The organism is Candidatus Limimorpha avicola (genome assembly GCF_056978975.1).
The window spans coordinates 1-49168 of the sequence record NZ_DBMCYK010000021.1; the positions used below are offsets into that span (position 1 = coordinate 1).

40 protein-coding genes and 2 tRNA genes are annotated in these 49168 nt (G+C 38.2%); 17 read left to right on the plus strand and 25 right to left on the minus strand.

Going from position 1 to position 49168, the window contains the following annotated elements:
* Positions 1–226: 226 nt before the first annotated feature.
* The 8 genes from tsaB to ACZOVS_RS08935 all read right to left on the minus strand — a co-directional run bounded on the left by tsaB (position 227) and on the right by ACZOVS_RS08935 (position 8752).
* Positions 227–925: a tRNA (adenosine(37)-N6)-threonylcarbamoyltransferase complex dimerization subunit type 1 TsaB gene (tsaB, locus tag ACZOVS_RS08900; protein ID WP_483996877.1), complete on the minus strand. Its 699-nt coding sequence runs from the start codon at positions 923–925 to the stop codon at positions 227–229.
* A 119-nt stretch (positions 926–1044) separates the two neighbouring features.
* Positions 1045–1749 (minus strand): rhomboid family intramembrane serine protease, encoded by a 705-nt coding sequence (locus tag ACZOVS_RS08905; RefSeq protein ID WP_483996878.1) that lies wholly within the window; start codon positions 1747–1749, stop codon positions 1045–1047.
* A 1-nt stretch (position 1750) separates the two neighbouring features.
* Positions 1751–2257, minus strand: coding sequence for a 5-(carboxyamino)imidazole ribonucleotide mutase (purE, locus tag ACZOVS_RS08910; RefSeq protein ID WP_483996879.1), 507 nt, complete (start codon positions 2255–2257; stop codon positions 1751–1753).
* 561 nt (positions 2258–2818) lie between these two features.
* Entirely contained in the window at positions 2819–5002 is a 2184-nt protein-coding gene (gene rnr, locus ACZOVS_RS08915) for a ribonuclease R (RefSeq protein WP_483996880.1), read from the minus strand.
* Positions 5003–5147: 145 nt separating this feature from the next.
* Positions 5148–5220, minus strand: a tRNA-Gln gene (locus ACZOVS_RS08920).
* 122 nt (positions 5221–5342) lie between these two features.
* Positions 5343–5909: an RNA 2',3'-cyclic phosphodiesterase gene (gene thpR, locus ACZOVS_RS08925; RefSeq protein WP_483996881.1), complete on the minus strand. Its 567-nt coding sequence runs from the start codon at positions 5907–5909 to the stop codon at positions 5343–5345.
* A gap of 4 nt (positions 5910–5913) precedes the next feature.
* Positions 5914–7122: an L-serine ammonia-lyase gene (locus tag ACZOVS_RS08930; RefSeq protein ID WP_483996882.1), complete on the minus strand. Its 1209-nt coding sequence runs from the start codon at positions 7120–7122 to the stop codon at positions 5914–5916.
* Positions 7123–7129: 7 nt separating this feature from the next.
* Positions 7130–8752, minus strand: a complete 1623-nt coding sequence (locus ACZOVS_RS08935) for a YfcC family protein (RefSeq protein ID WP_483996883.1) — start codon at positions 8750–8752, stop codon at positions 7130–7132.
* Positions 8753–8929: 177 nt separating this feature from the next.
* Between ACZOVS_RS08935 and ACZOVS_RS08940 the strand changes: the two genes are divergently transcribed.
* Positions 8930–9433 (plus strand): hypothetical protein, encoded by a 504-nt coding sequence (locus tag ACZOVS_RS08940; RefSeq protein ID WP_483996884.1) that lies wholly within the window; start codon positions 8930–8932, stop codon positions 9431–9433.
* Positions 9434–10194: 761 nt separating this feature from the next.
* Here the strand turns inward: ACZOVS_RS08940 and groL are convergent.
* The 15 genes from groL to porW form a co-directional block, all read right to left on the minus strand.
* Complete coding sequence (groL, locus tag ACZOVS_RS08945) at positions 10195–11829, minus strand: chaperonin GroEL (protein WP_483996885.1); 1635 nt, start codon at positions 11827–11829, stop codon at positions 10195–10197.
* A 31-nt stretch (positions 11830–11860) separates the two neighbouring features.
* Entirely contained in the window at positions 11861–12139 is a 279-nt protein-coding gene (locus ACZOVS_RS08950; protein ID WP_483996886.1) for a co-chaperone GroES, read from the minus strand.
* Between the two features lie 431 nt (positions 12140–12570).
* Positions 12571–12918, minus strand: a complete 348-nt coding sequence (secG, locus tag ACZOVS_RS08955; RefSeq protein ID WP_483996887.1) for a preprotein translocase subunit SecG — start codon at positions 12916–12918, stop codon at positions 12571–12573.
* An 11-nt stretch (positions 12919–12929) separates the two neighbouring features.
* Positions 12930–13811: a hypothetical protein gene (locus tag ACZOVS_RS08960; protein WP_483996888.1), complete on the minus strand. Its 882-nt coding sequence runs from the start codon at positions 13809–13811 to the stop codon at positions 12930–12932.
* A gap of 1 nt (position 13812) precedes the next feature.
* Positions 13813–14322, minus strand: a complete 510-nt coding sequence (locus tag ACZOVS_RS08965) for an LptE family protein (protein ID WP_483996889.1) — start codon at positions 14320–14322, stop codon at positions 13813–13815.
* A complete protein-coding gene (locus ACZOVS_RS08970; protein ID WP_483996890.1) occupies positions 14322–15551 on the minus strand; it encodes a sigma-54 interaction domain-containing protein in 1230 nt (409 codons plus the stop codon). Before ACZOVS_RS08970 ends, ACZOVS_RS08965 begins: the two co-directional genes overlap by 1 nt.
* A gap of 1 nt (position 15552) precedes the next feature.
* Positions 15553–18021 (minus strand): phenylalanine--tRNA ligase subunit beta, encoded by a 2469-nt coding sequence (pheT, locus tag ACZOVS_RS08975; protein ID WP_483996891.1) that lies wholly within the window; start codon positions 18019–18021, stop codon positions 15553–15555.
* Between the two features lie 291 nt (positions 18022–18312).
* On the minus strand, positions 18313–18501 hold the full coding sequence (gene rpmF / locus ACZOVS_RS08980) for a 50S ribosomal protein L32 (protein ID WP_483996892.1): 189 nt from the start codon (positions 18499–18501) through the stop codon (positions 18313–18315).
* A 22-nt stretch (positions 18502–18523) separates the two neighbouring features.
* Positions 18524–19048, minus strand: a complete 525-nt coding sequence (locus ACZOVS_RS08985) for a YceD family protein (RefSeq protein ID WP_483996893.1) — start codon at positions 19046–19048, stop codon at positions 18524–18526.
* A gap of 73 nt (positions 19049–19121) precedes the next feature.
* Positions 19122–20723 carry a S41 family peptidase gene (locus tag ACZOVS_RS08990; protein ID WP_483996894.1) on the minus strand — a complete coding sequence of 534 codons (1602 nt, stop codon included), beginning with the start codon at positions 20721–20723 and terminating at the stop codon, positions 19122–19124.
* On the minus strand, positions 20713–21609 hold the full coding sequence (gene fabD / locus ACZOVS_RS08995; RefSeq protein ID WP_483996895.1) for an ACP S-malonyltransferase: 897 nt from the start codon (positions 21607–21609) through the stop codon (positions 20713–20715). Before fabD ends, ACZOVS_RS08990 begins: the two co-directional genes overlap by 11 nt.
* A 12-nt stretch (positions 21610–21621) precedes the next feature.
* Complete coding sequence (locus ACZOVS_RS09000; RefSeq protein WP_483996896.1) at positions 21622–22356, minus strand: Bax inhibitor-1/YccA family protein; 735 nt, start codon at positions 22354–22356, stop codon at positions 21622–21624.
* 7 nt (positions 22357–22363) lie between these two features.
* Positions 22364–22975 carry a GTP cyclohydrolase I FolE gene (folE, locus tag ACZOVS_RS09005; RefSeq protein WP_483996897.1) on the minus strand — a complete coding sequence of 204 codons (612 nt, stop codon included), beginning with the start codon at positions 22973–22975 and terminating at the stop codon, positions 22364–22366.
* Complete coding sequence (locus ACZOVS_RS09010; RefSeq protein ID WP_483996898.1) at positions 22965–23354, minus strand: hypothetical protein; 390 nt, start codon at positions 23352–23354, stop codon at positions 22965–22967. Before ACZOVS_RS09010 ends, folE begins: the two co-directional genes overlap by 11 nt.
* Before the next feature lie 15 nt (positions 23355–23369).
* Positions 23370–26060, minus strand: a complete 2691-nt coding sequence (porW, locus tag ACZOVS_RS09015) for a type IX secretion system periplasmic lipoprotein PorW/SprE (RefSeq protein WP_483996899.1) — start codon at positions 26058–26060, stop codon at positions 23370–23372.
* A gap of 309 nt (positions 26061–26369) precedes the next feature.
* Between porW and ACZOVS_RS09020 the strand changes: the two genes are divergently transcribed.
* The 10 genes from ACZOVS_RS09020 (at position 26370) to recG (ending at position 39349) form a co-directional block, all read left to right on the plus strand.
* Entirely contained in the window at positions 26370–28193 is a 1824-nt protein-coding gene (locus ACZOVS_RS09020; protein ID WP_483996900.1) for a DNA polymerase III subunit gamma/tau, read from the plus strand.
* Positions 28194–28214: 21 nt separating this feature from the next.
* Positions 28215–28769 (plus strand): 1-acyl-sn-glycerol-3-phosphate acyltransferase, encoded by a 555-nt coding sequence (locus tag ACZOVS_RS09025; protein WP_483996901.1) that lies wholly within the window; start codon positions 28215–28217, stop codon positions 28767–28769.
* 10 nt (positions 28770–28779) lie between these two features.
* Positions 28780–29631, plus strand: a complete 852-nt coding sequence (locus ACZOVS_RS09030) for a M23 family metallopeptidase (RefSeq protein WP_483996902.1) — start codon at positions 28780–28782, stop codon at positions 29629–29631.
* A gap of 55 nt (positions 29632–29686) precedes the next feature.
* Positions 29687–31156 carry an RIP metalloprotease RseP gene (gene rseP / locus ACZOVS_RS09035; protein ID WP_483996903.1) on the plus strand — a complete coding sequence of 490 codons (1470 nt, stop codon included), beginning with the start codon at positions 29687–29689 and terminating at the stop codon, positions 31154–31156.
* A 101-nt stretch (positions 31157–31257) separates the two neighbouring features.
* Positions 31258–32214 (plus strand): PorP/SprF family type IX secretion system membrane protein, encoded by a 957-nt coding sequence (locus ACZOVS_RS09040; protein WP_483996904.1) that lies wholly within the window; start codon positions 31258–31260, stop codon positions 32212–32214.
* 152 nt (positions 32215–32366) lie between these two features.
* Positions 32367–33737, plus strand: a complete 1371-nt coding sequence (porK, locus tag ACZOVS_RS09045; RefSeq protein WP_483996905.1) for a T9SS ring complex lipoprotein PorK/GldK — start codon at positions 32367–32369, stop codon at positions 33735–33737.
* A 47-nt stretch (positions 33738–33784) separates the two neighbouring features.
* Positions 33785–34474: a type IX secretion system motor protein PorL/GldL gene (gene porL, locus ACZOVS_RS09050; RefSeq protein WP_483996906.1), complete on the plus strand. Its 690-nt coding sequence runs from the start codon at positions 33785–33787 to the stop codon at positions 34472–34474.
* A gap of 43 nt (positions 34475–34517) precedes the next feature.
* Complete coding sequence (gene porM / locus ACZOVS_RS09055; protein WP_483996907.1) at positions 34518–36215, plus strand: type IX secretion system motor protein PorM/GldM; 1698 nt, start codon at positions 34518–34520, stop codon at positions 36213–36215.
* 15 nt (positions 36216–36230) lie between these two features.
* Positions 36231–37085 carry a type IX secretion system ring subunit PorN/GldN gene (porN, locus tag ACZOVS_RS09060; protein ID WP_483996908.1) on the plus strand — a complete coding sequence of 285 codons (855 nt, stop codon included), beginning with the start codon at positions 36231–36233 and terminating at the stop codon, positions 37083–37085.
* Positions 37086–37246: 161 nt separating this feature from the next.
* The gene (recG, locus tag ACZOVS_RS09065; protein ID WP_483996909.1) at positions 37247–39349 is read left to right on the plus strand and encodes an ATP-dependent DNA helicase RecG; all 2103 of its coding nucleotides are present in this window, start codon (positions 37247–37249) and stop codon (positions 39347–39349) included.
* A 236-nt stretch (positions 39350–39585) separates the two neighbouring features.
* Here the strand turns inward: recG and ACZOVS_RS09070 are convergent, their stop codons facing one another.
* On the minus strand, positions 39586–40254 hold the full coding sequence (locus ACZOVS_RS09070; RefSeq protein WP_483996910.1) for a hypothetical protein: 669 nt from the start codon (positions 40252–40254) through the stop codon (positions 39586–39588).
* Positions 40255–40914: 660 nt separating this feature from the next.
* On the opposite strand from ACZOVS_RS09070, the gene dusB reads away from it, so the two are divergent.
* Positions 40915–41898, plus strand: a complete 984-nt coding sequence (gene dusB / locus ACZOVS_RS09075; RefSeq protein WP_483996911.1) for a tRNA dihydrouridine synthase DusB — start codon at positions 40915–40917, stop codon at positions 41896–41898.
* Between the two features lie 130 nt (positions 41899–42028).
* Here dusB and ACZOVS_RS09080 read toward each other — a convergent pair whose 3' ends face one another.
* A complete protein-coding gene (locus tag ACZOVS_RS09080) occupies positions 42029–42703 on the minus strand; it encodes an HAD family hydrolase (protein WP_483996912.1) in 675 nt (224 codons plus the stop codon).
* Between the two features lie 95 nt (positions 42704–42798).
* On the opposite strand from ACZOVS_RS09080, the gene ACZOVS_RS09085 reads away from it, so the two are divergent.
* The 5 genes from ACZOVS_RS09085 to ACZOVS_RS09105 form a co-directional block, all read left to right on the plus strand.
* Positions 42799–42872 (plus strand) — tRNA-Ile (locus ACZOVS_RS09085).
* A gap of 61 nt (positions 42873–42933) precedes the next feature.
* On the plus strand, positions 42934–43971 hold the full coding sequence (thiL, locus tag ACZOVS_RS09090; RefSeq protein WP_483996913.1) for a thiamine-phosphate kinase: 1038 nt from the start codon (positions 42934–42936) through the stop codon (positions 43969–43971).
* A 569-nt stretch (positions 43972–44540) separates the two neighbouring features.
* Complete coding sequence (locus ACZOVS_RS09095) at positions 44541–46352, plus strand: tetratricopeptide repeat protein (RefSeq protein ID WP_483996914.1); 1812 nt, start codon at positions 44541–44543, stop codon at positions 46350–46352.
* Positions 46353–46549: 197 nt separating this feature from the next.
* The gene (locus tag ACZOVS_RS09100; protein WP_483996915.1) at positions 46550–46954 is read left to right on the plus strand and encodes a DUF3244 domain-containing protein; all 405 of its coding nucleotides are present in this window, start codon (positions 46550–46552) and stop codon (positions 46952–46954) included.
* 208 nt (positions 46955–47162) lie between these two features.
* A partial coding sequence (locus ACZOVS_RS09105) for a hypothetical protein (protein ID WP_483996916.1) occupies positions 47163–49168 on the plus strand: 2006 nt, incomplete at its 3' end.

Sequence of the window (49168 nt, forward strand, 5' to 3'; positions counted from 1 at the left end):
AAAATAGGAACCGCCGTATGCCGAACGGCACGTACGGTGGTGTGAGAGGTCGGAAAACGAAAGTAGGAAGAAAACTACGTCGTTTTCCTCCTACTCGATTGATAATATGTTATTTAGGTCTCGGTGATTATCTCTGAAATAAATTTTATTGTACGTTTTTTACCGGATATCAATGATAATAAGTACTGTTTTTATTTCTTGAAAGCCAGTGAATTTATAATGGTTATTATTTCAACCCTTTTACTGTAGGGATTCCCGGAACGAAGTCTTTAAGATAATAAGGTTCGAAGTAAGCCACATCGACAAAACATTTGTTTTTAAGGGCCTCTGTCGCGAGTTGGGCCTGATGTCCGGCAGAACAGTGAAAGTTTTTTATCACACTGATACTGTCGTTGTTTGAGAAAATATCCCCCAATTTGTCGGCTCCGTCTCCCATGAGATAAAGATGATGTTTTTTTCTCAATTCTGAAAAAGAATGCTCATCTATTATTACTGCTTCAGTATCTTTTATCTTGATTAATTTACTGTCGAAGATGGCGGTATAAACCTCCATACGTCTTGCATCTATCATGGGACAATACAAGTCATTTTCTTTTATTTTATCTGCAATTATCGCGGCTGCACCGTATGCCATTGCCTGCAATGTGTCTGTTGCGATTAAAGGTCTGTCTATTGCATAACATAATCCTTTTGCAGTACTGACGCCTATTCGCAATCCGGTGTATGAACCGGGACCTTTGCTGACAGCAATGGCGTCGAGCTGTGAATAACATGCACCTGTCTCTTTCATGACTTCATCGATGAAAACAGTTATCTTTTCGGCATGATTCTGCCCGTCGTGACTTTCTCTGATGGATATGACTTTTCCCTTGTCAACAAGTGCTATGGAACATGTGGGTGTGGCTGTCTCTAAACAAAGTATCATTTTTCAGTTTTTTTATGTTGCAAAAATAATCATTTAATCGAGATGACATGTTTAACTTGGTGTTGTCATTTTTATGGCATCCGCCGATGTTTGTTAAATTTTGATAAAAGATAAGAATATCATCGTCTTTTCGGATGATAACGTACAGTAAGTTCATCCGGGTCGGGTTCCGGTATGTCCCAGTATGGATGATCACCGTCGTCAGTGTCGTCGTCATCTTCATCGTCCCATTGTTTCTCATCGTTTTGTTCTCCTTCATGTCTGTAAAATATTGCGAGAGCGATACCGGTGACAAAACCACCGAGATGTCCTTCCCATGAAATGTTATGGTATATGGCATATTTGGGATATAAGCCCCATACGAGTCCACCATAAAGAAACACCACAATGAACGACAGTGCAGTGAGTGCTTTGTTGTGTCTGATGAATCCGCTGACTATTAAGAAGAAAGCAAGTCCGTATATCATGGCGCTCGCCCCTATATGTACACCGTCTCTTGCTCCGAACCATACGAAAATACCGGTGATAATCATAAGTAACAATGAAATTTTCACTGCTATGGAGCGATAGAAATAAAACAGTGAAGTGCCAAGGACAAGTATAGGTAAAGTGTTGGCTATTAAATGTCTCCAGTCGCCATGAATGAAATGGAACAGTATAATGCCAGGCAATCCTTCCACCGACAGCGGCTTGACGCCTAATATGGAAAAGTCAAGATGAAAAACAGTTTCTATGATCTTGACTGTCCACATTATGATAACGAATATCAACGGGAAGGTTATACTGCTCAGGAAATGCTGTTTTTCTTCTTGATTTAATGACATTTCAGTTGGTCTTGAACTTGTATTTCACTTCTTTGAGTTCGTCGTTTGCCTTGACGATTTTCTTTTTCAAGTTTTCCTTGTAAGAAACTACTTTTTCGGCTATTGCAACATCACCTGTTGCGAGAATCTGTGCTGCAAGGATGGCAGCGTTGAGGGCGTTGTTGACTCCCACTGTTGCCACAGGTATTCCCGGAGGCATCTGTACTATTGATAATAATGCGTCCATGCCTTCCATTCCGGATTTCACCGGTATCCCGATAACAGGTATAGGCGTCATGGCTGCTATCACACCGGGCAGATGCGCCGCCATGCCTGCTGCCGCGATGATGACCTTGATACCTCGCTTTTGTGCATTATGTGCAAATTCTTCTACCATCTCAGGCGTACGATGAGCACTTAAAGCATTCATCTCAAACGGAATCTCCATTTCCTCAAAAAATGCGGCAGCCTTTTCCAACACAGGAAGATCTGAGGTGCTGCCCATAATGATACTTACTATTGCATTCATATTTTTTCTTTTTGCAAAGATACGCTCTTTATCACATATTTCATAATGTTTCATAAATAACTTCAAAACAAATCATTGCTGTCCGACAAAATTTTTAAGTTCAGTTATAATGTCTTGAAAATAACAATTTATAATGATTCCAATGAAATACAATATGTTTCACACATGTAGAAACGTCATATTATGGCGTCTTTAATACGTTGAAAAATAACAGTTATTTTTAAAAATTACCATATATAGATTTATATAGACAACGATGAAAAAACTGATAATATCTTGACATTTTAAAACTTCGTTTGTCTTTCATCTGATTTTGAAAATATAATTGAAATTTCGTTTTAGATAATGTAAATATAGGAAAATCGACCGTCAGCATCAAAGGGAAACTGTTATTCTGGAGATTTTTATTTCATTAAAAAAGGATACAAATAGGATACATAAACTGAATTTAAGGATACAAAATGGATACAAAGACGTATTTTAATGTTGATAACTTAAATATTATTATAGAATATCATAAAACAAGAAAAGCCGGGAAATCCCGGCTTTTCGATATAGTGTTTATTCTTTTTTTCTTTTCTTTTTTGCATTATTTTTTTTAACCATTACGAAGTCGAGTTGTTTTTTTATCAAATCGACACTTTCAACTTTGACACGTACTTCATCGCCTATGCGGTAAATCTTGCCATAGCTTTGACCTATGACACGGAAGTTTTCTTCGTCGAGATAATAATAGTCGTCTTCAAGGCTGTTGTAACGTACAAGTCCTTCACATTTACTATTGACAAGTTCCACATAAATACCCCATTTGCTGACGCCGGAGATAAGTCCGTCGAATTCTTTGCCGATTTGGTCTTGAAGGAATTCCGCTTGTTTATACTTTACTGACTCACGTTCCATCTCGGCAGCACGTTTCTCCATCTCGCTGGAATGACGGCAAAGTTCTTCATAATATTCCTGATTTGCACTCGGCTTGTTTTCAAAGAGGTAATATTCTAATAATCTGTGTACCATGAGATCGGGATAGCGCCGTATTGGAGAAGTGAAATGTGTATAGAACGGAAATGCCAATCCATAATGCCCTATGTTGACAGTGCTGTATATCGCTTTTGCCATGGTACGTACTGCAACCGTTTCTACAAGATTTTTCTCACCTTTCCCGCTGACGGTGTCGAAAAGTGTGTTGTATGACTTGACGAGTTTTTCGCGGGAACTGATGTCCATGGTATATCCTAGTTTGGATACTAACTGTATGAAGTTGTATAATTTTTCCGGGTTGGGTTCGTCGTGAATACGATATACGAAGGTATAATCTTTGAATTTATTGCTTTTTCCTATTGTTTCAGCTACCGTTTTGTTCGCTATCAGCATGAAGTCTTCGATGAGCATGTTGGCTTCATTTTGTACTTTGATGTAAGTATCGACAGGTTTCATATTCTCATCGAGTATGAATTTCACCTCTTCAGAATGGAAATTAATACTTCCTTCTTTCATTCGCTTATCTCTTAGTTTTGTTGCCAGGTCGTTGAGTGTCATTATCTCGTCTTTAAACTCCCCGTCACCGCCTTCTATCATCTCTTGTACCTCTTCGTATGCATAACGACGGTTGGATTTAATTACAGTTTTTGCTATTTTATAGTCTAGTATGTCGGCATTGCTATTCATTATGAAGATTACGGAGAATGTCAGTTTTTCTTCATCGGGACGCAAGGAACATACCATATTGGATAGTTTTTCCGGCAGCATGGGTATTGTACGGTCCACAAGATACACTGAGGTACCTCTTTCTCTTGCTTCTGTGTCGATGGCAGAATCAGGTTGTACATAATGCGACACATCTGCAATATGTACGCCTACCTCAAAGGTGTTGTTTTCGAGCCTTTTCAGTGAGATGGCATCATCGAAATCTTTGGCATCCTGAGGGTCTATTGTTATTGTGAAAACATTGCGATAGTCTAAACGTTTTTTTATCTCTGAGCCTTTGATGACTTCTGATATGGAATTAGCCTCTTTCTCCACTGTTTTGGGGAAGTCGAGCGGGTAGTCGTATTCAGCGAGAATGGATTGCATCTCCACGTTATTTTCTCCGGGTGTGCCGAGCACCTTGACTATCTCGCCGAAGGGGTTGCGTGAGTTGTCTGGCCATTCTGTCAGATGTGCTATCACTTTTTGTCCGTTTTTGGCGCCTTTATACTTGCCTTTAGGGATGAAGATGTCAGTCGGCATGGTGCGGCTGTCTGCCACAACGAAAGCAAAACCGTGCGAGAGACTGAAGATACCCACAAAATCACTTTTGGCTCGTTGCAAAACTTCTACTATTTCACCTTCGTTCTTCTTGCTCTTACGTTTTGGGAACATTGCCACTTTCACTCTGTCGCCGTGCAACGCCTTGCCGGTGTTGTTGGGTGCTATGTAAATATCCTCACCACCGTCATCGGGAATGACATAAGCCTTGCCGGTGTTTTTCATGTCAACTACGCCCTCAACATATTGTTTCTTAGGACCGTATTCTTGAATAAGCTCAGGAGAGAGCAGATACCTGTACGGACGTTCCTCTATCAGTTTTCCCTGTTCTAAAAGACTCGCAAGTACCTTATTTATAGCATCTTTCCCTGCATTGTCGCGTATTCCCATTATCTTGGCGACCTGTTTGTAGTTCATCGGTCGAAATGGGTTTTCTCCGAAGATACTCAAAATGGTATTTACAAAAGTGCTTAGGTTGTTATTTTTGTTTTTTCTTGCCATATTAAGGTAATTAAGTTAATAAAATGAATATCACATAGTTGTAATGGAAGGTCCCATTTAGTAGATATGCAGTATCATAGTATCAATGATGGTAAATCTCAATAAAAAAGGCGGTTTGCCGTCATGACACACCGCCCTAATTATGTTGCCCAACCAGGGTTCGAACCTAGACTTTACTGATCCAGAGTCAGTCGTGTTGCCAATTACACCATTGGGCATCATTTCAGTTACAAAATTACACTTTTTTTCTTTATGTCAAGTGATATTGGGTAAAAAAATCAAAAAAATTTGAACAGTATGGTTATTTTATTGTAAGTCTTATAATTATGCGTATTTGGCATTATGTCAGATGCCATGATTTTTCAATTTTGTAAATAGGACCTTCCGTGCGTAAAATACTTTGAAACAGTATCACTTCATTTACATTTTGTGAGATATACGGTTTTTGTTCCACAGCAGCAATTATTTTGGTAAAGTATTCTTTGTCATACAGTTTCTTTATTCGGGCGAGTGTAAGATGTGGCACAAAGTTTTGTCTGTCTCGTGGAAAACCTATCTTGTCGAAAGTGTCGAGAACGTCATCGGCAAGAGAAAGCAGTTGTTTAGGAGTGTTTTTCATCCCAAGCCAGATGACACGTGGGGCGTAGTGACTGCCAAAGATGCCGACATTGTCGAAAACCATGTCGAAGGCTTTGTGACTTTGTATCATCTCTGTCACGGCGTCGATGATTTTGGGTTCATCGTATGGAAAAGTATTGCCTATGAATTTAAGTGTAAGATGGACATTGTCCAACCTTACCCAATTTATGAATTTCTCATGACCGAGTTGGCGTCGCAAGGTGTTGGCGAGGTCTGATGCAAGACTTGATTTAATATTAATAGGTATAGCAAGGAAAAGACGTTTCATAAAGTCATTGCATTTGTTTGTAGTTGATGGCAAGTCCGCCTTCTGAAGTTTCTTTATACAAGAAAGGAAGGTCGCGTCCTGTTTTGTTCATTGTCTCTACCACTTTGTCGTATGACACTCTATGGGTGCCGTCGGTAAAGGTAGCATAGATATTTGCATCCATGGCACGTGCTGCAGCGAAGGCGTTACGTTCTATACATGGTATTTGTACGAGACCGCAAACAGGGTCGCATGTCATGCCAAGATGATGTTCTAAAGCCATCTCGGCAGCATATTCTATCTGTGCAGGACTACCTCCGAAGAGCTGACATGCAGCAGCAGCAGCCATGGCACAGGCAACACCCACCTCACCTTGACAACCCACCTCGGCACCGGATATGGATGCATTAGTCTTAGCAATATTGCCTACCAATGCTGCCGTCGCCAAGGCGCGCAAAATACGTATCTCCGAAAATTCATAGTTTTTCCATAGATGATAAAGCACGGCAGGAAGAACACCGGAAGAACCGCAGGTGGGAGCTGTCACCACCACATTGCCGGAAGCGTTCTCTTCACTGACGGCAAGGGCGTATGAGAATACCAATCCACGACTGCGTAAAGTATGTTGATAGCCTAAGGCCTTGATATGATAATGTGCTGCCTTGCGCGGCAGATTGAGAGGTCCTGGAAGTCTGCCTTCTTTCTCTAATCCTCGTTCCACCTCTTCTTTCATAGTATCCCATATCTTTTTGAGAAAGTCCGTCAAGGTGCTGTCTCTTTCATATTCAATGACATATTCCCAATAAGTCTTGCCATTGCGTTCACACCATTTCAAAATATCTGTCATGTATGTCATAGGATAAATATCGGGAATGTTGACAGGCTTCCCTTCTTCTTCTAAAGCCCCTCCACCAATGCTATATACGGTCCAAGACTCAATGAGTTTGTTGTCTTTGTCGAATGATTTGAAAGTCATTCCATTTGGATGATATGGTAAGAATATCTTAGGTTGCCATACTATTGACACAGAGCCGTATGGTTTTAGGACTTCGAGTATGGCTTTGTCGGTGAAGTGACCTTTTCCGGTAGCTGCGAGGCTGCCGTATAATGTAACTTCAAAAGAGTGAGCATTTTTATTGCGTTCAAGGAACGTCTCGGCTGCTTTGTGCGGTGCCATGGTATGACTGCTTGAAGGACCATGACCTATTCTGTATATTTCTTTTATAGTTTTCATATATGTGTTAAAAACCTTTAAGATTCATCAAAACTGTTGGTATTAGTAACAAACCTCCTAAAATAATAAGTGTCAATATCAATTTCCATACCCAACGCACCCATTTCTGATAAGGTATGCGTGCGACGCCGAGGGCTGCGATGAGAACGCCTGATGTCGGAGTTATCATGTTGGTAAAACCGTCGCCGAATTGAAATGCCATCACGGTGGCTTGCCGGCAGATACCTATTATGTCGCTGAAAGGTGCCATGATAGGCATGGTAATGGCAGCTTTTGCCGAGCCTGACGGTATCACGATGTTGATAATAGTCTGAATGCCATACATTATTTCTATCGAGGCGATTTTTCCGAAGTCTGCCATTGTTTTCGACAGGTTAAATAATATGGTATCGATTATGCCACCATCTTGTAAAATTATCACTATACCGCCGGCGAGTCCCACCACCACAGCTGCCGACAATATGTCACTCATACCTTCAATGAAAAGTCCGGCTATCTCGCTGCCGTTTTTACCTGTCGCCAATCCGCTTGCTATTCCCATGACGAGAAACAGAGAGGCGATTTCCATTATATACCATTGATATCCCATAACGCCGACTATCAGATATATTATAGTATAGGTGAGAAGTATGAGGATGAAATTGTGTACGGTCTTGCGAAGGCTGAGAAAACCTAACAGGGCGAAAGAGACAGTGATGACAGGGATAATATATGCCGACCACGAATTATTACCGATGGTCAATGTTGTTTTGGGATACAATATTGAAAATATCGTCATTGAAGCAAGCAGTAAAGCATAGACGACCCATGCCGATTTAGGGACATAATGCTCAAATGTCATATTGTCGTGGATTTCGTTTTTACGCCAATAGGCATCTTCGATGTACATTGGCGATAATTGAGGATTTTTTTTAATCTTGGATGCATAGTGTATAACGAATCCGATACCTACAATGTTGATGATTATCCAGCAGAAAATGCGATATCCAATACCTGAGAAAAGTGGAATTCCGGCAATTCCTTGTGCTATGCCGATGGTGAAAGGATTCAATATTGCACCGGCAAAACCTATATGTGCCGCTACATATACCATACATATACCTACTATTGAATCATAACCCATGGAAATAGCAAGAGGAACTATAATTATTACGAAAGCAATACATTCTTCACTCATACCGAAAACAGCACCGAAAAGACTGAACAAAAGCATTATGAGTACAATAATAATGTTGTTAATTCCGACATAACCAATGATTTTATTGTTCTCAATTCGTCGTGTATAATTTAAAAAAGACATTATTCCCATATCGATGGCGCGGCTTTTGTTCATTATCCAAAAAGCACCTCCAATAATAAGAATAAAGATGATGATATTGCTTTGTTGAACAAATCCATTGAATAAGGCAGAGAAGATTTGCCATGTCTGCGGTTCAGCATCAAAGTCTTTTTTATATTGTTCAGGCATGTCATCATAATAGTAAAATACCATCTCTGATGATGTAGTACCATTTTGATCTACAGTTTGTTTTATATATTTGCCGGGTTCTATGAACCATGTCATCACAGCGGCAATTATTATGATGAAAAATACTATAACAAATGTATGCGGTACTTTTTGTTTTGCCATAAAATATTTTTTTGCAAAGATAGTTTTTTTAATTAAATGACAAATTTTTTTAAAATATTAAACTAATATTAAAAATAAAATGTTATCTTTGCACAATTATTGCAATTTAAATCGTTATAATAATGGTTAACATATAATGTTTCTATGAAAAAATCATCATTAACAACATCTGACATTATGGATTTAATTTCCGATTACAAATCAGAAGTAAGGAAATTAAATGCCAAAATTAATTTCTGCAGCAGCAGAATTAGTGAATTGGAGAGCTTGTTGAATGACAATGCTCAGGAGCAAAAACCGACGGAACGTCAAAAGTCTGTAAAACCTACATTCACGACACCGGCAGGTACAAGACTTAGGAAGAAAGAGACTAAGCCGCGTAAACCTTATCCGCTCTCAAAATGGGACGAGATTATTCTTGATGTTATTCGTGAGAACAACAGAGCTACTTTGAGTAAGGATATTTATGACAAAGCTTTTGAAAAAGCAAAAGTCGCCAATATTTTTATGACTGACGACAAGAGTAAGTCGAAAATCAATCAATGTTTGGTGAAACTTACCAACAGAAGAAATGATCTTGTCAAGATGAGATATGGCGGACGTGGTTTTGCCTATTGTTATCCGGAATGGATTGACGAAAAAGGAAGACTTAGAAGAGAGTATGCGATTATTAAAAAGTGAATTTTGATGGAGTAAAATCCTCGATCTTTACCCCAGAGACGAGATATATGATATGGAGGATTTTACCCCTTCCCCATTTTTTGTCATTTCTTTTTCGTTCATATCTACAATATTTTGACCCAAATTTTATGCTTGGGAAAGGGTGTCTTTCTTCCTGTTTTTTGTAGAATTATTTTTTTAATTTCTTTATATGTTTCTTAAATGGGAAAATGATATGCATTTTTAACTATCTGTTTTTCGGTAGAATGATATTAACGATATAGAGTGTTTTTGCATTCTTGTTTTTTTACTTTCTGTCCGTTAAAAAATGGTTATATGGATAATATCTAACATATCATTGTTTAAGATGCCAATATCATTTTGTATAGATATATTGGACTTTATTGGAGTCCGATAATTATACGAATTGATTATAAAAATAATATAGGAATCTGTCCGGCTTACAGGCATATAAGTTTTATTTTCAAGATATTATAAGTAAACTTGAAAAGTTTATCGGACAAAAGTAATGATAATTTTTTTGCCTTCTTTCAGAAGAATTCTTATAATAGTATAGTTTGATGTATTAAACGTACTGTTTTTGTATAGCAATAAGTATTTGTACATTTAATAAAAAAGAAGCGTACCAATCTCACGATTGATACGCAATTTATTATTGATGATTTAATGAGAAGTGCCTGATTTAAGTCTGGAAATACTGTAAATCAAATAAATGATTATTATTCAGCACTATGATTCTCATACTCTTAGAGTATGAAGCATTACATCATGCCTGGCATTCCGCCTCCCATATTTGGCATTTGTGGTGCCGGATTCTCTTCTTTATGGTTAGAGATGACACATTCTGTAGTCAACAGCATGCCGGCTATGGAAGCAGCGTTTTCCAATGCGACTCTTGAGACCTTTACAGGGTCAATGACGCCAGTTTTCAACAAGTTTTCATATACTTCTGTTCTTGCGTTGAAGCCGAAGTCGCCGTTGCCTTCTTTTACTTTATTAACTATGACAGAGCCTTCCAAGCCTGCGTTTTCCACTATTTGGCGCAATGGTTCTTCGAGGGCGCGTTTGATAATGTTGACGCCGGTTTTCTCGTCTTCATTCTCGCATGAGATATTATCGAGTGAACTGATTGCACGAATGAAACCTACGCCGCCTCCGGGGATGATACCTTCTTCTATGGCAGCACGTGTGGCATTCAATGCATCTTCCACGCGGTCTTTCTTTTCTTTCATTTCCACCTCGCTGGCAGCACCGACATAGATGACGGCAACACCGCCGGCTATCTTGGCCAAACGTTCCTGCAGTTTCTCACGGTCATAGTCAGATGTTGTTGTTGCAATCTGAGCCTTGATTTGAGTTGCACGGGCTGCAATTTCTTCTCTCTTGCCTTGACCATTGACTATAGTGGTGTTGTCTTTGGTGATGGTTATTTTTTCGGCTTGACCGAGTTCTGCCAAAGTAGCATCTTCAAGACGATACCCTTTTTCTTCACTTATTACGGTACCGCCTGTCAAGATAGCGATGTCTTCGAGCATTTCTTTTCTTCTGTCGCCAAATCCCGGAGCCTTGACAGCCGCCACTTTCAAAGAGCCACGCAAACGGTTGACGACTAATGTTGCCAAAGCCTCTCCGTCCACGTCTTCAGCTATGATAAGCAATGGACGTCCTGTTTGTAATGATTTTTCCAATACAGGAAGCAAATCTTTCATCACTGATATTTTCTTGTCGTAAATCAAGATGTAAGGATTCTCGTAAACGGCTTCCATTTTTTCAGTGTTGGTAACGAAATAAGGAGAAATATAACCGCGGTCGAACTGCATACCTTCGACTACATCGACGTGTGTCTCAATACCTTTTGCATCTTCTACGGTGATAACGCCTTCTTTTTTGACTTTACTCATGGCATCAGCAATGAGTGTTCCTATATTGTTATCATTGTTAGCTGAGATACTTGCAACCTGTTTGATTTTTTCTATGCTTTCGCCAACTTGTTCTGACTGTTCTTTCAAAGACTTAACTACGGCAGCAACAGCCTTGTCTATACCTCTTTTAAGGTCCATTGGATTGGCACCGGCAATAACGTTTTTAAGACCGGTACATACTATTGATTGTGCAAGTATTGTTGCTGTAGTGGTACCGTCGCCAGCCAAGTCGTTGGTTTTTGATGCCACTTCTTTAACCAACTGAGCACCCATGTTTTCTATAGGGTCGCTGAGTTCTATTTCCTTGGCTACTGTAACACCGTCTTTTGTGATGTTAGGAGCGCCGTATGATTTTTCAATGATGACATTACGACCTTTAGGTCCGAGTGTCACTTTTACTGCATTCGACAATGCGTCAACGCCTTTCTTTAAGCCGTCGCGTGCGTCAAGATTAAAAAGAATGTCTTTTGCCATAATATATTTATTTTATTTTTATCTAAATAAGTTAAATGATTGCTATGATATCGTTTTCTCTCATAATCATATAGTCTTTACCTTCCAGATGGAATTCCGTGCCGGAATATTTGCCGTATATGACTACATCACCGATTTTTACTGTCATTGGGTTGTCCTTGGTACCAGGTCCTATGGCAACCACTGTACCTTTTTGAGGTTTTTCTTTTGCTGTGTCGGGAATAATAATTCCGCTTGCTGTTTTTTGTTCTGCTACAGCCGGTTCAATAACGACGCGGTCTGCTAATGGTTTGATTGATAATTGTGCCATAATAAATTTTATTAAAATATCTTTTCTTTCTTTTTTATTCTATGTCCTAACAAAACTAAGACGATTATGTTTTAGCAAAATCTTTGCCAATGTTAAGGATTTCTTAATGGTGATGATAAATTTTTTATCTTTATTATCAGAAATAAAATTATAATATATTGATTATCAATATGTGCCTTATTGCTCTGTTATTGTTACAAACAGTCATCCGCCTTGATTTTATGACAAAATATCGTTTTTTCTTTAATGACTGTGTTTGTATAATAAATAAAAAATGGCAGATTTTATGACATTATGACATTAAGGAGAGATATGGTTTTGGGAATAAAGGAAATAAAACGACATACCATTGACGACCGTTATAATCTTTACGGTTTTCGCCAATGGTATAAATGTATGTATTTTGTAAATTACTTACAGGATTATTCCTGTTATTCTTCTGTTGCAGGAAGAGCTGTTGGAGTTTGAGTAGTAGTGGTAGCAGCAGGAACAACAGTATTTTGGTCTATTTGTTGACGCATTTCTGTGTCTATTTGTGTTCCACTGTTAACTCCTCCTTGCGGTATTGTCAAACTTGATGCCAAACAGAGTAATACCAATATGATTGCCAAAGTCCACGTGGACTTCTCCAAGAAATCTGTGGTTTTACGTACACCAAGAATCTGATTCGATGAAGAAAAGTTAGATGCCAGCCCACCACCTTTTGAATTCTGCACTAAAACTATCAACATCATCAATAAACTGACAACAATGATAAATACTAAAATTACTACGTACATGTTAATTTATTTTAATTGTTAAACTTCTTTTTTGCCTCTTCAATAAGATTTGCAAAGTAAATACTTTTTTTTGGAAATTTCAAACTTAATTTTTGATAAATTGAAATTGCTTTTTCAACATAGCCTTGATTGAGATAAATCCTTGCTAATGTTTCACTTATAATATTCTCGTGGTCGGTAACACTATTCTGTGCCGCGGATATCGGATTAAAAAATTCACTTTTTGGTCGTGTAATTGACGGATTATTTGCGATAAATTTATTGATAATTTCATCTTTTGTCATTATTTTTTCATTTTTCTCGATGTCATTATCTTTATTTTGCAATTCCATCAATTTCTTTTCGACAAGAGATTTCAATTCGTCCAATGTTTGTTTTTTTCTTTCCAAAAGTTCTATCTCGGCATTTAATTCTTCGATAGAGTCTCCGAGGTATAATTCAGGGATATTGATTATTTCTTCAGTCGGGATATTTATTGTTGTTGATTCTTTTATGATATTATGATTTTCAACGGTAATATTCATTTTTTCCGAGACTTCTGAATAATTTTCCGATACATCATTCCGAGGTGTTTCATTTTGAGAGATACAGGACAGTTCCTGGACTGCATCATTTTCAATGGAGATGTCTGTATCGGTTTCTTTCTGGTAGTATTCATCAGGTAATTCGGAGAAGATACGTCTGAGCATATTTCTGTCAGGAGTCATTGCAGCTGCTTTTTTCAATTGCAGTTCTGCTTCAATATGCTTCATTTTGTGCATTCCTATTGCCAAAAGTATCTGGCAGACAGTAAAATATGGATATGTTTTTGTTAATTGACACAATTCCTTAATGTCATTGTTATTAATGGCATAAGGTTTTTTGATTATGTCTATCAGTCTGTCTTTGTCCATATCACCAATTCACTACGGCTTTATTAAATATGTCTTGACAAAGGTTATCCACTATAGTGGTTATCAGCGTTTCCTGGATAGCATTCAGGTTTTGGTTGCTTGGATAGTCTTCGTATTGGGAGAATGTCTGTTCGAAATTCTTAGACTCGTCATATTTATTGAAGAATCTTACATTTACTTTGATAGTCAATCTATTGAGTGCAGCAGTTTGGTCACCTGTAATAGCGACCGGAGTAGTAGAATAGTCTATTATTTCCCCTTCCAAAGCGAGGTCTCCGTTATTATCCACTGATTGCAGAGTAGTCTGATTCATGAAGTAGTCGCGCAATGTGTTAGTTATACTCGGACTTAGAAGAGGATTTACCAAAGAGGCGTTATTAGGGAAATATTGTACTGAGACTGTTTTAGCTTCAGCCGGTATTGAAGCACCTGTGAAAGAATATATGCCGCATCTGCAACATGCCAATGTTGTTATTAATAGACATAATATATTGATTTTCTTCAACATCATTATAGTTCTATGTTATATTCGTTAATTTTGCGATATAAAGTACGTTCGCTTATGCCTAATTCTTTGGCAGCATCTTTTCTTTTTCCCTTATATTTTATAAGAGCTTTTTGAATAACTTCTTTTTCTTTGTTTTCCAATGACAAAGATTCTGCATCATCGTGTTTATCCTGCAGAAATTCTACTTCGATATCCTGGTCCGAGAAATAATCTTCAGGAGTTGTCATATTGTCATGAGTCAACATGGTAGTGACAGGAGTAATATGTTGAGAAGCAGACAAGGACGGGTTGGGAGAAGTATTGTTGATTTTATTTTCCGACAATTCTCTTACGGTGGCACGCAATTCCATGATATCCTTACGCATGTCGAAGAGCACTTTATACAACAAATCCCTATCCGATATGACGTCGTCGGCAGTATTGTTTTTGTAAAGAATAGGCAAAGAAGTTTTGTCTTCCGGGAGGTAGCGTTTTAGTATTTCCGGTGTTATCATTCTCTCTTTTTCCAATATGGAAATTTGTTCAGTTACGTTTTTCAGTTGCCTGATATTGCCTTCCCATCTATAGTTTTCCAACATAATGAGAGCTTCCGGTGTCAATTGTAAAGGAGGCATCTTGTATTTCTCAGCAATGTCGGCAGTAAATTTTCTGAACAGGAGTTTAATGTCGTCTTTACGTTCTCTCAAAGGAGGGACGAAAATAGGCATAGTGTTGAGACGATAATACAAATCGGCACGGAATTTGCCTTTTTCTATTGCCACAGGGATGTTGACATTTGTTGCAGCAACAACTCTCACGTTGGTTTTCTGTATTTTGGAGGAGCCTACTTTGATAAATTCGCCATTTTCCAATACTCTGAGCAGGCGTGCTTGTGTGGCGAGGGGCAATTCTCCAACTTCGTCGAGAAACAAGGTACCGCCATCAGCGACTTCGAAATAACCTTTACGTGTTTCGACAGCACCGGTAAAAGCTCCTTTTTCATGACCGAAAAGTTCTGAGTCTATAGTGCCTTCAGGTATCGCACCGCAGTTGATAGCAAAGTATGCACCGTGCTTGCGCGAACTGTTCTTATGTATAATCTGTGGAATGACGTCTTTACCGGTACCGCTTTCTCCGTTGATGAATACAGTAAGATCTGTGGCAGCGACCTGGACTGCTATCTCTATTGCCCTGTTAAGATAAGGGTCGTTGCCTATTATCTTAAACTGTTGTTTTATTGCAGAAATGTCCATATTATCTCAAAACTGCATTTAACTGTTGTTCAATAGCTGACTGTATCTTGGCCATGCTTTTTTCTATGACTTTATCAGTCAGTGTCTTCTGAGTATCAATGAGAGTAAAACTCATGGCATACTGCTTTTTACCTTCCGGTATCTTGTCGCCTTCATATATGTCGAACAGATTGACATTTGTCAATATTTTATTTTCAGCGGCGAAAGCCACTTTTTCTATTTGTTCGAAAGTGATGTCTTTGTCGAAGATCATGGCAAGGTCGCGACGTACAGCCGGGAATTTGGATAATGGCTTGAAACATATAGGTTTGAGATTCTTAACTATAGTCATCAGCATGTCCCAATCCATGGTGGCATAATATACATCTTTCTTTATATCGAAGATTTTCAAAGTCTTTTGATTCAACTTGCCGAATTTTGCAACGATATTTCCGTCAATAGAATAGGATAGTGCATAGTCGAAATGAGGTTCTTTGTTTTCCGATACTATTATGCTGTTTAAGTCTATTCCGAGTTTATACAATATCTCGTGAACATATTTTTTAATATCATAGAAATCGACAGCTTCTACTTTATTATTCCATAATTCTTTTCTTTTATTTCCCGTGATGAGCAAGTCCAAACGATAATTCTCGGTAAAAGGGGCAAGAGGTTGGCTTGCAGTTTGTGCTTTTTCTTCGTTATATCTGTAAATATTACCGAATTCAAAGAATTTAAGGTCGAAATTTTTATGGTTCTGGTTATTGTTGATGCTTTCTAATCCTCCGAACAGCAGAGACTGCCTCATTACGTCGAGGTCGCTACTCAAAGGGTTGAGTATTTTTACGTTGTCTTTTTCATCGAAACTGTCCATCATACGAGTGTACATGGATTTTGTCAATGAGTTATTCATTATCTCGTTGAATCCGTCTGCTGCAAGCATGATGGAAATGTTTCTTTGATACTTCTCTTTGTCCGGTTTGTTGTTGACGTTTATACTTGCATTGACTTTTGTGGATATGACAATATTGTTATATCCATAGATACGCAATATTTCCTCCACAAGGTCGGCCGGGCGATAAACATCGACTTTACATGTAGGTACGTCAACTATGACATAATCATCGGTAAGTTCGGTGACAGTGCAATTAAGGTCTTTGAGTATGTTGACGGCAATATCCTTGTCTATATCCTGTCCGGCCACATTATTGACATATTGGAACTTCAGTTTCACTGACACAGGGGAGAAGTCTCCGTTTTTAATATCGATGATGTTTGATGATATCTCACCGCCGGCGAGTTCTTTTACCAACATGGCGGCACGTTTGATGGCATAGACTGTGATATTGGGGTCACAGCCGCGTTCATAGCGGAAACTTGCATCAGTCTGCAGTCCGTGAAAACGTGCAGTTTTGCGTATGGACGTAGGGTGGAAGTAAGCACTCTCAATAAAAATGTTGGTAGTGTTATCTGTCACGCCGGATTTCATTCCTCCGAACACTCCTGCAATACACATAGGTTCTTCGGCGTTGCATATCATAAGGTTGTTATCGTTGAGTTTACGTTCCACGCCGTCGAGAGTGACAAAAGGAGTATCTTTTGCAAGACATTTAACTATTACTTTATTGCCTTTTATCTTGTCAGCGTCGAATATATGCAAAGGCTGTCCCATTTCCATCAAGACGAAGTTAGAAATATCAACAATATTATTGATAGAACGCAAGCCCACTGCTTCTAAGCGGTGGCGCAGCCATGCCGGTGAAGGACCGACCTTGACGTTGCTTATTGTCAATCCGGTATATCTGGGACAATTTTGAGTATCTTCAACAACAATGTCTATGATGTTGTTTGTATTGTCAACTTTGAAATTTTCCACATCAGGGAAATCTATATGGTATTTGCGAGTATTTTCTTTTTTGTTGAGTGCAGCCACAATGTCACGGTCGCATCCAATGTGAGAGGTGGCGTCGGAGCGGTTGGCGGTAAGACCTATTTCTAATGTAAAGTCATGTTCCACAGGGAAATAAAGAGAAGCCGGTTTACCCACTTCAAAGTTATCGGGAAGCACCATGATGCCCTCGTGGGATTCTCCCAATTGCAATTCGTCTTCAGCGCATATCATGCCTTCAGAGACTTCGCCGCGTATTTTACCTTTTTTAATAACTACAGATTCGCCCTTAATGAACAGTTCCGTACCTATTGTTGCCACGAGTACTTTTTGACCTTCAGCCACGTTGGGTGCTCCACAAACTATGTTAAGAGGTTCTTCACCGCCAATATCGACTTTGGTGAGATGTAAATGGTCTGAATTAGGATGGTCAGTACAGGTAAGAACCTTGCCGACCACTACGCCTTTCAATCCACCTTTTATGGATTCGTATGGTGTTATTTCTTCGACTTCAAGACCGGTATTGGTTAATATTTCTCCAAGTTCGTATGCTGACAAGTCGTTTTTAACATATTGTTTTAGCCAATTGAAAGATATTTTCATTTTTAACAGTTTCTAAAATTGCTACGATGCGCAAAGATAATAAATTATGACAATATGTCATGTCAAAAATCATTTTTTTAATGAAAAACCCCACTCGTGGAGACTAAGTGGGGAAAAACAATATAAAGATTATGAAAAAATTTTAATTCCGACTGCTAACATATAACGCTGTATTTTTCATTATATTGTTAGTTTGTTATTTTTTTTAGTAAAACAACATGTTATTTCACTTAAAAATAAATAAGATGCAACAACATAATTGTTTTGGCAAGAAAACTCAGGCGTAAGATATTATTTTTTAGCGCCTTCCATTACGAGTTTTCCTTTATAATACAAATCGCCATCCACATAATAAGCTCTATGATAGACGTGGATTGTGCCTGTTACAGGGCAAGTTGCCAATGCAGGAACTTCTGCTTTGTAGTGAGTTCTTCTCTTTGCGCCTCTGGTATGAGACTGTCTTCTTTTCGGATGTGCCATCTTACACTATTTTTTTTAGTTATTAATTATCTTTTTCTTTATTATAATTCTCCAAACATTTCCAACGAGGGTCAATCTCTGTTGTTTCCTTAATTTCATTCTCTTCGAGATATTTTATCACCTCCGGGTTGCAGTCATTTTTATCCTGATGCACTCTGTGTATAGGCAAGGCAAGTATGATATACTCATATATAAGAGAACTTACATCAAATTCGCATTCGTCTTTGGTTATCACAATGACATCGTCGTTGTTTTCCTCAAAGATATCTCCATATTTCAGGAACACTTCGGCAGTATTTTGAATATCCTGTTCGTAATTGTCACCGCATCTGTCACAAGCCAACACCACTTTTCCGTTTATTTCAAGTGACAAAATGAAAGAAGATTCTTGTTTTAATATACCCAGATTCACCGAGACAAGACCTTTCCTCACTTCGGAATAATCGAACATTTCGAAGAAACTGTCATCTATAACATATTGATATTCACGATATCCCACTGACAGTCCGGTGATTGGAATAATATAACTGTTCTCCTTTTTATTCATTGGACTCCCGAATCGGGGTGCAAAGGTATGAAATTTTAAACAAATTAGAACGAAATATTATCAAAAAAAAAAATTAATCTTGATTTTTTTCAATTTTTCTCAACTCCGACAATGCCTTTTGCAAGATATCGTCAGAGGGAGCGTATATTTGATAGAATCCGTCGTCACCGAAGATATCCCTTGCAATATAAGCCTTGAACAGAGGTTCCGCCAATCTGCGAGCTGTTTTTATGTCTTCTTCGTCACCCAGAATATCCAACTTTTCGGCATCTTTCAACATTTTATCAAATTCCTTTTCCGGCATTTTAAAATTCTTGTCGAAATTTTCCACTGTTTTGTATGCAGCGATATTTTTACGGTTTTTGTCTGTATATTCGAAAGCGTTTTGGAACAATATGCTGCTGTTGACTATTTTGTTGAAGAAGTATTCCGAGCTATCGTTTTTCAGGGGTACGTATATGTCAGGCATTATACCGCCTCCTCCATATACTGTTTTACCGCCAGGTGTGACATATTTCAATGAATCGGCAAAATGAATGCTGTCGGCACTGAACATCTCGCCGCTTTCATAGCGGTCCCAAGCCTCGAACATATATTCTTCTTTGTTGCCGCTGAATGGTTTTTGTATGCAACGACCTGTTGGAGTGTAATAACGTGCTACGGTGAGACGAAGTGCGGCGCCATTAGGAAGGTCGAACTGCTCTTGCACGAGACCTTTGCCAAAAGAACGTCTGCCTATGATAATACCTTTGTCGTTGTCTTGCAATGCTCCGGCTACTATCTCGCTGGCACTTGCCGAGCCTTCATCGATAAGCACGGCTATGTCATCGTTTTCCAATATGCCATGGCGTCTTGCATAAAGATAATTTCTCGGACGATGTTCTCCTTCCGTATAGACTATCAAACTTCCTTTTGGCAGCATTTCATCTATCATGTCCACTGCAGTACCGAGGTATCCGCCTGTGTTGCCTCTCAAATCGAGAACAAGTTGTGTCATACCCTCTTTTTTCAGTTCTTTTATGGCATCGACAAATTCTTTATATGTCGATGATGCAAAGCGTGTCAATTTGATAAATCCTATATTTTCATCTATCATGAAAGATGATATTATGCTGTTGTTTGGAATCACATCACGGGTTATGGTGAAGTCCAATAGTTCCGGCACGTCATAGCGGTGAATTTTCACATCCACCTTTGTATTTTTAGGACCTTTGAGCAGTCTCATGGCGCCGGTGTTTTGTATTCCCACACCGGCTATCAGTGAGTCGTTGACATAAACAATTCTGTCGCCTGCCTTGATACCCACTTTTTCCGAAGGACCGCCCTTTATCACTTCCAATATGGTAACAGTATCTTTTTCAATACGGAATGAAACCCCGATACCTTCAAAACTGCTTAACAACTGGTCGTTTACATCATCGAGTATTTCGGGTTCTATGTATTCACTGTGAGGGTCCATTTCGGACAACATTTCTTTTATGGCTTTAACTTGCAGTTCGTCCATCTCGACAGAGTCAACATAGTCGTTTTTTATCAAGGATAGCACATTGTCGATGTTGTCAAAAGTTTTGCCATTGACAGGTTTTACGTCACGTTTGTTGACGTTGATGCCAAGGAGCAGGCCTAAGATGAGGACCAAGGCAAAATACAGAGGCAGAAGGTTTTTACTGTTCATCAGTTATTGTAGCACTTGACAGTTCAATATTACTCTTATTTAATTTTTTAAACAATCCCTGCAACACTGTGCCGGGTCCTACTTCTACCACAGATTTCAAACCGTTGGCTATCATATTCTCCATAGTCTGAGTCCAAAATACAGGAGAAGTCAACTGTGCAATGAGATTGGTTTTTATGATTTCCGGGTCATTGACAGCTTGACCTGTAACATTTTGATATATGGGGCATATACCTTTATTAAATTTAGTACGTTTTATGGCTTCGGACAATTCAAGGCGAGCAGGTTCCATGAGAGGGCTGTGGAAAGCACCGCCTACTGCCAAAGGTACGACACGTTTGGCGCCGGCTTCCTTGAGTTTCTCGCCGGCAATCCTGACACCTTCCAATGAACCTGATATAACGATTTGCCCAATGGTATTGTAATTGGCGGGAACAACTATTTCATTTATGGATTCACAAATTCTGTTAACAGTGGCATTGTCAAGTCCTAACACTGCAGCCATGGTGCCGGGTGTGGATTCGCAGGCCTTCTGCATTGCTTTAGCTCTGTCGTTGACTAAACGGAGACCGTCATCAAAACTTATGGTTTTGTTCGCCACCAATGCTGAAAACTCTCCCAAAGAGTGACCTGCCACCATGTCAGGATTAAATCTTTCACCCAACATAAATGCCAAAATGACAGAATGCAAGAAAATAGCCGGTTGTGTCACTTTGGTTTGACGTAAATCCTCGTCGGTACCTTCGAACATGACATCCGTAATTTTGAATTTAAGGATATCATTTGCCTTGTTGAACATATCCTTGGCCTTTGAGAAGTTGTCATAAAGGTCCTTGCCCATACCTACGAATTGGGCACCTTGTCCCGGGAATACAAATGCTTTCATATTGCTCATATTTTAATCTCTGCTGTTTCCGAAAAATCTAAGTAAATACAAGAATAAATTGATAAAATCCAAATACAGACTCAAGGCAGCGTGAATAGTGATTTTCGCCATCATATCGCCTTCCAACATTCCGCTCTCACCTATTCTTTTTATTTTTTGTACGTCATAAGCAGTTAGACCAGTGAAGATTATAACTCCTATGATGCTGATAATGAAGTCAAGTTGTGAACTTCGAGTGAACATATTAATGAGAGTGGCTATAATGATACCAATAAGAGCCATTAATAAGAAAGAGCCTAATTTGGTTAGATCGGTTTTTGTGGTATATCCCACTATTGCCATTGTGCCGAACATGGCTGAAGTAATGATAAAAGTCTTGAAAATGGATGCCTGAGTATATATCACAAAGATGAAACTGAGACTTAATCCCATCAGCACTGAATACAATACATAAAGAAGTACCATGGAACTCAAGCTCATTTTGTTTACTCTCATAGTCATGACCAATACTATTATGAATGGTGCGAATATGGAAATCCATCCCAATATGTTGATTTTACTTTCTCCTGTAGGAGTTACAGTTATCAACGTACTTAACAATGAAGGATTGGTACCGAAGATATATGCAACGAAAGCTGTTATTCCCAATGCTGCAAACATCCATAAGAATACGTTGGAAACGAATGTTCTTGGCAATGCCTTTGGCATTTTTTGTTCTAAATTGAAGTTGTTTTCTAATTGATCCATAGTTTATTTAATGTAAGTTTGTTCCTATCAGTTGGAAGAACTCCGAGCGTGTCTTTTCTCTTTCGAAGGCACCCACGAAGTCACTTGTTGTAGTGACAGAATTTTGTTTCTGTACACCTCGCATACACATACACAAATGTCGTGCCTCAATTACGACAGCCACGCCGAGAGGATGTAAAGCCTCGTTGATGGCATCTTTAATTTGTGTAGTAAGACGTTCTTGTACCTGAAGCCGGCGCGAGTAGGCTTCCACCACTCGTGCTATCTTGCTCAATCCGGTAATATAACCGTTTGGAATATATGCCACATGAGCCTTTCCAATAAAAGGTATCATGTGATGTTCGCATAGTGAAAATAATTCTATATCTTTCACTATCACCATTTGTCGGTAATTTTCCTTAAAACGTGCCGACAGCAGTATCTCCATGGGGTCCATGAAGTATCCCTGTGTGAGAAATTGCATTGATTTGGCAACACGCAAAGGGGTTTTCAACAATCCTTCACGTTCTGTGTCTTCTCCGAGCAATTCAAGTATGGCTTTATAATGTTCCTGTAATTTAACAAGTTTTTCAGGATTGAATTTCTCTATCTTCTCGTATCCTATGATTTCATTTTCCATTCTTCTTCATTTTAACGAAATTGATGATATTGAACACCATGAAACAGATGTAATATCCTAAAAATGATATTATAAATCTCTTAGCGTCCTCAGGAAAACTGAAGGCGTAAATAAGTATTATTGACAAAAACAATACGAGTTTGGTTACCGTCAATATCATGTAGAAGTTGGCAAATTTGGCGGCGTCACCCTGCATCTTTTTTTGTGTGAGATGATAGATGATCAAGTTGATACAGAAGAAAAAGAAGAGCTGATAAAGCCATAATGGTGTCAACCAAGCCGTTATATAAGGCTTTATCAACAATGTAAGTGCAGCAAGAACAATTACTATACAACACAATGTCAATTGATAATGTATTACACTCTTCTGTTTCATCATGTTACGTTTATTTACTTATTTGTTGTTCTTGTTCCAGAATTTGAAATAACCTTCCACATCTTTCTGTTGATAGAAGATTGGGTAGTTGGAAATAGATATCGGCACGATCTGATAATCATCCTGATTGATGCCGCCGAAGACATAATCTGTCAGGAACAGTGAGGTGATATAATCTTTGGCAGCCTGTACATTGTCGAATTTTTCTATCGTAATGATGGATTGTTGCTTGTTTAGCATCACGCTTTTGACTTCTAATTGCAACATACGGAAATTATTTTTGTTGAAATCAGTCATACGAACCTTCAAAGGATTTATTCTCACTCTGGTTTGAGCAATCACCATCACATAATGTGTTTCATTGGGGTTATAGGTATAAGGAGATTCCTCTTCTTTTTCCGTATTGTCTTTTGGTCTGGCACTTTCTATGTTGAGGCCGAGGTTATACATGTCATTGGCTTTGAGGAGCACTTCCATGGCATGAGGTTTAATGCTGCTTTGAGGATAAGTGTTCACCAAGCGGTACAATGCAACAGCCATGGAGTCAACAACTTCGAGATAACCCAATGAAATGGCATCAAGGAACTCGAAACGCGGCATTAATGCAGTATCGTTTGCATAAAGTTCGCGGGCACGTTCCACATTCATTCTCACACGTTGATACTGCCCGTTTTTGTATGCATCGAATGTCTTGGCATAGAACTGAGAAGCTTGTGCCCCCATTTCTGCCTCTTTGATGAAATATTCCGGGTCCATGATGATTTTGGCTTGATTGGAATCCGGATATTTCAGCAGAATCTGGTTTTTATAATGTTCTGATTGCTGTTTTTCATTACGTTCGTAATACATCTTGTAAAGATAGTACCAGGAAGGCAGTTCGTTCTCGTTTTCGGGATAACGTTCGTTAAGTTCCGTATAAGCCTCGATGGAGCGTTGGTAGTCTTCTATGTTGTCATAATAAATATAACCAATATTGTTCAAAGCCTGAGCTATCAAGGCATTGGCTTCATCTTTGGCTTCCTGTGTAAAAGGTATTTGTTTGAGATAAAATTCACGGTCTGTCTCGGTATATTGTATGGTATCTCCCGGGTCTTTTGCGTTTAACAAGCCCTTTTCTTTAAGTTCAGCGATTTCTTCTTCTGTAAGATTGGCGAGTTCCTCTTCTGTCAGTTCAGGTATATCTTCTTCTTTCTGCATGCTTTGCTTGTTGCTGATGAACCAGAAGTCTTCCAAGGTTCTGTTGCTCCATTTCTTTCTAAATTCGGATTGACCTCGTATGACGGCTGAGTTGTTGTAGTAATACCATCCGGCAGCATCGGCACCAATGGAATAGTCTTGTTTAGGAGCCTCGTCTTGACCTAAAAGAGCCAATTGTTCTTTTAGTGCTTTTTCTTCTTCCAGACGTTTCTGTTCAGCTTTGTAGTCTTCAATCAACTTGTCGATTATGATGTTTCTTTGTAAAGAATCCATGTCGGCAAGACGCAAAAGGCTGTCCTGTAATTGATATGTCACGAGATTTTCTACAAGTTCGCTGAGCACGACTGTCAGGTTGAGCAGGCTGTCATATCCTTCGTAAGTGCGGTCCATAGACATTACTGCAGTATCGTAATATGCTTGTGACAGGACATAATCACTATTATCGAATAACATGGTGGCAGCGGTGAGAGATGATTTTATCTTCTGATTGTTATTGTCACGGCTGCATGCAACAGATTTTTTAAGACATTCAATAGCAAAAGGTTCATTATTATTTTTCAATGCCACTTCATACATGGCGAAGTATATCCTGTCGTGATATTCGATGTTGTTGGCATCGTTGAGCATTTTTCTGAACATCTTCATTATAGTAGCAGTGTCGTTGGTGTTGGAACATTTTGCTATATACATGCGTGATTCGAATGCCATTTCGTAATTAGGGTGACGTTTTATTACATTCTCGAATTGTTCTACGGCACGTTCATTGTCATTTTGTTTGGCATATATCTGTCCCAAAATAAACATCGCTCTTGTCTTGACGGTACGGTTCTTAGCTGTCAACAAGGCGCTTTTCAAATACTTGACAGCCTCATTTTCTTTTCCGGTAGAAATATAATAATCGGCAAGCACCAGATCGAGGTTGGTTTTAACATATTTTGGCATATTGTTGTTTGCTGATGCTGCTGTCAGATTCTGAAGCAGAGCTTCGGCTTTCTGATACTGTTCTGTTTCTATGTAAGTCTTTGCCAACCAAAGATTAGAAGTGTAGGTGATGTTATTCCCACGGTATTTGTTGGCAACAAAATCGAAGGTACGTCGAGCAGGCACATAGTCTTGTTTATAAAAATGAGCCTGTCCCATCATCAGAAAGGCATCATCTATCCATTTCACATATTCTTTGCCGTTGAAATTCATGGAGTGCCGTTGTATGCACATGGCAGATTTCTCAATGGCTCTGTCCATAGTGGAATTTAACGCAAGAGCGTTCTCTCTTGTACCATAATTGAAAACAGGAAGAATATCAGTATAGTCATCCTTGACACTCTCATTTAATGATTTCTCTCCTTCTTTAACACTCTGATTGCCATTCCACCACACATTATAATGACTTGTGAGGTTATGATAAACTCTTCTGTTCCATTTGTTCTTTTTTGTGGAACATGATGCTGCCATTAATATTGATAATGCTAAGGCAGTAATCTTAAATATATTTATCTTTCTAAGTTTAGACACTTTATCGATATTTGGTTATCCTAATAACTCGTTTTTTCGTCAAATATTTTATCACATTATTCTGAACTTGCAAAGATAAGCATTTAGACTTTTACTTTAGTGATTTTTTGAAAAAATCGTAATAGTCATCTGCCATTATGTTGTTTAATATTTAGATTGACTGATAATTATTGACTTTTTTATGGATTTTTTTCGTTAATCGAGTAGAATAGACGTATGTTTACCTTAATTATTTGGTGGATAATATAAAAGAAAAGGTCGTTTGTTTTAAAAAAACTTGTAACTTTACAGCGGCAAAATGATGAATTAATGGATAATTTTATTGTATCGGCACGTAAATACAGGCCTTCGACTTTCGATAGTGTGGTAGGACAAGGAGCAATTACGTCAACATTAAAAAATGCTATAAAAACCAATACATTAGCACAAGCTTTTTTGTTTTGTGGACCGAGAGGTGTAGGTAAGACGACGTGTGCGAGAATTATGGCAAAGACCATTAACTGTACCAATCGTACCGAAGATTTTGAAGCATGTAATGAGTGCGAGTCATGCAGGAGTTTCAACAACTCGGCTTCTTTCAATGTATATGAGTTGGATGCAGCGTCCAACAACTCTGTAGATGATATCAGAAATCTTGTGGAGCAGGTTCGCATCCCGCCTCAGACAGGTGAATATAAGGTTTATATAATCGATGAGGTGCACATGTTGTCGCAGGCGGCTTTCAATGCTTTCCTTAAAACTTTGGAAGAACCTCCGGCGTATGCTAAATTCATCCTCGCAACGACAGAGAAACATAAAATCATACCCACAATTTTGTCACGATGTCAGATATTCGACTTCAAGAGAATTACTGTAGAAGATATAACGAAACATTTGCAAAACATTGCAGCAAAAGAGGGTATTACGGTTGAGGAAGAAGCTCTTAACATTGTGGCGCAGAAAGCCGATGGTGCTCTTCGTGATGCTTTGTCTATTTTCGACCAAATGGTGAGTTTTTCTGGTAAGAATATTACTTACCATGACGTAATTGCAAATCTCAATGTCCTTGATTATGAATATTATTTTCAAATGACAGACAATATTTTGAGAAGTGATTACAATGCTGTGCTTTTGTTACTTGATGAAGTGATAGATAAAGGGTTCGATGCACAAAATTTCATTCAGGGACTTTCGACACATTTCCGTAATCTGTTGTTGGGCAGAAATGCCGCTGTCGCAGATTTGATGGAAGTAGGGCAACAGCTGAAACAGCGTTACATTACACAAGCCAAATTGGCCGGGGAATGGTTCCTTCTTAAATCATTAGACCTTGCTAATCAGTGTGATATAGATTTTAAGAGTTCAAATAACAAGAGATTGCATATAGAGATATGTTTGTTGAAAATGTGTTATGCGACGCAGAGACAAATGGCACAGCAGAGACAGGTGCAACCACAACAACCTGCAGGTCAACAGCAGAACGCGCAACCGCAACAACAGCATGTAAATCCGCAGCAATCTGCAGGTCAACCGCAACAGATACAGCCGCAGCAGCATGTAAATCCGCAGCAATCTGCAGGTCAACCGCAACAGATACAGCCGCAACAGCATGTAAATCCGCAACAACCGATACATTCGCCGCAACCTGCAGGTCAACAGCAGAACGTGCAGCCGCAACAGGCACAAAAATATGACGATACAAAAGTGTCAAGGTCTGGCAGTATGTTCTCGGTGTCGATATCATCTACAGAAAAAAAAGAGAAAGAACCTGAACATAAGGAGATTGTAATGACAAATCCTTTTACTGTTGAACAGGTACAGGATTTATGGCAACGTTTTGTCAGTGAGAACAAGTTACGTATGTCGGCATTTGTTGCCGGTATTGTTAGATCCAAGATAACTCTCGTGGCACCTTTCGAGATTCATTTTACTATAGATAATACATTGGTTGTAAATGATTTGCAAGGAATGTCAGCATTACGGGATTATTTACGAAAAGGGTTGAACAACAATCAGTTTACTTTGATTGAACATGTAGAAGAACAGAAACATGAAGAAGTGCCTTATACTGACAGAAGTAAATTTGAGAAGATGGCAGAAAAAAATCCTAATCTTATAGATTTACGCGACAAGTTGAATTTGGATGTTTATTAATATTAATTAATAGGTGTAGGCATGAGTTTTAAGAGTTGGTTTGGAAAAACGATGTTGAAGTTGAAAGGCTGGAAGATGGTCGGAGAGATACCGGAAGACATCAAAAAAAGTGTTACCATTGCAGCTCCGCATACGAGTATAGAAGATTTCTTTATTGGACGTTATTATTATTGGTATATAGAGCGTCCGGTACGTTTTCTTGTAAAAAAAGAATTTTTCAAGCCGGACTGTTTGGGTTGGCTGTTGAGAAAACTCGGGGGCATACCTGTTGACAGAAGCAGGGCATCCAATGTGGTGAGCAGCGTAGTGGAACAGTTTGGCAAATATGATGAACTCAATGTGGTGATAACACCTGAAGGAACAAGAAAACGTACCGAACATTGGAAAAAAGGTTTTTATTATATAGCACTTAAAGCCAATGTGCCTATTATTGTTGGTTTTATGGATTTTGGCAATAAAATATGCGGCACCGGTCCTGTAATTTATCCTTCAGGAGATTTTGATGCCGATTTTAAGATTATCGAGGATTTTTATCGTGGGATGAAAGGTAAATATCCTGAGAGGTTTAATTTGTAAAAGTATTAAAGTGAGAAGAAAAAACAATAATAAAACGACAGATGATTATAATGAAGTGACAGATAATCATAAGTTTATAAAAATACGCCTGCAATATATGATTTATTTGTGTGTAGGCTTGATATTGGTATCGGTGATTGGGACAATATGTTTGATGCTGTTTACACCGATGAAAGATATTGTTTATAAAAATCCTGATGACAATCTTGACAGTCTTGTTCATGAAATAAATTATAGAACCGACTCGTTGGAAACGGTGCTTAGGAATAATGAACAGTATATGTATAATCTCAAGAGAATATTGAATGATGAAGATATTGAAAATGATGAGGTGTACAGTATGGAAGATGTACCTGTAGTAGGCAGCAATGCGGCAGAAACCAAATATTTGAAGTCCAAATATGACAGTATTTTCAGATTGCAGTTTGAGATGGAGTCCCAATTTAATATATTTAAAGGAGGAAATCATGATAATAAAGATATCGACATGTTGTCGTTTTTCCCTCCGCTTAAAGGTGTTATCACTAATTATTATAGCAGTCATCAAAAGCATTATGGGATAGATGTAGTGGCTCGTAATGACGCGGTGATAATGGCTGTTTCCGATGGTACCGTAATATATTCTGATTGGAGCGTTGGTGTTGGTTATGTCATTGTTATTCAACATGATAATAATATTATATCAGTATATAAACACAATGCGGCATTGTTGAAAAAAGAGGGTGACATAGTGAGGGCAGGTGATGCTATATCTATAATAGGAGGCAGTGGCAATCTTTCTTCAGGACCTCATCTTCATTTTGAGTTGTGGTATAATGGGATAGCTTTGAATCCCGAAGAGTATATTTCTTTTGAAGAGTGACTTTAAATAATGTGAATTGTTTTTATTATCTTTGCAAATTGAAAATTAATTTAAGATGGATATATTAATTAAGATTGTACAACTGATTCTTTCATTGTCGCTGTTGGTGATAGTGCATGAATTCGGGCATTTCATTGCCGCACGCATATTCAAAACGAGAGTGGAGAAGTTTTATATTTTCTTCAATTACAAGTTTTCTATTTTGCGTTTCAAGAAGGTGCATGGTAAATGGCGTTTTCGTTTTTTTAGTAAAAATGTGCCGGAAAGCTATACAGAACATGTGAATGTTAATTCTGAAACTAATAAAAAAGAATATACTTACGAATCTATAGATCTCAGCACTTTGCCCCAAGACGACTGGCGTACCGATGAAGAACATACTGAGTTTGGAATTGGGTGGATTCCTTTAGGAGGCTATTGTAAGATTGCAGGTATGGTTGATGAATCAATGGATATGGAACAATTGAAACGTCCTGTACAACCGTGGGAATTTCGTAGTAAACCGGCATGGCAACGCCTTATTATAATGATAGGCGGTGTTTTCATGAATGTTGTCCTTGCTGTATTGATATTTATCGGGATATTGTCTGCTTATGGAGAACAGTATCTTCCTACCTCAGAAGTCAATAAATATGGTATTGCAGTAGATAGTCTCGGATATAATCTCGGACTTAAAGACGGTGACAAGATATTGTCTGTTAATGGCGAATATATAGAAAACTTTTACCAAATCCCGATGGAGATTATATTAGAGGATACTAAATATATAGAAGTGGAACGTGATGGAAAGAAGGTAAAGGTCATGTTGCCTCCGGATGCGGTGACAAAAATGCTGAAACATCAATCCACGTTCATGTCATACAGAATGCCTTTTGTGGTGGGAGAGTTTTCCGACAACTCGGCGGCAAAGGATGCCGGTATGCAAGTTGATGATATAATAGTGAAAATCAACGATATAAATACACCTTATTATCAAGATTTTGTTGCATGTATCAAACAATTTGCCGATACCGACATTAATATCTCTGTGGTAAGGAACAATGATACTTTAGTAGTGCCTTTGCATCTTCCTGCAGAAGGCGTGATTGGGGTTTATGCACAACCTATGTTGGAACTTAAAACACAGGAATATACTTTCCTGGAAGCTGTACCGCATGGCTTTTCAAAAACGATGACAGAAATAAGCGATTATTGGAAACAGTTGAAGTTGGTGTTTAAGCCGGAGACAAAAGCTTATGAAAGTCTTGGCGGCTTTATATCTATAGGAAAGATATTTCCGGATACGTTCAATTGGTATCAGTTTTGGAGAATGACAGCATTGTTGTCGGTTATTCTCGCTGTGATGAATATATTGCCAATACCGGTTCTTGACGGAGGACATGTATTGTTTTTGATTTATGAACTTATAACGAGACGTAAGCCGAGTGACAGATTTTTACAGGTGGCACAGATGATAGGATTGGCTATATTGTTAGTCCTGCTTGTGTATGCCAATGGCAATGACATTGTTAAGTTGTTCAGATAATATCATAAAATATTTGTAATGTGTGTTTTGTGATTTCATTAACACAATAAACGGAGTGGTTTTTAGTTAAAGATTTTAGAATATTAGAAAACACGGATAAGGTGCGAGTTTTAAGATATATAATAGTATTGTTGGTGTTGTTGCTGGTTTGTAACGAAATAAAGGCTCAACAGGCGCCTATGTTCACCAATTACAGCAATTCTTATGCTGTGATAAATCCCGGTTATGCCGGTCTTAGCGAAGGTGTCAATATATTGGGAATTTATAGAGACCAATGGTCAGGGTTTAAAGATATGGATGGGAATAGAGTGTCACCGAGAACGTTGTTGTTTTCCGGAGATATACCTGTTCGTTTTCTAAGAGGAGGTCTCGCTCTCGGCATAATGAAAGATGAGATTGGTTTTGAAAATAATGTAAGTGTCAATCTTGGGTATTCGTATCATTTCGATCTCGGAGCAGGTACTCTTGGTTTAGGTGCTGCTTTCAATTTGGTGAATCGATCGATGGATTTTTCTAAATTGAATCCATTAGTATCTTCTGATCCGTTTTTACCGACAGGAGAAGAGACATCTATGCTATTCGATGCCAATCTTGGCTTATTCTGGATGGTGCCTGAAACATATTATATAGGGTTCTCTGTCACCAATTTGTTTGAATCGAAAGGAAAAGAACTTGTGGGTTCAGCCGAGTCGAGTGCAAGTTTTGTGGGAGATAGGACTTTTTATCTTGTGGCAGGGTTTGAATATCAGTTTACCAACTCGTTATTCGCTATTTTACCGTCACTGTGTATTATGAGCGATGTGGCTTCGACTCAGTATAATATTGGGTCTAAGGTTATGTATAATGATCGTTTCTGGGTTGGACTTAATTACAGATTTCAGGAGTCAGTAGATATTATGGCAGGCATAAAGATTAAAGATTTACAGATTTCTTATGCATACGATATCAACACTCTGGGATTGGCAGTACCCGGCTCTCATGAAGTTTCCATAAGCTATTGCTTCAAGTTAGACTTGGACAAACATCCTCGTATCTATCGTAGTATCAGATATTTATAAAATAAATTGATGAAAGATGTTGAAAAAACATGTTTTTTTGTTGAATAAATAGAATAATTTGTTACCTTTGGCTCGCTTAAAAAAGTCAACGAGGATAATAATAATTATAGTGTAAAAACGTTAGGAATAGTTATAAATTCAAAGTATTTAAAATGAAAAAGTTTTTGTTGATAAGCCTGATCGTACTTGTATTCTCAAGTTGTAGCAATACAAACCAAGGAGAGTTGGTCGGTGTAAGAAAGAAATCGAAACCATTTTATCAGCCTGATCCGTATGGCATGGTGTTCGTCCCTATGGGAAGTTATACCATGGGCGTTGGAGGTCAGGATATTACAGCAGGATATTTGTCTCAGCCAAAGACAATATCTGTGTCTGCTTTCTTCATGGACGAAACAGAGATAACAAATAACGAATATCGTGAGTTTGTTAACTATGTGCGTGATTCCATAGCCAGAACATTGTTGGGAGAGGTGGCACCTGAAGTATATCTTATCTCAGAAAATCCAAAGACAGGGGAGTTATATGACCCGCCTTATCTTAATTGGAAAGAGGATATAGAGTGGAATAGTGACAATCAAGATTACAGAGATGCACTCGAGGAGATGTGGATTCCTGAGAATGAGCGCTATTTTGGAAAGAAAGAGATAGATTCGAGAAAGTTGTTCTATGAATATTTCTGGATAGACCTTCAGGCAGCTGCAAGAAAAGAGTTTAGAGATGATGCCGATTATCGCAATGCCGGTCTTGCCAACCGTCCACAAGGTCTTACCGACCGTTCGGTATATGTCAAAAAAGAAAGTATCAATGTATATCCGGATACCTTGGCGTGGATACATGATTATACATATTCATTCAACGACCCTCTCACAGAAAAGTATTTCTGGCATCCTGCATACGACAATTATCCGGTTGTCGGTGTAAACTGGAATCAGGCAAAAGCATTCTGTGTGTGGCGTACAGAGAAATTGAATAAATATCTTCGTTCTCAGAAGGGTGAGATGGTGCTTTCGGAGTTCCGTCTTCCTACTGAAGCGGAATGGGAATGGGCAGCAAGAGGCGGCAACCATTTGAATCCTTATCCGTGGGGAGGTCCTTATACGAGAAATGAAAAAGGTTGTCTGCTCGCCAACTACAAACCATTACGTGGCAACTATATAGCAGATGGAGGCCTTAGAACTTTGATAGTAGGACATTATCCTCCGAATGATTGGGGATTGTATGATATGGCCGGTAACGTGGCAGAATGGACTAATAGTGCTTTCGACCCTGCATCGTATAATTTTACATGGGATATGAACCCCAATTATACTTATAATGCCAAGGAAAGCGACCCGCCTGTCATGAAGAGAAAAGTCATCCGTGGCGGTTCTTGGAAAGATATATCTTATTATCTTCAGGTGACTACACGTACCTACGAATATCAGGATTCTGCCAAATGTTATATAGGATTCCGTTGTATTCAGCCGTATCTTGGTCGTAACAAGGGTGATAACCCGGCAAAGGCATCAAGAGTTTACAATTGATAAAATAAAGAATTTATAATCAAAACATTTTAATAAAATTAGGAATTATGAGTAAATTATTGGAAAGTAGAGGCTACAAGGTTTTTATGTCCAGAGTCTATGGTATTGGCGCAACAATCGTTCTTGTTGGTGCTTTGTTTAAATTGACACACTGGCCTGGTGCCAATCTCATGTTGACAGTAGGTTTGTTGACAGAGGCTGTCATATTCTTTTTCTCGGCATTTGAACCGCCGCATGTAGAACCGGACTGGAGTTTGGTGTATCCAGAATTTGCTTATGCCTATCATGGAAAAGAAGCAGAAGGCAGTACGGAAGGAAGATCCAAAGGTACTAATAACAATTCTGCAATGGGTAAACTCGACCAGATGTTTGAAAAAGCCAATATAAGTAATCAGGCATTGGAGAGATTAGGTGAAGGTATCAATAAACTTGGCGAGAATGCTGCAAAAATGGCTGAGATAAGCAATGCAGTGACAGCGACAAGCGATTATGCCAAAGCGATGCGTAAAGCTACGGAATCTGTTGCCGCTCTCGAGATCCAGATCCAAAATACGGCTGTTATGGCAGAGACCAATAACAAATTGAATAAAACCATGTCAGAATATATTGAGAAAGTCGGTGCTTCAGCATCATCAACGGAAGCTCTCAATCATCAGATTGCCGATTTATCGAAACGTATGTCTGCTCTTAATACAGTTTACGGAAATATGCTTTCTGCCATGAATGTCAAATCTTGATGGTTTGAAGTTAACTTATTATTAACTTAAAAAAACGTGAGAAATGGCAGGATTTAAAGAAACCCCGAGGCAGAAGATGATATCTATGATGTATCTCGTCTTGACAGCCTTGCTCGCTTTGAACGTTTCTGTCGATATTCTCGATGCTTTTGCTATCGTGAATGACGGTTTGGAGGTGTCCAATGCAAGCGTCGAAAGAAAGATTGAGGATTATTATAGGACTTTTCAGCAACAATACGACAGACAACAGGAAAAAGTCGCTCCTTATTGGGAGAAGGCACAGGATATTCGTAAGCATACCGACGAGATTATCAATTTCATAGAGAAAGAGATAAAACTTCCTTTGGTACTCGTTACTGAAGGTATAACGGAAGAGGAAATGCTTAATCAGGATGAAGGTGAGGCTCTCCTTAGAAATAAAAGTAAAATTGATCCGAGCAATGATCGTGTGTTCTATGAATTTGACCTTAAAAATGTAAGTGCAAAAGACAAGTACGATGCACCTACCAATTTTATGATTAATGAAGGTAATGCTACCAAGTTACGTGAAAAAATAGATGCATATCGCGATTATATCATTAATACTGTACAATCTGCCGGTATTATAAATTATGGTAGTAAGGTAGGTCTTCTTACTTCGCATGATGCCAATGGACAGGAGATAATATATCTTGATGCCAATGACAATAAACTCGATTGGGAAAATAAGAATTTCTATCATGTCATTTTGGCTGCTGATATAGCCATTTTGAATAAAATAATTGGTGAAATACAGACTACCGAATTCGATGCTATCTCTGAATTGTTCAAAAGAATAGGTGCGAGTGATTATAAGTTCAATGCGTTGGAAGCGAGAGTTATTCCAAAGACCACATACGTTCTGACAGGTCAGGATTATGAAGCTGATGTGTTTATTGCAGCATCCGACACGGCACGTCAGTTTGATGTTAAATATGCGAGAGGTGTCAAGGATTTCTACAAGGCAGGACAAGGTTCTGTCAAATCGGCTTCGAGTGTTGGCGGTGTTGTGAAATTGAAATTTCCCGGTACTTCTGTCGGAATACAGGAATATGCCGGTGTTGTGGAGATGATAGACCCTGAGACTGGTGAAAAAGTGCCTTATCCGTTCAGTTCTTCATTTACGGTGGCTCCTCCGTCAGTGACAGTGGCTCCTACACAGATGATGATATTCTATCAAGGTCTTCAAAATCCTATTTCAGTGTCATCACCCGGTATTGCTAATGAACAAATCGATGTTGCTATCTCAAAAGGAAAGATAACAAAAGGTAAAGAATCCGGTACCTATATGGTAGAAGTCCCGGCAGGAGAAAAGACGACTACCGTCACAGCTTCTACAATGATAGACGGCAAGAGAGTGGTACTTGGAAGTTATGATTTCCGTATCAAGCGCGTACCGAGTCCTCAGGCTACCATTGCAGGTATATCGAGTGGTCAGATAGGCAGAAACGAACTGCAGGCTGCCGGCGGTATCATTCCCGATATGGGTGATTTCGAATTCGGCGACTATCAGTATAACATCGTATCTTACACTTTATCTACTATAGTTGCCGGCGACTACAAGACTTCAGGAACCATAAGAGGAGGTAGATTCAATGAGGAGGCCCTCGATATTATCAGCAAATCTAAACGCGGTCAGAAACTTTTCTTCGAAAGTATTCAGGCAAAGGGTCCTGACGGCGCTACGAGAACTCTGAATCCTATCAATATTGAAATTAAATAATAAATATAAATAAAAATGAAGAGATTAATTGCTTTTGTTTCAATCTCTGTATTGACTCTTTGTGCCGCTCCGAAGGGACAAAGTCAGGCTATACTCGATGAGACTTTCACCGATGGTATCTATGTTGAGAACTCATTGGGTGAGAAGACTCCATTGCCGTTGCCTACGGTTCGTGAGGCTGACGTGATGTGGAAGAAGAGAATATGGCGAGAGATAGACTTCCGCCAGAAAATGAATTTGGGATTCTATTATCCTACTGTCTCTCATCAGAATTGGAAAAACTTTATCACTATCATACTCGATGGTATGAAAGAAGGTAAAATAACAGCTTATGAGGTTGAATCAACAGACGAGATGTTGACCCCGATTTCTTATAATCAGTTTATGAGTAAACAATCGGATACTACATACCGTACTTTCAGAAGACCGTATCCTCCGTATGATGAGTATGATACAATCATTATTTCTCAGTTCGACCCGTCACAGGTATTACGTCTCCGTCTCAAGGAAGACTGGTATTTCGACAAACAGAGATCCCAACTTATGGTACGCATCATTGCTATCTGTCCTGTCAGAATGAGGGAATTGGAGACTGGTGACCGCGTGCCGCAACCTTTGTTCTGGATACCTTACGAGAGCGCAAGGAATATCTTGGCACAGGCTCCGTATTTCAACCGCAACAATTCGGCAGGCCTTTTGTCATACGACGAGGTGTTCTGGAAGAGAATGTTCGACAGTTATATCTACAAGGAAGAGAATATTTATGACCGTAGCATACAGGAATATGCTCAAGGCGTAGATGCTCTGCTCGAATCCGAGAGAATAAAACAAAGTATCATAGACTTTGAACAATATCTTTGGGATTATTGATATAATATAGTGTTTGAATCTTACGACGGGTGGTACATTGTTACCATCCGTTTGTTTTTTAATAATGTATTTTGTAGAATATATTTTTTATTTGATGACAAAAAATATTATTTACGGTATTTTGCCGTTTTTTTAGTATCTTCACAGCCTAAAATCCAAATATGGTTGATTTGCTGCAAACGAAAATAGAATTTTTGAAAGGCGTCGGTCCCAAAAGAGCGGAACTGCTCAATAAGGAACTTTCTATCTTTACCTATCAAGATATGTTGGACCATTTTCCTTTCCGTTATGTCGATAAGAGCAAAGTGCATAAAGTCAACCAGATATGCAGCGATGCCGTTTATTATCAACTTGTGGGCACTGTGTCCAACATGCAGTCTTTCGGTTCGCCTCGTGTCACTCGTATTACTGCCACCTTTACCGATGAAACAGGTTCAGTAGAACTTGTATGGTTTCAAGGACTGAAATGGATAAGGTCGCGTTTCCGGCCGGGTATGAAATATCTCATCTTCGGCAAAGCCAACTTCTTCAACAACAGATATTCTTTTGTGCATCCCGAAGTGGATGACTATAATCCCAATGACTTGGTTGTAGGCGAGAGCTTGCAAGGAGTCTATTATACAACCCAGAAGTTGAGCAACATTGGTCTCGGTTCGCGTCAGATTGCCAACATCATAAAGACATTGCTTCCTCAAGTAGTTGACATCATTCCGGAGGTGTTGCCTCAAAGTCTTGTAATAAAAGACAATCTTATGTCGAGGAAAGAGGCATATTACAAGATACATCTCCCTTCTTCTGCCCGGGACATACATAATGCTACGTTAAGGCTGAAATATGATGAGTATTTCTTCTTTCAACTTCGTATGCTGTTGCATAAGAAAGACCGTCAGATTAATACCATGAGTGTGGTATTCGACAAGGTCGGAGATTATTTCAATACGTTTTACAAGGAACATCTGCCTTTTCCGCTTACGGGAGCGCAGAAACGTGTCATCAAGGAGATACGTGCCGATTTGAAGACTGGGCATCAGATGAACCGTCTGTTGCAGGGCGATGTGGGCAGTGGCAAAACGATAGTGGCTTTGATGATAATGCTGTTAGCCCTTGATAATGGATATCAGGCTGCCTTGATGGCTCCTACCGAGATTCTCGCCACTCAACATTATGAGAGTGTCACTGACCAGTTAAAAGGAATGAATATCAATGTTGCATTGTTGACAGGTTCTACCAAGACGGCAGAGAGAAGAAATATACTTGAACAGCTTGCCGACGGCAGTGTCAACATCATCATAGGCACTCATGCCCTTATAGAAGACAAGGTGGTATTTAAGAATCTCGGTCTTTGTATTGTCGATGAGCAACACAGGTTCGGTGTGGCGCAGAGGGCTCGTTTTTGGGAGAAGACTTCCATGCCGCCTCATACCCTTGTCATGACGGCAACACCCATACCGCGTACTCTCGCCATGACACAATACGGCGATCTCGACGTTTCCAAGATAGACGAACTGCCTCCGGGACGTAAACCGGTGAAAACGATACATCTTTACCAGGAATCACGCCTTGCCATAATATCGTTCATGAAGAGACAGATTGCCGAAGGACGTCAGATTTATGTGGTATATCCTTTGATAAAAGAGTCCGAGAAAATGGACCTGATAAATCTTAAGGAAGGATATGAGGCTTTGTTGATGGACTTTCCGGAGCCTGAATACAGGATATGTGTGGTGCATGGCCAAATGAAAGCTGATGATAAAGACTTCGAGATGCAGCGTTTTGTAAAACATCAAGCTCATATCATGGTGGCGACGACGGTGATAGAGGTGGGTGTCAATGTGCCCAATGCCTCTGTCATGATAATAGAAAACGCCGACAGATTCGGGCTCTCGCAACTGCACCAGTTGCGTGGACGTGTGGGTCGCGGCTCCGACCAGTCGTACTGTATCCTCGTCACTGACCATAAACTTACAGGCGAGGGAAAGAAACGTATGGCAACCATGGTAAGTACCAATGACGGCTTCGAGATAGCTGAGGCGGACCTGCTGCTGAGAGGTCCGGGTGAGACACAAGGAACACGCCAGTCCGGTCAGGTGGAGATGAAATTGGGCGACTTGACAAAAGATGAACCATTGATACGCCATACCCGCAGAATGGTGTCTCTGCTGCTGGAATCTGACCCACTGTTGTCGAAACCCGAACATGCCGCAACAAAACGTTATTTCGACATGTATTATTCCCAAGATTTCGACTGGGGTAGAATAGCTTGACATGGCTTTCTGAAATATTGTGTTTCATTGCTTTCCGATAAAATACTTTTATGGAGAAAGTGTCAAAAATGCAGATATTGGCAATATTGATGGCTGATCTGTTACTAAGATGATGAAGAAAGTCGGTGTCTCGAAAAACATGAAATTCAATATATTAATGTAGAGACATCGTATATGGAGTCTCTACGATATGTTGATAAAATAACATGACATTTTGTTATTGTTACGGCAGTGTTTTAATCGAATTTCACATCAGGATTCATCACTGCAGGGCTATGCCATTCAATGCCGTATTCTTCTCTTAGAATGCGTGTCTTTTCATCCCATAATGTATGACAGAATCCTCTTCCATGTGGAATACCTGCAAGGTTCTCATAAGTTCTTTTATCTACTTCATCAATTATCTCTTCCCATTGTTGAGTCCATTCTACAGGGTCACTCTTGAGATGTTCCGAAGTTGAAATATATTCGAGTTTATTGTTGTCGGCATAATAGATATTACGTTCAAGGTCGCTGATTTCTGAAAGAAGATATTCCGAAGTTGACATTTCATGATCGCATTTCGCCTCAATGCGATGTACGACAAGCAGGAAAAATCTTAAAAATCTCACTCTTAGTCTCGGATGGTTCAATACGAATTTTTCCATATCGCTTACGGCGGAATATAGATGATTTAAAAGATGGTCGAATCCCTCGAGAGGTTCGGCATAGAAAAGAAATTCCCGCACAAGAGCGGCATTCTCCCATTCCCTTTCTTTTTTGTCGTGGTTTTCTTTCGCTATGAATATGCAGCACCTCATGCCTTCTAAAAGGATGTCAAAACTTTCATCGTTTCTGGGCTTGGTGATGTCTTTTGCTTTCTGACGAACTGCTTCAAGTTCAGCGCGATAGTCTTTTGTTTCCATAGTGTCGTGTAATTGATATTTTATTTGCAAAAATAATAATATTTTTAATATTTTGATTAAAAATAATCATTATTGTCCGATATTATTTTTAAATTCCTTTTTGATATTTTTAAAATCAAATTTATATATTATAAATCAAACAAAGTGATTATATTATTTTTATATTGATAATAAATCAATTTATAATAATTTATAGAAATTCAATATATTTATAAATGTACAAACGTCATATTATGGCGTATCTACAATTATAGCGTTTGAACAGTATGTTGATAATATGATATTAATGTTTTAAGTAAATTTTTTATATAAATTTTGTATTATTATTTTTTACCGTATATCAATGAAAAATAATTTAAAATGAAATAATAAATACATATAATATCTATGTAAAAAATATCTTTTGTCTAATTTAAAATGTAAATATATGATAGATTATTTAAATTGCTAATAATATCAATATTTAATATTGAAATCAAATAATAATAGATTTGCACTTTTTACAGGTATGGTTATTGTCATAGATAGATGAAATATCATATTTTTTATTATAGATGTCATAAAAGATAATTTTTTATCACGATATTTGTATGTTAATTTTTGTAAATAGTTTCTTTATGATGTAATTATGGTACTGTTATAATTTGCTATCTTTGCGGCATGAAAATAGGAGAAATTGTTTTTAAGCGGTATCCGTTGTTTTTAGCACCTATGGAAGGCGTCACCGATGCGCCATTCAGGCTTGCGTGCAAACGTTGCGGGGCCGACATGGTGTTTTCGGAATTCATCTCTTCCGACGGGTTGATACGTGACGCGGTGAAGAGTGTTCGTAAGTTGGGTTTTAATGAGGAAGAGAGACCTTTTGGAGTTCAGATTTTCGGTAACAATGTCGCTCCTATGGTGGAGGCTGCCGTATATGCCGAGAGATATCAGCCCGATGTTATTGATATTAATTTCGGGTGCCCTGTCAAAAAGGTGGCTTCCAAAGGTGCAGGTTCCGGTATCATGAACGATATCCCTAAGATGGTGGCTATCACTGATGCTGTTGTCAAAGCTGTCAGGACTCCGGTCACTGTCAAGACTCGTTTGGGATATGATAGTGAACATCGTGACATAGTAGAGATAGCGGAACGCCTACAGGATGTAGGCATTCAGGCTATTACCATACATGGCAGATTGCGTACCACCAAGTGGAGCGAGCCGGCAGACTGGACATTGATTGGTGCAGTGAAAAACAATCCGCGCATGACAATACCTGTCATCGGCAATGGCGATGTGGTAGATGCTGCTTCTGCTAAGTTCTTTATTGACAACTACGGCGTTGATGCCTTGATGATAGGTCGTGCCACCTATGGTAATCCCTGGATATTCACCGAGATACATGAATATTTGGAAAATGGTGTGCTCCTGTCCCATCCTACTGTTCAACAACGTGTAGAGGTGGCTAAAACTCATCTTGTAGATTCTTTGAAAATCAAAGATGAATATTATGCAGTAATAGAGATGCGCAAACATTGGAGTCTTTATTTTAAAGGGTTTCCTGATTTCAAACAGTTTAAACTCAGGTTGATGGAGGTGAAGACTGTATCGGAGGTTTTTGGGATATTGGATGAGATTTATGCTTTTTACAGTTATTTGTTATGATAAAAAAGCATGTAAGTTCATGTTTTTATTATACTTACATGCTTGTTATATAAAAATATTTTGATTTATCAATATAAAATTTATTTACAAATAATAAACCCACATATTAATTGATAATGTAATAATATCGTTATTTTTGTTCGTGTATTATGTCGAAGTCTAAGTCTTCGCGCAACAAACCGTTTTCGAAGAGGTTCACTACTCGAGAGCCTCGTAACAGATGATATGTCAACATACCCATTTTCTGTGCGCTTAATATGTTTTCCGGAGTGTCGTCAATGAACAGAGTTTCTTCGGGTTTTAAATCATAATGGTCGAAAATATAGGTGAATACATCAGGATCCGGTTTCATCAGATGAAGATCGAACGAGAAAAACGACTTGTCGAACAGGTTGTCGAACTCTCTGTATCCGAAACGCAGTTGAAGGTCTCTCACAAACATGTCATAATGTATCTCGTTGGAGTTGCTCATGAGATAGACATGATAGTTAGGTTTCAAATTTTTAATTAGATTGATACGTCTTTCCGGTATATCATATAACATGGAGTTCCATATATCGTCGAATTTATTCTTGTTTAATGGCATGTTGAGGAACGAACACACCTTTTTTCGGAAAGTCTCAGCCCTGATGATGCCTTTTTCGAACTGGTTCAAGATGTTAACGAACTCCGGTTCCTTGAGACGCTGAAAGTCTGTGAATCCATTGTCTTTCAAGTTGTTGACTACAGCATTGGGGTCAATGTCAATGATGACGCCTCCAAAGTCAAATATGATATTTTTTATCGTCGAAAAAATTTTTTTCATTTTTTTATTTTTTTTGTTTGTAATTCGCTACAAAGTTGTAAATTTGCAGCGGAAAAAACAAGGAATTATTAAAAAATTTTTTTGTTGATAATCCGGCTCCTATAGCTCAGTTGGTTAGAGTAGCTGACTCATAATCAGTTGGTCCCAGGTTCAAGTCCTGGTGGGAGCACTTTACTGAGAATCCCTGCCATAATCAAGGTGGGGATTTTTTGATATAAATACGCAGTATTATGGATGAAATACAGAATAATCAGGTTACTCAGCTGTCAACTCTCGGAGAATTTGCGCTCATAGACAGGTTGACGAAAGACATTAAGATTTATAATGCCGGTACTGTCAAAGGCATTGGCGATGATGCCGCCGTGATAAGTAACGAAGAAGAGACTTTGGTGTCGGTGGATATCTTGGTCGAAGGTGTGCATTTCGACATGACATATACTCCGTTGAAACATCTCGGCTACAAAGCTGCTGTCGTGAATTTCTCCGACATCTATGCCATGAACGGCACCCCTACCCATGTGGTGCTGGCTCTCGGGTTGTCGAGCCGTTATTCTGTCGAGGCTGTAGAGGAATTTTATTCCGGTTTTCGTCTTGCTTGCGACCGTTATCATGTTGACCTTGTCGGCGGAGATACTACCGCAAGCAAGGCTGGTTTGTTTATCTCTGTGACTGTCATTGGCAAAGCTAAAAAAGATGATATTGTATATCGTGACGGCGCGAAACCGAATGACTTGTTATGTGTCAGCGGTGACCTCGGCGCCGCTTATGCCGGATTGCTTATTCTCGAACGTGAGAAGGCAGCTTTCATGGCTGACCCTGATATGCAGCCGGAACTGCATGGTTATGATTATATCCTTGAACGCCAGCTGAAACCTGAGGCTCGTAAGGATATCATTGCTTCTCTCGCTCATGCCGGCGTGAAACCTACTTCCATGATTGATGTTTCCGACGGACTCGCTTCGGAGATATTGCACTTGTGTAAACAGTCTAAAGTGGGTTGCCGGCTGTATGAAGATAGAATACCTCTCGATGCCAAAACCGTTGAGGTGGCTAAACAGTTTAATGTGGTGCCAAGTATTGCGGCTCTTAATGGCGGTGAAGACTATGAACTGCTGTTTACCATACAACAGTCTGATTATGACAAGATTAAAGTTATGAAAGATATTTCCGTGATAGGCTATATGACTGCCGATGAAGGAAAAGCAGAACTCATAACTCCGGATAATCATGTGATTTCTCTCGAAGCTCAGGGATTTAAACATTTTTAATATAAGGTTTCCTTATCTTGCCTTTTGTTGTTGACTTGTCCGTGTTTGCCTGTTTTTCTTTAAAAAACATGACAGTCCGATTTCTGATTCTGTTTATTTAGTGTCTGAAAGTTTTTATAATCAATGATTCATAATTGTTTTCGGTCCTTATGGAATTATATTTACATGAATAGACGTCATGTTATGGTCTTTACTACATTTTGATAAATTAATTTGTGTATGAATTAATTGTCTATCAAATAGAATATATCTGTAAAGCGTTTTTTGCCGGACAACAATGTCTTTTTGTGTCCCTTTGAAACGTTATCTAATGCAGTATGGATATTCCGTATAATATTAATAGGTGAACGTTTTTGTCCGTTGTGATATCTGGTCATGGAAAAATTTGTTTGCATTGGCCACGAAACCGTTTTTGAAAAACAGGAAATATCTTAACAATTACTGTATATAAGAAATATTCTGTAGAATTAAAATATGTAAAGGCAATATTGTCTGTTAACTTATATTTTAAAAAAAAAGAAAATTATATCAAAAAAAATTGTAAATTTGCATCAGCTTATCATAGATTTATGAGAAGATTGATATCCTTTATAGTACTTGTAATTTGTCTTATGGCATTAGTGTCCTGCAAACAACGTAGGGAAGCGATAAGACAGCTCGGCTGTGCACAGATGATAATGGAGACAGCTCCGGACAGTGCGTTGGTGTTTTTAGATTCCATAAGGTCTCATCCCGGAGTACTCGACAAGAGACACCGCATGGAATACGAAACAGCCATGGTGCAGGCAAAATACAAATGTTACAAAGACATAAGTGAGGATACAGCCGTATTCGAAGCACGTCGGTATTTTGTTAAGACAAAAGACTATGGACAACAAGCGCTTGCAGCACTATACAGCGGATGTGTGTATGAGGAACGGGGAGAATACGAGATGTCGATGGAGGCCTATAAAGAAGCGATGAAACCGGCGACGATCGTGGGAGATTCTTTGATAATGGCGAGAATACAGCAATGTATTGGCTCGTTGTTGTACTCGCATGGTTTATACGGAGAAGCGTTGAAATCTTATAAGAAAGCCGCTGAGATATGCAGGTCCATACCTGAGAAACAGGCCCAATATTATGGAAACATGGGAAGATGTTTCATCTTAATGAAAGAAAACGACAGTGCTTTCTATTATTATAGAAAAGGTATAGACTGTGCAATACGGAGCGATAACAGTGAAACCCAAAGTATTTTGCTGCAAAATCTGAGTGTTTTGTACAGAGAATGCCAAATGTATGATGAAGCATTGTCAACCCTCAGGCAGTCTTTACAGTTGAATCCGGATGTGAAGAAATATCCTCAGTATAATTTGAATTTTGCTGAGATATACAATCTTTTGAATCAAAATGATTCGTTGACATATTATATAAATCTTTTGAAGAATGATTTGGAGTATATTGAAGACAAACCTTTATTGACAGGTATATATTCCATATTGTCGGAATATGAGATGCAGAGAGACAATTACGATTCTGCATTATATTATCAGGCAAAACGTTCCGAGATGGTTGAAGATATATATCAGGAACAGATGGAACAAAGTGTTTACGAGATACAGCAGAAGTATGATTTTGAGGCAGAACAAAACAGAAATAATGTACTGCTTCTGAACCGTAAAAATAAAATCGTAGTCTTGACGGTATTTCTTCTAATTGCTTCCATACTTATCATATTTTTTTGTTTCCGTTTGATAAACAATCGCAAGAATGAATCGTTTCTGATGAAGAAAATGATTTATCTTGAACATGAAAACACCGAACTCAATGAACAGAAAAACGATTTGAAAAAAGAGATAGCTGTTTTGAATCAGGAGAAAACCAAACTCGAGAAACAAAACAACAGTCAATTTAACGAAGACAGAATCAATTATATACAATTACAGATAGAACAACTGCATTCAGAGCTCGAGTTGACTACGGAACAACTCAAGGAAAACACACAGTGGAGAACTTCTTTGATGTGCAAAATTGCCATGGTTGACAAAAATATCAAAAACAACGGTAGAAACATTCATTTTGAACAGATTAAGAAATATGTTTATGGAGGAAATATCTCCACTTGGGAAGCCATAGTTAAGTTAATTGAAAAGTCATATCCCAATTTGTCTGATAACATACGGTTGAAATTTCCCGAGTTTAATGAAAATGAATTTCGTGTGTGTATTCTTTCGTTTATGCCGTTTTCTGTACAGGATGTTGCGGATATCTTGGATATAAGCACAAATACCGTTGGAAAAATCCGTTCCAACATCAGAAAGAAAATTAAAATGAAAAAAACGAGAGGAAGCATTTCTGATGAAATCATGAAAATTTTGGAACAAGATTCTGAAATCTGAGGTTAAAAACAGTCGGAATATACCATTTGAAACGTTGTCAGACATCAAAAAAGTCTGTACAAGAAATTTTGTATCTAATTTAATATCAATGATATACATTTTTTTATCCTTAAAAAAGTCTGTATATAGGCCGCAAGGTTGATATTTCTGAGTTTTTTTTATATATTTTTGAGACGTTAAACGATAAATTAAAGTATATGAAAAAAAAATTATTATTTTCTATTTTGTGTTCCTTATTAATAATAACGGGAACATACAGCGCCAAATCGGAAACTTCTTACAGACAAAATGAATGTTTGTGCAGATTGGATTCCGAAACACTTGTTATAGAATTGGAAGGAAAACTCATTCATAAAAATTCAAGGGGGACATCCATAGAGGCGACACAAAACGGGAGTGTACTGCAGGTGACATTCAATGAGGATTTTGGGGAAGTGACAATAATCATTGAGAATATTTCCGGAGCTGAGGTTTACAACAATGCTATAGACAGCGGAGTAGAGAGAAATGTGTTTATACCTCTTGCAGGCTATTCTTCAGGAAATTATATGATAACGTTTATTACCATGGAGGGAACAGCCTCCGGCAGTTTTGTCATATAAATAAAATGATGCAAGTCATGAAACACATAATGAAATACATTGGGTAAAGTCTCCGCAATAAACAAGTGTGCCGCCGTTTGCGGAGACTTTCAACAGTTGACAAAAAACAATTTGAAGTAACTCATTGTTATGAGAATAATGAAAGTGTACATCATGAAAAAAGCAGATAAAAGACAAAATTATAAAATATCAATAAAAAATTAATGTCATGAAAAAATTATTTTACGGGAAAAAAGTAATTATGCTATTTATTATAATGGCAATGATAAGTTTAACTACAACACAAGCACAACTTGTAAATACAAATCCTGATCCTAATGGTGCCCCATGGATTGCAGGAGATGCAATTATAGATTCTTCTTTAGAAGTGTTAAGTGAAACGATTACAATATTTCCAGAAGTTCTTTCGAGAGACCTCCCTTATGCGGTGAATAATTCTAATAATATTTATATGCCACCAATTTTTGATCAGGGTAGTACGGCTTCATGTGTTCAATGTGCGGAAATAGGTTATGTTTTATCATATGAATTGAATAGATTATATAATGTGAGTTCAGGAACAGGATGGTATGGAAATAACAATTTTGAGAATTTATATCATCCTTTTTTTACTTATAATTTTTTGAATGGTGGTAATGGAGGAAGTCTCACTTCTTATAAATCAGGTTTTAACATTGTAAAAAAAGTTGGTTGTCCTGAATTAGAAGACTATTATGATCCTGTTCTGAATCATAACTCGTTTTCACAAAATTCGTTGGCAATGAAATATTGGATGAGTGATTATGAAAAATATAAAAATGCCATGTCAAATAAAGTGATATCAATTGGAAATTTATATTGGGATTCTACTTATGAAAGTTTAAATGAAATAAAGCATTGGATTTCAAACCACAATACAACAACTGACAGCATTGGTGGGTTGGCAATAATTCAAGTATATATGGGAAATGGATATAAAATAACAAATATTCCATATGGACCAGAACAAAATAAAAAAATTATTCGTTCATGGGCATCAAGTGGAGGTCACGCTATGACTATTGTTGGTTATAATGATAGTATATGTGCTTATGATATTAATGGTGATGGTATATTTAAAAATGAAGATATTAACAATAATAATGTTCTTGATTTGAGTGAATGTGAAAAAGGTGCATTTATTCTTGCTAATAGTTGGGGAGAGTATTGGGGTAATGATGGATATATATATGTGCCATATTATTTATTTAAAGATGGTCTTCAGGGTGGTACTAAATATGCTTATACATGTAATGTGGCGGAATATGAAACACAACTTATTATTAAAGCTAAAATTAGTTGTACAGAAAGAGGAAGCCTGCAAATTAAGTTAGGAAAAAGTAATAATTCAATGTCAGTTTATCCAACAGAGTTTTTAGCATATAAAATTTTCAATTATCAGGGTGGAGATTATTATATGAACGGTCTTGATGATACTCCACTTGAAGTAGCTATTGATTTTGAGGATAATTTGGGGATTAATAATATTGGTAAAATCTTTTTACAATCTGAAACAAGAAACGTTCATACATACAATCCTAATAAATGGTTTATCCAAGATTTTTCCATTATAGATTATAGATGGAATGAAGAGTTTCAATTAGATTGTCCGATAACATATAAAACAATTGAAAATAATTCCACGACAACTTTAGGAATAGAATATGATTTATTACCATTTGATACAAATATTACTGATTCAACATATTCAACCAATAAAGTTGCTAGACGTACAATAAATACGGCTGATGGATCGGTAATTACAATGGATAATATGAATCTTGATATGTATGGTACTGATTTATATGATTGTGAATTTGTTATTGGAGCTGGTTCTGCATTGAATATCCAGGATACAGTATCGATAGTGGCAAAAAGAGGAAAATGTCGTATGGTAATAAATGGTACCTTAAAAATACTTGGCAAGAAAGTAAAATTTAAGGCAGAAGAAGGTGCAGAAATGGAAATAATTGTCAATACAGACAATTTTAGTTTCAACAATGTGACTTTTGACAATTGTAAACTTACTCTGACAAAGAGTCATATAAGTTTTTACAATTGTGATTTTATAGATACTCCAATCGCTTTTGAATCATATTCTGAAAGAGTCGATTCTTCTTCCATTGTAATTTCCAACTGTAATTTCAATGTTAATAATGACACGATGAATTATGCAATAAATATTCATAATGTTCA

Excerpts from the sequence above, each read along its gene's own strand:
- porM (WP_483996907.1), top strand. The coding sequence starts at position 34,518 with ATGGCAGGATTTAAAGAAACCCCGAGGCAGAAGATGATATCTATGATG.
- ACZOVS_RS09025 (WP_483996901.1), top strand. The coding sequence starts at position 28,215 with ATGAGTTTTAAGAGTTGGTTTGGAAAAACGATGTTGAAGTTGAAAGGC.
- ACZOVS_RS09020 (WP_483996900.1), top strand. The coding sequence starts at position 26,370 with ATGGATAATTTTATTGTATCGGCACGTAAATACAGGCCTTCGACTTTC.
- porK (WP_483996905.1), top strand. The coding sequence starts at position 32,367 with ATGAAAAAGTTTTTGTTGATAAGCCTGATCGTACTTGTATTCTCAAGT.
- porL (WP_483996906.1), top strand. The coding sequence starts at position 33,785 with ATGAGTAAATTATTGGAAAGTAGAGGCTACAAGGTTTTTATGTCCAGA.
- ACZOVS_RS08960 (WP_483996888.1), bottom strand. The coding sequence starts at position 13,811 with ATGGACAAAGACAGACTGATAGACATAATCAAAAAACCTTATGCCATT.
- recG (WP_483996909.1), top strand. The coding sequence starts at position 37,247 with ATGGTTGATTTGCTGCAAACGAAAATAGAATTTTTGAAAGGCGTCGGT.
- porN (WP_483996908.1), top strand. The coding sequence starts at position 36,231 with ATGAAGAGATTAATTGCTTTTGTTTCAATCTCTGTATTGACTCTTTGT.
- ACZOVS_RS08985 (WP_483996893.1), bottom strand. The coding sequence starts at position 19,048 with ATGAATAAAAAGGAGAACAGTTATATTATTCCAATCACCGGACTGTCA.
- rpmF (WP_483996892.1), bottom strand. The coding sequence starts at position 18,501 with ATGGCACATCCGAAAAGAAGACAGTCTCATACCAGAGGCGCAAAGAGA.
- ACZOVS_RS08940 (WP_483996884.1), top strand. The coding sequence starts at position 8,930 with ATGGATTTAATTTCCGATTACAAATCAGAAGTAAGGAAATTAAATGCC.
- secG (WP_483996887.1), bottom strand. The coding sequence starts at position 12,918 with ATGTACGTAGTAATTTTAGTATTTATCATTGTTGTCAGTTTATTGATG.
- ACZOVS_RS08935 (WP_483996883.1), bottom strand. The coding sequence starts at position 8,752 with ATGGCAAAACAAAAAGTACCGCATACATTTGTTATAGTATTTTTCATC.
- purE (WP_483996879.1), bottom strand. The coding sequence starts at position 2,257 with ATGAATGCAATAGTAAGTATCATTATGGGCAGCACCTCAGATCTTCCT.
- ACZOVS_RS09000 (WP_483996896.1), bottom strand. The coding sequence starts at position 22,356 with ATGGATCAATTAGAAAACAACTTCAATTTAGAACAAAAAATGCCAAAG.
- ACZOVS_RS08990 (WP_483996894.1), bottom strand. The coding sequence starts at position 20,723 with ATGAACAGTAAAAACCTTCTGCCTCTGTATTTTGCCTTGGTCCTCATC.
- ACZOVS_RS09080 (WP_483996912.1), bottom strand. The coding sequence starts at position 42,703 with ATGAAAAAAATTTTTTCGACGATAAAAAATATCATATTTGACTTTGGA.
- fabD (WP_483996895.1), bottom strand. The coding sequence starts at position 21,609 with ATGAAAGCATTTGTATTCCCGGGACAAGGTGCCCAATTCGTAGGTATG.
- pheT (WP_483996891.1), bottom strand. The coding sequence starts at position 18,021 with ATGAAAATATCTTTCAATTGGCTAAAACAATATGTTAAAAACGACTTG.
- thiL (WP_483996913.1), top strand. The coding sequence starts at position 42,934 with ATGGATGAAATACAGAATAATCAGGTTACTCAGCTGTCAACTCTCGGA.
- ACZOVS_RS09070 (WP_483996910.1), bottom strand. The coding sequence starts at position 40,254 with ATGGAAACAAAAGACTATCGCGCTGAACTTGAAGCAGTTCGTCAGAAA.
- thpR (WP_483996881.1), bottom strand. The coding sequence starts at position 5,909 with ATGAAACGTCTTTTCCTTGCTATACCTATTAATATTAAATCAAGTCTT.
- ACZOVS_RS08905 (WP_483996878.1), bottom strand. The coding sequence starts at position 1,749 with ATGTCATTAAATCAAGAAGAAAAACAGCATTTCCTGAGCAGTATAACC.
- tsaB (WP_483996877.1), bottom strand. The coding sequence starts at position 925 with ATGATACTTTGTTTAGAGACAGCCACACCCACATGTTCCATAGCACTT.
- groL (WP_483996885.1), bottom strand. The coding sequence starts at position 11,829 with ATGGCAAAAGACATTCTTTTTAATCTTGACGCACGCGACGGCTTAAAG.
- ACZOVS_RS09100 (WP_483996915.1), top strand. The coding sequence starts at position 46,550 with ATGAAAAAAAAATTATTATTTTCTATTTTGTGTTCCTTATTAATAATA.
- ACZOVS_RS08965 (WP_483996889.1), bottom strand. The coding sequence starts at position 14,322 with ATGATGTTGAAGAAAATCAATATATTATGTCTATTAATAACAACATTG.
- ACZOVS_RS08970 (WP_483996890.1), bottom strand. The coding sequence starts at position 15,551 with ATGGACATTTCTGCAATAAAACAACAGTTTAAGATAATAGGCAACGAC.
- ACZOVS_RS08930 (WP_483996882.1), bottom strand. The coding sequence starts at position 7,122 with ATGAAAACTATAAAAGAAATATACAGAATAGGTCATGGTCCTTCAAGC.
- rseP (WP_483996903.1), top strand. The coding sequence starts at position 29,687 with ATGGATATATTAATTAAGATTGTACAACTGATTCTTTCATTGTCGCTG.
- rnr (WP_483996880.1), bottom strand. The coding sequence starts at position 5,002 with ATGGCAAGAAAAAACAAAAATAACAACCTAAGCACTTTTGTAAATACC.
- ACZOVS_RS09095 (WP_483996914.1), top strand. The coding sequence starts at position 44,541 with ATGAGAAGATTGATATCCTTTATAGTACTTGTAATTTGTCTTATGGCA.
- dusB (WP_483996911.1), top strand. The coding sequence starts at position 40,915 with ATGAAAATAGGAGAAATTGTTTTTAAGCGGTATCCGTTGTTTTTAGCA.
- ACZOVS_RS08950 (WP_483996886.1), bottom strand. The coding sequence starts at position 12,139 with ATGGCACAATTATCAATCAAACCATTAGCAGACCGCGTCGTTATTGAA.
- ACZOVS_RS09010 (WP_483996898.1), bottom strand. The coding sequence starts at position 23,354 with ATGATGAAACAGAAGAGTGTAATACATTATCAATTGACATTGTGTTGT.
- folE (WP_483996897.1), bottom strand. The coding sequence starts at position 22,975 with ATGGAAAATGAAATCATAGGATACGAGAAGATAGAGAAATTCAATCCT.